The following is a 56,748-nucleotide window of genomic DNA, read 5'->3' on the forward strand; positions in this document are numbered from 1 at the left end:
GATCACCAGTTCCTCACCATCCGGAACAAGCTCGATGCAGCTGACCAGCGTGCGGAGCTTGTCGGCAGCCTGTGCCCGCGTCTCCTCGTTGCCAAGCTGGTCGTGAAGAGCAGCGATCTCCTCGTGATAATACTTCGCCAGATTGGGGTAAGGATGCTGGCGCTCAACCCGTGCACCTGCAGGGTCGCCGGCTGGTAGCCGGGTGTCTTGCCGACAACGACTTTCTGGACCAGGTGACGGACGATCGGCATCAACTGCCGCTTGGCATCCTCATTGTCGCCCCGCGCGCCATGAGCATGAAATGACGCATCCTCAGTTCGGTCTCGTCAGGATTGTGGCGCTGCCTCAACTCCGCGATCTTCGCCGCCATGTCGAACTTGGAGACGTTCGCAGACAATTGCTTTGCCAATGCCTCCCGCCGCGCTTCCAGTTGGTCGAGCGTGTCGTCGGAGGGAGAGGCGAGGCCGGCCTTCGGCGGCGCGGTCGGTGATCTGTTGAATAATGGCTTTCTGTCTGCGTTCCAGTTCTTTAAGTTCCTGCCGGATCTGCTCCCATTCCGCTTCCGGACGACGCAGGCTGGATGTCTCTTCGGCGATAACGTTGGCGGACATCGTTTCGAATGCGCCGATGGAAAAGAAGGCCGCCGGCAGGCAGTCGAGCACCCTTTCCTCCACGTCCTGACGCGCAATGGTCTTGCTGTTACTGCAGCGCGCGCCTCCAAGGTCGTCGATCGGCAGGCGCTTGCGATGGTTGGTACAGCTATAGCGGTCCATTCCCGAGATCGCATAGGGGCCGCCGCACTCGGCGCCACTCCAGGAGGCGGCTCAGCAGATATTCCGGGCGGTGCGTCGCATTCAGCCGGTTGCTGCTGGTAGCTGCATGGAGCTCGCCGACTTCCTTCTGTCGGGCCTTCACCCGTTCCCAGAGCTCGTCGCTGACGATGCGCATAGACGGCAATTCTTCGCAGACCACTCGCCGGCGTCATTGGCGCGCGCATTGCGCAGCTCGGTCTGCGGGTTCTTGCGGTATTGTCTGCGGTTCCAGACGATGCGGCCGACTTAGCTCTCATTATTGAGAATGCCGGCGCCGCGGTCGCGGTGGCCGCGGATCGCGGTGTCGCGCCAGTAACGGCCGCGCGGTCCCTGGATGCCTTCCTTGTTAAGAAGCTCGGCGATATCGGCCGGCGACATGCCGTCGGAATACATCTGGAAGATTCGGCGCACGATCTCTGCCTTCACGGGATCGATGTCGCGCAGGCCCTTGATGCGGTCGCCGTTTGCGTCGCGCGCCTGTGAGAGCATGTAGCCGTAGGCGAGGCAGGTCGAGGCCTTGCCTTTCCGCACCGCGGTCTTCATTCCCTCCCGGGTGCGGTATCGGATCTGCTCGACCATCTCGTGGCTGAGGACTGCGCGGATCGACAGCTCCATATCCGTCACCGGCGTGCCGGCATGCACGGTCCAGAGATCGACGTCGTGATAGCGCAGGTCCTTGAGGATCTTCGAACTATGCTCGACATCGCGCGACAGGCGGTCGACAGTGACGCAGAGCACGACATCGATCCGGGTTCAGGCTGATGATGCGGCCGCGGTCACAGGTGCGCCCCCGGCCGAAAAATCGGACGGCCGGGTTGCAGGACGTCGCTACCTGGCACTTTTCGGAAAGGCGGGAAGCTTGCCGATATCCTTGGCGTCATGCTGCACGACAAGGGTAGCATCAAGCGCCTTGGCAATTCCCATTAGCCGCTCCATCGACGCCAGCGTCTCAGCGCGGTCGAAATTAAACCCCGGCACCCCCCGGCTCTCGAACTGCTCCTCGAAATGTGCAACATCGCCGGACAGCAGGACCGGTCCGGTTTCGCCAAGGCGGACCAACAGGCTGGTTTCGCCCGGCGTGTGGCCGGGTGTCGAAAGGATGGTAACCGTGCCATCGCCGAAAACGTCGCGGTCGCCCGAGATGGCGTCAACCTTTGAGCCGCCGTCGAGCCACGGCTTGACGAAGGCCGGATCGACGGCGAAGGGCAGGGGATCGGCCTTGAACTGGGCAAAGTCAGCAGCGCCGATCATCAATGTTGCCTGCGGAAATGTCGCGGCCTGGCCGACATGGTCGAAATGATTGTGACTGATGCCGAGGCGGCTGATCTGCTCGGGCTTAACGTCGATTTCTGCGAGCTGGGTCGGAATGTCCTTTGCAAGCGTTGGAGCAAGGACCGCTTTTGGATCGAGCTTTGCCCCGAGAAGACCAAGCGGCAATCCGGCGTCCCAGAGCATGTAGTCGCGGTCATGTCGGATCACGTAGCAGCTGTCAGTCAGCGTCCGCTTTTCGCCGACGTGATTGTACGTATCGGAAAAAAGTGAGAGGTCGCGGACTTCGATCTCGCCGCAGTCGAGCCGCCAGAGTTCGACTTCGGCGGAATGGGCGGTGGATGCCGTCAGGGCGGCGGCGGAAAAGAGGATTGTTGCAATCGGGCTCATGTCAGTCTCCTTGGACGTGGAGACCGCTTTTGACGCATCCTGTTCGCCGAGGAGGGTCCGGTTCGATCGATTTCGAGCCCGAAACGCTCACCTGTGCGGTTTTTTATTGGAACGTCCTGCGTTATCGTTTCGACATGAACATTCATTCCAAAAGCAGCGACGACGCCCATCTTCGATCCACGCTCGTGGAGAACCTGCGGCCGATGATGGCGCCGGACGGCACGGCCGGGCGATATGCGCACGGCCACCAGCTCTTTTCCTACTGTTCTCTCGACAGAGAGCGTCTGAAAGCGATCGAGCTTCCGTGGCCTCTCATCGGCATCATGCTGAGAGGTCGCAAGGAAGTCTGGCTCGGCGATACGACGCATTTCTTTGAACCGGGCACTGTCTTCGTCCTTCCCGCGCGCGTGCCGATGGATGTCGTCAATATTCCTGACGGCCCCACCTCCTCCTATGAATCGCTACTGCTGGAGGTGCCGGCGTTTCCAGCCGGCATGGCGCCGCTGACGAGAGGCGAGAAGACGAGCATTCGCGATCGCGACAGGCAGTTAAGCGTGCCGCTCGATCTAGATCTCGTACATACACTAATTCATGCGGCGACGGCGATCGCCAGCGAAGCGCTGGGCGAAGCGGTCAAGGCGGTGCGGCTGATGGAGGTCCTGACTCTTCTGCGACCGATCCCCGCCGCCCGTCCGTTGTTCGAGGCCAGCCTGTCCGAGGAGGTGGCCTGGCTAATCGGTAGCGCGCCGTCGGAGGACTGGACGGTCGAGCGGGTCGCCGCCCGTCTCGGCCTAGGAGGCTCGACGCTGCGCCGTCGGCTTGCGGCGAAGGGCACAACCTTCCGCAGCCTCCTTCGAACCGAGCGGCTGCGGGCCGGCCAAACCGCGCTCGCCGCCGGCGCATCGAGTTTTGCCGCTGCCGAGGCCGCCGGCTATGCCTCACGCTCACATTTCGCCCGGCGCTATAGGGAAAGCTTCGGCCAATCGCCGAGCGGTCGCCGCTCCTGATAACGAGGTGTATGGTTTCGAACCTCATCAAGGCGATAGCGTAGATTCTCCCCAAGACGCTCAAGCGTGGATAATGAGCTCTTCGATCTCGTATCCCTCCCGTTCAATTTTTTGCAAACCGTTCCCGTCACACCATTACCGCGTTCTTCCGGGGTCGTGCTTCTTGTCACAAGCAGCTATGCGCCCTCATTTCCGCCATTGCGGTCCCCTCGGCCGCCTCCCGAAAGCAGACACTCGACTCAGGCAGAATGATGACCGGGTTTGACCCAAAGCAGACTCAGGCTCGCCTCAAAAGACGCCAGTTTTGCCGCCCATGTCGGACGCTGAAAGTTTTAGCCGCATCCGAAAAGCGGACATTTGCGCGAACTGGCGAGAGAGCGGGTTGGTGCCACCAGAGGACCTCTGGCAATCGGAGGGCAGTTCTCGCGGCGTTGGGTCAGCTTTTCTTCCAAGCAAGTTCTGGAAAAGTGTCCCACGGTTTTCGGACAAGAACCTGCTTAGTGCCCGGATGTTAAGCCAAGCCCTTTTTGACCGCGGGCATTTCGAAGCCCGCGGTCAGTCGTCACGCCGCTGCACCAAGTCCGTAGCGGGCAACGGTCACCAGAAACAGCAGCATCGAGGCCAAAGTCAGTATCGCGCCGGCGCTCGCCAGAGCGGCGAACCTCCGACGATGACCATGGCAATACCTGGGGTCATGAGAGCGACACCGAGGATGGCAAGTCCAGCGTGAACGCGGGGAAGAATCCCCTGCGCTGCTGTGGGGGTCAGTCGGTAGTACAGACCAAACAACGCCAGTGTCGTCCATCCCACCAGGTTGAGGTGCGCATGGGCCGGCGCCAGCAAATGGTCCTCGCTGATTGCCATCTGGATCCCCCAACCCATGCCAGACGTGACGCACACGACCGCCGCGAGAAAAAAGATAAAGGCGATGTCACGCATATCAGCCTCTCTGCGCCAGCCCGGGGCCGGTAAACTGCGAGCCATAGCGTGCCGCACATTCGGCAACAGCGGCGATGTCACGCGGTATTTGAAAACCGCCTGCGGCGACTTCTTTGAAAAAGCCTTCAAAGCCACCCGGCGTCAGCACGGCGATGCAAACAGCGCCATCGGGACCGGTGCGGAAGCTATGACGCTTGCCACGTGGGATATGCGCAGTCTCCATCGGACCGCGCCGAAACACAGTGCCCTCAAGTTCGAAATCAATGACGCCTTCCAGCACAAGGAAAGTTTCGTCCTCGGCCTCGTGGACGTGCGAAGGCGGGCCTTCAAGCGGGCCGGCAACGCCGTGGACGATGGACATGGCGCCTTGAGTTTCGGCGGAGGACAACAGGATGCGATAGGTGGTGCCGTTCCAGCTATGAGACTGCTGTGGCTGGGTGTATGTGTTCATGATGCAGGGACCTTTGTGGTTGGTTGATGGAAGGGCCCCGAGGTAACGCACCGCCGGACTTGTGATAAATTGAATGATTGTATCGACTGAATTGGTCCCATGAATTTATCCGCGTTCGACCTCAACCTGTTGAAAGTGCTTGATGCCTTGTTGCGCGAACGGTCTACCGTGCGCGCCGGGGAGCGGGTTGGCCTATCGCAGCCGGCGGTGTCAGCGGCCCTTGGGCGGTTGCGCGCCGCCTTCGGCGATCCACTGCTTGTGCGTGATGGCCAGCAAATGCGCCCCACCGAATTCGCACTTGGTTTGGTGTTGCCGCTGACGCAACTGCTCGAGGATTCAAGCCGTCTTTTGAACCCGGCAAGCTTCGATCCAGTGGGTGCGGTGCAGACTTTCCGCATTGCAGCGTCGGATTTTTTCACCGAGATGATGCTTCCCGGCCTACTGGCTAACCTGGAACAGCAGGCGCCCGGCATTTCGCTGCGCTATACTGACTCGCCCAATCTTCAGACCATGGACGACCTACGAGAAGCCAGGCTGGATCTGATTTTGTTGCCTGCGGGCAATTTTTCGCCCTGGGTCGATTGGCGACCGATTTTTCATGCTAGTTACGTTGTTGTTGCGCGGCAGGATCATCCGGTTCTACGCCAGCACGATGTTACGCCAGCGGCGGCGATGCCCGTCGAACTGTATTGCAGCCTGCGCCACGCCGCCTTCCGTGTCATCGAGTCGGCGCCCGATCGAGAAACTGCCGCACTTGCTGCACTGGGTCTGCAACGCGAAGTAGTTCTGTCGGTGCCAACCTTTACGGCCGTCTTGCGGTCTGTAGCGGCGACAAACCTCGTCGGAATTGTACCGCGCCGGATGGCCCACAAAGTGGCCGTCGCAGAGGGGCTTGCCATTCATCCGCTGCCCTTTGCTTTACCGCCAACGCTGTTGGCAATGATTTGGCACCGGCGCAATTCCGCCTCCCGTGCACACGCCTGGTTGCGCGATCAGGTCTCCGAAATACTCACGCCACTCGATGATCTTGAACAGGCCGGCGTCGGCAACGCGGTATTGGGAGGCCCTGGCAATATCGATTGATTGCAGGGCAGGTTTGCGTCCCGTATCGGGCGTTATTGAACGGCTGCTCGCGATACTTAGAAGCCGAAAACCGACCGTCAGTTTCCGGCTATTTCGGAACTCCAGGCGCAGTCGGGCAAACGTCTCCTGCTGGCGCAAAGCAGTCCGCGCTATACTGGACGTGAAGATCGGCTTTTTAGCCCTATCATCCTGGAAGCCGGACGGTCCGCCTTCGGCCCCCTGAATCCTTTCGCTCACGCGTTTTTTCGAAGGCAATGGAGGCCGAAGGAGAACTCAGATGGGTATTGCACAATATGATCCTGCTGCATTGGGCCGACCGGCTTGGAACGCCGGCCGGACGGTTGGCGTCAAGAGGCCGTTAAAGCAGCGCCAGATTTGGGCGATCCGCTTCTTCCTGGACCGGGAGGGGCGCATGAGAGATCGCGCGCTGTTTGATCTCGCAATAGACAGCAAGCTCCGGGGCTGCGATCTCGTTAAGATCAAAATCGGAACCCTCGTCACAGGTCAAGAAATTCGAACCCGCGCCATGGTCGTTCAGCAAAAGACCGGTCGTCCAGTACAGTTCGAGATCACAACCGAAGTTAGGGCAAGCCTGCTTGCATGGCTTGAACGGAGCGGTGGAACAGTTGACGACTACGCCTTTCCCAGTCGAGTCGATCATGCCCATCATCTTAGCACTCGTCAGTATGCCCGGTTGGTAGATGAGTGGGTAACTGCCATCGGGCCAAGACGCGAAGACTACGGCACGCACTCGCTTCGACGCACGAAAGCCGCAATGATCTACAAAGCGACCGGCAATCTTCGTGCAATCCAGATACTGCTCGGACATACCAAGATTGAGAACACGGTCAGGTACCTTGGTGTGGACATCGAGGATGCGCTGGAACTCGCGGAGCATATCGAGATTTGACGAAGGGCGGCCCTGCACGCGGCAGGGCCGCATCTCTCAGAGCGATGTTTCCGTGTTTCCAAATTGAGCGGTCGGCTATGCGCCGTCATTTCGGTCGGTCATACCACCTGCTGAAGTTCCTGAAAGCCGTCCGTCCGCTTCGCTAGTGTGGCCACGTCCGGAACGCGCCGATATTGTTGAAAAACTCCTGAGAAGGGTGGCACGTGTGATCTCGGTTGACGGTGTTAGGAATGAAATTCCGTTGTCGGCCATGATGTGGAATTGGATTGCGTGGCGTCGGAGAATCAACGCCTTCGAGCAACCTCATTTCAGCGTTTGCAATCCGAAGCCTCCCGCGAGGAGTTTTTCAACAGTATCCGCCACAAGCGGACATAACCATTATCAGCCAGCGAGGGCCAACCCTCCTTGGCGACCAATGTCCGTCTCAATTTCTCGAACTAAGCTGTCGAGAGCCGGATTTCTCGACTTACGTGCACGTCTCACAACATAGGCCAAGGATGGCGGCGGCGGCAGACGGTCGGTCATTATCTGCATCTCGCCTCGGATATGGCGGTCACTCAGCAGCGCTACACCCATCGTCGCGTTAACGGCGGACACAATACCAGCGGCGCTTGAACACTCGAAGACGGTTTCGAGAACCGCATCGTCCTGGCCGATGTCGAGCGCCCACTGGCGGTAGAAACACTCGTCGTCGAACGACAGAAACGGAATCGGGCCGTCCTGCGGGAGCGCCAAATCTGGATGCTTCACCCAGTGAAGGTCTTCACGGTATAGGACGACATCGGCGGGGCGTACCTCGTGGCTGAAGACCTGGACGATTGCGGCATCGAGTTCGCCACGTTCGAGCATGGCGCGTAGGACAAGGCTCATACGGACCTTGGTACGGACCGAGACATTCGGATGCAGACGCCGAAACCGCCCCAGAATGCGCGCGAGGTCGGTACACGTCGTGTCTTCGGTGAGGCCAAGGGCAAGCCGTCCCGCGAGCGGGGTCTTCGATAGGCTGAGCAGAGCCTCGTCGTGCAATCCGAGGATACGGCTGGCGTAGTCGAGCAGGTCTTCTCCCGCAGCGGTGAACATCGGACCCGCCGACTTCCGGCCGAGCAGCTCGCAGTCGAGACTGATTTCCAGTCTCTTGATCTTATGGCTTACGGCGGACTGCGAGAGGCCCAGAGCGATAGCCGCGCGGGTAATGCCGCCATGTTGGCGGATCGCGGAAAGCGCCCGTAATGCGTCGATCTCGAGGCGGCGACTGTTGAGTTCGTTCATGGCCATCTCCGTTCCAATCTCACGAACTTATCACGAACTGCGCCAACCATGACGCCAATTTGCGAAAAGTCATGAAGCCATCGAAATTTGTCATGTGTGCGTTTTGTGCGATCTGCCTATTGGTTGATCGTATTCCTCGCACCAGAGCGCTTGATGACCGACATCTCTCTTCCTTCCGCCACCTCGAACCGCAACCCTCTGCTATGGCCATTGCTCGCCACACTCCTGATCATCGGATGGAGTTCAGGCTTCGTCGGTATCCGGTATGCAAACCAGGAGGCGAGCGTCATGCTTCTCCTGTTCTGGCGGACGCTGCTTTCGGGACTGATCCTTCTGCCTTTCGCGTTGGCTATCGGGCCGCGCATATCCATGCGTGCGGTCAGAGATCAGGCTCTATTTGGCATCATGGCGGTGTTCCTGTACCTGGGAGGCTTCGCCTTGGCTATCGAGCAGAAAGTGCCCACTGGGCTGGTCGCGCTCATCGCCGACCTGTTGCCACTGGCGATCGCTGCTCTTTCACAGCCCGTCCTCGGCGAACGGCTGACCCCACGGCAATGGCTCGGTACCGCGATTGCCGTCATCGGCGTTTTGATCGTGTCCTTCGACAGCCTCAGTTTCGGCACGGCCCCGGTCTGGGCATACGGGCTGACCGTCGGTTCGATGCTGATATTCGCCGTCGCCTCGGTCCTGCACAGGCGACGCAAAACGCCGCATATGCCTGTCCATCAGAGTCTTTGCATCCAGACCCTGATGGGTTCGGTTCTCTTTGGCCTGTGTGCGTTGACGCAGGGCAGCCTTGCGCCACCGATGACCCGTGATTTCGCAGTCGGGATGATCTGGCTGGTCCTGATCGCGACGTTCCTCGCCTACGCCGTCTACTACACCAGTCTGCGGCTGTTCCCTGTTGCCAAGGTGAGCGCAGCTATCTATCTCAGCCCGCCCGTGACGATGCTGTGGGCATGGATGTTGTTTTCAGAGCCCCTGAGTGTCGCGATGTTCGCTGGACTGGCGGTGACGTTGGTTGGTGTATGGATGACCTCACGCGGCTGAGCGATACCGCACTCGGTTTTGACCACGGGATTGGAAGTAGTCCGCTTAGGGCCGACAGCGGAAATGATTTCCGCTTCGCGCCTCATGCCGGTCGTCGACACAACCCGCCTTAATTCCGAAAGGCGGTCAGTCTGCTATTCGAGTGATCGGAGGAGCGGAGCGATAAATCTACGACAAGTGGCAGTTTGTAATAAGCAATGCTACATCGGAGACACTCTCGCTCTTCCCGACTGGAGGCAAACATTCAGCTTCGCCATCTCACCACATTCGCGGCTGTCGCCGACACACTCAACTTCACCCACGCGGCCGAACGCGTTCATCTCTCTCAATCAAGCGTAACCGAGCAAATCCAGGCGTTGGAAGCCGACCTTGGCACTCGGCTTTTCGACCGGTCCCGCAGAAAGCTGATGCTCACGCCCGCCGGAGAGCGGCTGGTCGCTTACGCGGCGGAGCTGCTCAGGCTGGCCGAGGAAACGCATTCAGCGATTGCCGACGCTGGCAGCGTGGTGGCTGGAAGTCTCGTTATCGGTGGCCTTGAAACGCTTTGTGCCAACCGGTTGCCGCAACTGCTGGCGGAGTTCCACCGCCGTTACCCGGCGGTGGAACTCGCTCTGAAAACCGCCGACAGCGGCGGTCTGCGCAGCGGGGTGAAAAGCGGCGCCTTGGATATCGGCTTCCTTTTCGGTGAGGCAAAGGAATCCTTAGACATCCAAGGCGAGGCCGTTGCGGAAGATGCGCTGATGATTGTCCTGCCGGCCGGCCATCGTCTGGCAAAGCACGCAATGATCGGGCCGGAGAGCCTCGCCGGGGACGTTTTCCTCGTCACTCCGACTGGATGCATCTATCGAAGGATGTTCGATGAGGCCTTCGCAGCAACGCTCCCGGAAAGCCCAAGGATCATCGGGGAGTTCGCAAGTATTGGTTCGATAAAAGGGCTGGTCGAGGCCGGGCTGGGATGCGCGATGGTTCCGACATCGGCCCTTGTTCCCCCGCGCGATCTTGTCGTCGCCGTTCCGTGGTCGGGCACCAGCTCGACAGTGCCCCTCACAATGATTTGGCGCGCCCGACGCGCGCGACCTCCGGCGACGGCTGCCTTTCTCGCCGTCGCCAGGGAAAGTTTCGGGCGCTAGACCAGACGCTGCCCGCCGTCGACATGGACAACGGTCCCGGTCATGAACGTATTGCGAATCACCGCTTCGATCGCTTGTGCGATATCGTCCGGCTGTCCGATCCGTTGGACAAGCAACCGCTTTGCCATAGCTTCCAACGCGGCGGTTTTGCCCGCGCCCGCAAAGGACTCCCAAATAGGGGTGTCGACCCAACCCGGCGAGACGGCATTGACCCTCAGTGGTGCCAGTTCGACGGCGAGGGCGTAAACCAGAGACTCAAGTGCTCCGTTGATAGCGGCGACGACAGAACCCTTCGGCGCCGGTCGGTAGGCAGCGATACCGGAGGTTAGGGTAATTGAGCCGCCGGGGATCAGGCGCCGAGACCCATGCTTAGCGAGCATGACCGGCGCGATCACTTTCGAATCGACCACCCGGCGCGCCGTCGAAATATCCATATCGTCCAAAGGCACGTAGACGCCACCAACGTCGGCGGCGGTCCAGACAATATGATGGAGATCACCCGTCGATGCGAACAGTCGCTCTACATCGGCCTCACGCGTGACATCTGCGACGACAGTGTGGAGTCGCGGCGTATCAGCGCCAAGCCGCTCGCGAGCCAGCGTGAGCCGTTCGGAAGATCGACCGGCAATCGTCACCGTTGCTCCCCATTCCAGTAGCCTGTTGGCCACGGCGAGACCCATACCGGAACCGCCGCCGACAACGAGTATATGTTCCTGATGTTTGTTTGCTTCCATTGCTCTGTCCCTTCCGCTGTTGGAGGCGCGCATAGCGGCGTGCCGGATTGGCCGAAGGTTTACTTGCCCGAAGGTGGCGGAGGAAACGGGAATGTACGATTGTTTCAATCGGAAAAACCGGGAACGACAAGCGGGTCGAGGTCGAAACGAACCGGGGCGTGTTCTCAGGCGCCGTACGGAGGGAGATCGCATAGCGTTGGAGCTAATCGCGTGTTGCAAGGGCAGCGCCTCTGTTGATCACGCATCGCATTCCGATACAGAACCGTCCGCTTTGACATTGTGTACTGGGCCGGTCCGCTCCAATGAGCCCGACAGGGTCCGCATTGCCGTATCACCGCTGTTTGTCACAACTATCGCGGTTTACGCAATCGCTCAGTAGCCTTTCGGAAATGATTTCCGCTTTGCGCCTTCTAGTCAGCCGTTCCGGCGGCTATGCCGAATCCCCGAAAGCAGACGTTGGGCTCGGGCCGTCTCAACATCCGATCTGGGGTGGAGAGCGGCCACTCGCCAAGGTAGATTGGGACGACTCGCGAGCATGGAGCGGAAGTACAGGCGAACGGCTTCGGGCTTCGGGAGACTTGCCAAACGCGGTTCATTCCGGAAGCCCCGCTAGGCGATAGCCAGCCACGATATGCTGGCGCACGTCTTCCGCCGGGAAAGGCTGCGATGCCGACCAGTGCCGGATGGTGAAGTGCGGGTTGCTTATCATGAACATTTTCGCCTCCCAGCGCGCCTCCTCCAAGCGGCCAAGCTGCGCCAGACTCGCTGCCAGCAGGCGTCGTGAAGTCGTGCGATAAGTTTCGGGCCTGCGCAGCGTTTGGACCGCTGATTTGTAGTCGCCGATGGAATATTGAGCCTGGCCCAACATCCAGTAATACCAACCGGGCGGGTGAGGATTGAGCCGGAGCGCCTTCCGCACCTGCTCAATGGCTTCCGCAGGCCGCCCGTTTTCCGTCGTCAGTTCAGCCTGCATCGCCCATGCGTCGGCGTGGTTGGGGTCCAGCTTGTGGGCGGCGTTGAATTCGGCATCCGAATCCGCCCAGCGGCTCTCGTGGCCCAATATTACGCCCAATACCCAGCGATTCCCTGCATCGTTCGGGTCGAGTTCGACCGCGCGCTGTGCTTCGGCAAGGGCTTTTGCGCGGTTGGGATCCATCGGTTCGTCCCAGAACTCCCAGCCCAGCCAGAGGTTCAGTGCCAGCCAACGGTGCGCCTCCGCGTATTCCGGATCGAGCGCGATTGCCCGGTTCAGCAGGAAAATGGCTTCTTTCGCGGTGTGCGCCGTTTGCAGGCCAAGGGCCCGCGCGCGCACACAGAGGTCATAGGCTTCCAGGTTGCTTGGTCTGTTGCGCGCCGGCGCGGCGATCAGGCGGCCCACCAAAGCTTCGACAATTTTGCCGGTCACCTCGTCCTGAACAGCGAAGATATCTTCAAGGCTCCGGTCGAATCGTTCGGCCCAAAGATGGTCACCCGCGATCGCGTCGATCAGTTGGGCATTTATACGCACCCGTCCCGCTGCCCGCCGTGCACTCCCTTCAAGAAGATGGCGCACTCCTAGCTCGCGCGCGATGCGACGCACATCCATGTGCCTGCCCTTGTAGGCAAATGCCGAGTTGCTGGCGATGACGAACAACTCACTGGTTCTCGACAGATCCGTGATCAGGTCTTCGGTGAGGCCATCGACAAATGCCTCCTGCTCCGGATCGTTGCTCATGTTCGTAAATGGGAGGACGGCGATGGAGGGCTTGGTGGGGAGCGGCAGCGGCGCTTTGTCCGCCGGCACGCCATCTTCCGATGCGGTCGACAACGGAATCCGGTAGACGGACACCGGTTCGGCGACGTTCTTGATCGATTGCGGACCAAGTTCGTCGAAGCCGCAATCAAGCTTCCGCTTGACCTGGTCGTAGATGCCGCCGGAGACACAGATATCTCCTGCCCCGGCCATCGCCTGAAGTCGCACGGCGACAACGACGCCATCGCCGAACAGATCGCCGGCCTCGACAACGACGTCGCCCAGATTAATGCCGATATGAAGGTTGATTTGCCGGTCGGCAGGCATACCCTCGTTGGCGGCCGCCATCCGCTTCTGGAGTTCGACGGCGCATAACACAGCGTTCACAGCACTTCCGAACTCCACGAGAACGCCATCACCCATCACTTTTACGACACGGCCTTGGCGGTCGCGGACCAGTGGTTCGAGGATCTCCTTTCGCCGCCCCCTTAACGCGGCCAATGTTCCTTGCTCGTCCTGGTCCAGAAGTCGACTGTAGCCCACCACGTCGGCAGCCAATATGGCGGCAAGACGGCGCTGGGCCCGTTCTTCGGACATTTCGTATTGCCTTCGTAGAACGCAGAGATCGGATTGTATGACGACTATTTCAAAAGTCTATCGGGGACTTCGAGGTTCGACCGCCAGCAGGCTACATGGGGTGATCCCGCCAGTCGATTGTCCCTTTGGGCTCATGACTTGCGCTTGGGCTTGCTTCGAAGAAGGTCCGCATTGGGTCGCAACGGGTCAGACTGCTTTGCGCCTCCATTTCGGCCGTTGAAGCAGGCCTTGCACCTGCCGGAAAGCAGACATTGTCTAGTTTCAAGGTAACGGCATCTTTACGCCGCCGATAGCGGAGTAAGCGTTGTCGCATTCATGTCCTCGAACGCGTCGTGATCGTCCCCACCCGCTGTCACATCTCCGGCAGGCCGGCCTTTCGGAAGCCATCCACAAAGTGGTCACGTACAGATGCATCGCGCAGCGGCTGGGAGCTGAGCCAATGGCCGATCGTGAAATGAGGGTGGGCGATCAGGAACAATTCTGCTTCTCGCCGCGCCTCCTCATGGTGGCCCAACTGCGCAAGCGTAGCAGCCAGGAATTTGCGCGAGTTGGTACGATACGTGTTTTCCCTGCGGAGTGTAGCTTTCGCCGCCTCATAGTCACGCGCGGCGTATTGCGCCTGCCCAAGATGACAAAGATACCAGCACGCTGGATAGGGATTGAGCCGCAGAGCTTTTTCGATCTGCGCCAGTCCGTCGGCAACCCTGCCGTCCAGCACGGAAATGTCCGACATGGCGGCCCAGGTGTCGGCGTGGTTGGGGTCCAGCTCCAGGGCCTTGGCGAAGGCGGCCTCCGATTCCTCCCATCGCCGCTCATAAGCCAAAATGGTCCCCAGAACGTAACGGCAGCCGGCATCGTTGGGATCGAGGTCGACCGCATTCTGCGCGGACGTCGTCGCCATCCGACGGTTGGGATCTTCGGGCTCGCCGAAATGAGTCCAGGCAAGCCAACGGTTATAGGCGAGCAGACCGAGCGCCTCGGCATATGATGGCTCGAGCTTAACCGCGCGTTGGAGCAGCATATAGGCCTCACGCTCAGTTTGCGGCGACTCTTCCGTCAGAAGGCGGGCGCGGACACACAGATCGTACGCCTCAAAGTTTTTCGGCCGATTGCGTGGCGTCGGGATGGTCAGCCGGCCGACGAGGGCTTCAACAATCTTGGCGTTAACCTCATCCTGTAACTCGAAAACATCTTCCACCGTCCTGTCAAACCGGTCGGCCCACAAGTGCTGGCCGCCAAGCGCGTCGACCAATTGGGCATTGATGCGGACACGGCCCATTGCGCGTCTGGCGCTCCCCTCCAGGACGTAGCGGACGCCAAGTTCCTGGGCGACCAGCCGTACGTCGACCGGCTTGCCCTTGTAGCCGTACACGGAATTGCGCGCGATGACGAACAGGCCAGCCGTACGGGAAAGGTCGGTGATCAGGTCTTCAGTCAAGCCGTCGACGAAAGGCGCGTCCACTTCATCCCCACTCATATTCGTGAACGGCAATACAGCGATCGAGGGAATTTCGGGCAGCGGCAATATGCTCTGCAGCGCATCCGGCCAATGCCACACGTGGACCGGGCGAGTCAGGTTCTTCAGGTAGCGTTCGCCTGCATCAAAGAAACGGTCGTCGATCTTGCCGACGATCTCGCCGTGAACGCTGGCTGAAATGCAGATACCTCCCGGCGCGGCCTGAGTCTCGAGGCGCGCCGCGACATTGACCCCGTCGCCGAGGACGTCTGAACCGTCGTCAATGACATCTCCCAGATTGACACCTACACGTAAAAGCAGGTGCCGGTCTCCGGAAGCCTCAACAGCAGTGGTGGCCCGTTGCATTTCCAACGCTGCTGCGACCGCTTCCACCGCGCTACCGAATTCGATTAAGAAGCCGTCGCCCGCGACCTTGAAGATGCGACCATTGTGACGCATCACAGCCGGCTCGATAACGCCAGAACGGAGTTCCCTGAGGTTCGCCAGCGTTGCGACTTCATCTGCCTCCATCAGGCGTGAATATCCCACCATATCGGCAACGACGATGGCGGCAAGGCGACGCTGGAGAGATTGACCCGTCATGTGAGGACAAGCCTAATGACCGAGTTCACAAGTTACTGTTCAACCGCGGGTGAGTCAACGAGTGGCAAGAGGTAACATCCGATTCCCGACACTGACAAGCACCTCTATAGGCGCTCCTGGGCAACGGTTGGTTGCTGTTATTCCGCCTGGCAACCTATCGAGCAGTCCTGTCCGTGACCGTCATACCATGGGTGACGAGCGGCGGCTTCGCCGGAAGCGCCGAGTTCTGTTCCGCGAAATGCGCTTCGGGGTGAACCCGAACTGCAACTGCCTAAGTCTGCATTTCTGGCTCGCCCTCCAGATGCGGCCAGTCTCCTTCCGGCCCCCATTGAACCTAAAATTTGCGCGTTCTTCCAGCGGCCAATGGTGGCCGAAGGAGAACTCTAATGGGTATCGCAAAATATGATCCTGCTGCATTGGGGCGCCCGGCATGGAACGCTGGCCGGAAGGTCGGTGTAAAAAAGCCTCTCAAGCAGCGGCAGATTTGGGCAATTCGTTTCTTCCTTGATAGAGAGGGGCGCATGCGAGATCGAGCGCTGTTCGACCTCGCAATCGACAGCAAGCTACGAGGCTGCGATCTTGTTAAGATTAAGATCGGAACCCTCGTCACGGGCCAGGAGATCCGAACCCGCGCCATGGTTATCCAGCAGAAAACCGGACGTCCTGTACAGTTCGAAATCACGGCGGACGTCAGGGCAAGTTTGCTCCCGTGGCTTGAACGAAGAGGCGGCACCATCGATGACTTCGCCTTTCCCACTGGGGTCGATCATGCTGATCATCTTAGCACTCGCCAATACGCCAGATTGCTCGATGAGTGGGTCACTGCGATTGGACTGCGCGGCGAAGATTACGGCACGCACTCGCTCCGACGAACGAAGGCAGCGATGATTTACAAGGCGACGGGCAATCTTCGCGCAATCCAGATCCTGCTCGGACACACCAAGATCGAGAACACGGTTAGATACCTCGGTGTGGATATCGAGGATGCTCTCGAACTCGCCGAGCATACAGAGATCTGAAAGCTTGCAGCACCGCACCGAGCGATGCCGTTCGCACATACGCGAACGCCATCGTCCAAATGCGAGGGAGCGGCTATTCGCCCGCATGTCGGCCCACAGAGGGGATCTTTGTCTTCGCCCGGAAGCTGACATTGCGGTGACCACCACGAGTTCATAGTCGCCCCACAACCGGCCATTCCCGCAAGTTCGGTGTGCGTCACGCCCGACTCGCCCGAACGCTCAGCCACCGATCATGGGGCTTTCCGACGCACCGACGTACCTCGCTGACGATCCAGCCGGCGTCTGTGAGTGCGGACCGCAGGGCAGACTCGCGCCAGTACGTCTCGACGTAGCGCCGGGGCGCTGCAGCACTGCCGTGTGTGGACACATCCTCGCCTTCGCCCTCTCTGACCGAGGCGTGCAATCGCCACCAGGCCGGGTGGCCTCGGCAAGCTTTCCAAGCACCGTGCCGAAATCCTCGCGCGCGACATGAATCAGGCAGGCACAGGCCCAGATCCCGTCGTACGGCGTGCCGGGACGCTGCGGGTCGGCCAAGTCTTCGGTCAGCGGGTCCAACAGGTCGGCTTCGAAGCCACTTTCGCGAAGCAGTTCGACGAAACCCTTTGAAATGTCGGTACGCCGGACGCTAACTCCCCGCTTCTCAAGCTCAAGTGCATCTCGCCCGCCACCGCTTCCGATCTCCAGCACCCTGCCCGAGCCGCTCAGCTCGGTCACGAACGCATCGATCTCTGTCGCGACCCATTCGGGCATCGCCGCGGCCTCTGCAGCGTACTGCGCCGCGACCGTATCATAGGACCGCACGGTATCCAGGTCGGTGCTCATCCTAGCGCTCCTCCTTCAAGACAAGAGGCCTGATGAGCGAGAGGCGCATCAGCCCGTTGCGCCCTTCACACTTCGGGAGTTGGTGACATCGCGGGCGATTTGCTTCCCAGCTTTAGCAGAAATGCGATTAGAGACACCACCGACCGAGTCAATGCTTCCGGGCGGCTACGCGCCCTCATATTTGTCGTAAGGGAGCGCTGTGCTTTTTCCCGGAAGCGGACGTTGATCGCCTGCTAACCTTGGCCAGCGGAGCAATCACCTTTCCGATTCGATCAGGATCACCAAGGACTCTGGCACCACTCCATCGAAGGCCATCGCATCCGCGGCTTCCTTGCTCTGCATAGCTTTCATCATGGCGTCCATGTCCGGAACGTCCATAAGAACGGCCACCCGAGTCGGATTTTGTGGATCTACAAATGTTCGTATGTTGGTCACGCCGAGCGGACCAAAAAGCTCTTTGCGCTTCGGCGAGTCGAGCCAGTGCTTCGTTCCCTTTGTGATGTTATGGTGGCCAATGACTGTCGGCATTGCATCCTCCCCATCGTAACGGCGAAGGCCGGCCTCAACCAAGAGTGCCAAGATCCATCGCCGTCGAACCACGGAGCGCCGTTTTGGTTGGACTGTCAATTATTTCGTTAAGGGCGCGGAAGAACGATTCGGATAGGGCGTTTCTTGCGGACGGTTCGACCTCAATGAACCAGGATCGCGGTCACGCGGCTGTGGCTATTGACATGTGACATGCGCAAACAGCCGGACAACAACTGCAAAGGCCCGCGTGGCGGGCGGAAGCCGCCGTCCGGCGATCACCACGCGCATGGCCGTTCTGCGCCAACAGCAGTCGAATGACAGTTTCCGATCAGCGGCTGGAATCGAGCCAAAGCTGCCGTTCACGGATAGAGGCTAGGATTTCCGATGTTAGGCCCAAAGCAGTCGCCAGAGGCCCTGGCATGGCTCCAGCCCGCCGGTCCGCCGAAACTGCTCAGACCGCGCGAACTTCGGCGAGCCGCCTGACCGCATACTTGTCCTGCCAGCAAATGGCGGCTTCCCATGCGGCTGATGCTTGCGCGGCGATGTCATACGCGCCGTCGTCGAGATCGGCAGCGTTGCCGGGCAGCACGAGATCAAGGTCTGGGACGTCGACACGAGACTCATCCCAGTCGATCAACGCGACCCGATCTGCGAGGATGCGGACGTTGCCAGGGTTGTCGGGGTTGCCGTGGACAACGCATGTCTGACGCCCGACGAGCCGCGCCCACGCTGCCCGACATCGAATAACAGCCTCAGGGGGCATCGCGGCAAGGTTGAGCCTCGTTCCGGTCTCAGTGTGCAATAGGTCGGTCGAGGATCGCCAGCCCGGGCGCTGCGGCCAGCCCTGCGTCAACCGATGCAGCTCGCGCAGCGTGCCGGCGACGCGACGCCAGTCGGACCCTGTCTCGGGCGGTCCGCCCTCCATGTATTTCATTACCACCAGCCCGTTCACGAACAGTCGGCCGTCAGTCGTCGGAATCGGCACCGGAACGGTCATGCCTTCGCGGTCAAGATATTGGAGAAGCTCGGTTTCCCATGCGAGATCAGCGTCGCACCTGGAGCCGAGACGACCGACGACGATCTGCCCGTGGAGGCGAACACTCCACACGTCGTTGGCAGACCCACCGGTGAGCGGCTCGATGCGAACTACGTCTTCACCCCATTGCCCAAGTGCTTCCCATCCCACTGGCGATCCCCGACGGCCTTTATGACATTGCTGCACGAAATAGAGAAAGTTTGCGACGCCACAATGTCCGCTAGTGCCGCATTCCGGCCGAAGGCATTGTCGCCTTCCGGCCCTGAGCGGCCATCTGCTACCATTACGGTCTTCGGTATAGGTATTGACGCTTTTCCCTGCGAGGGTTGCTTTGCGCGTTCCTCTTTGCTGTCCGGAATAATGGTCGCGCTAACCGACCCGCTACTGCCCAGTAAGCGATGCCTCCCAAAATCCCGCACGAGGCCCAAATGGTGTCTTGGTAGGCGAAAAGCACATCGTAACGAAGTGGTGGCAGGAACGGTTTAGCGTTGGAACTTACAGCGTATCCCATAAGCGCCMAAGTTCCTGCATAGTAGGCGAGGCTGCGGTAGCCTAAGATTTCGGCAACACTCACAATCAACAGAACTGGTCGAAAGAAATAATACAAACTCAACAAGATTAAAGGCACAGTCGATCCAGGAAGTTGGATGGATTGAGAAACCCCGTCTTCACGTAAGAGCACTGTGATTATCGCGTGCGCCAATCCGAATGAGATTACTCCCGCAAGATAGCCCATCAAAATCATATAGATGCGTATCAGGAGATGCCCGAACGTTTCAAAAGCGGACTTGCAGTAGTCGATAACCATGCCAACTCCATAAATCCATCACGGGTGGAGGCCGCGCAAACAGAAGCAGAATGTTCTTTCGATTGTTTTCCGATCTTCTTTTGAATTTTAGCAATACCACTTCACCGTTGCCTCACCAACGACCGCTTCTGGCGCTTCTGGCGCTTCTGAGCCATGGCGCCTTGCGTTCTCTAAGGTGTGTCCGTCTTAGCCTTTTGCCACAAGTCGGTCAGCGATAGGCCCTTCCTGCCCCAGTTGTCGGTGTCCACCTCATCGATCACGACAAAGACATACTCAGGATCGCGGCCAAGCTCCTCGACAAGAACCTCAGTCATCCTTCGAATGACAGCACGCTTCTGATCGACGCTGGCGATTCCTTTCGCAATTTCAACTTTGACGTATGGCAACGGCTAACCTCCCATGCTGAATACCTACTCTATTGTCTTATGAGCCTCTCTTGCAATGACCGCAGTTGGCGCGAACCAGACCGCAACTGAGCGGCTACTTTACGTCCGCTTTCACCCAAGCAGACGCTCGGCTGGCAGACAGAAGCGACCGCTTGGGGCCAAACCGGACATTGGCGCCAAGAACTCTAATGTCCGTTTTTTGTGTCGGGTGTCCTCGCAGCGGACGGTCGGCTATCGGCCTCAAAGCCGAAATTGCCGCCGTAGGGCCGACTTGCGGCTGGGAATTTACAAGCCTCCGTGGACTCAGGCCCCCGCAACCAAACGAAACTTGCAAATTCGATAAAACAGCCCGCAGGGATTTCCCCTCGCGGGCTATTTGTGTTTAAGCCGCCGAGCGGACGCTGTCGAAGCCGGAACACCGGCTCCGCATTGAATGAGCTGCAGAGCATTCGCTACGCGGCATTGCATTGGGACGTAAAGCTTGGCACCGGTCGATGGACCAGCTCGAAGTTGGCCTGCGTGCAAATTCCGAGGCATGTCGCCCCCTGATTCCGAAATGATGCCGCCCCCCAATTCCGAGAATTAGCCGCCCTCGGGAGAGACGCTGTAGCCAGCATCTCCGACCAGCACCATGCGATTTTGCGACCATCTCTCCATATAAATTTGGTTGGCAAGATTTAGCGTGCATGTTAGCCGAAGAATCGAGCGCAGAAACCCCGTGATTACTGATAATGGGTTGGTGCGGTGTAAGGTCTCCGTGCTTTTATGGATTTGTGAGGGCTAAGTGTCGAACGACGGCGGGTCCCGTGCCTTGTCGAAGCAAAACGCCTACCAGTTCGGCGATTTCCGGTTGCTGCCAGAGGCCCAGGCCCTCCTGCACAACGGGCAGCCCGTCGCGCTCGGCGGGCGAGGTTTCGATATACTGACCCTGCTCGTGGCGCGGGCTGGCGAGGTAGTCAGCAAAGCCGACCTGTTCGCGCACGTATGGCCGGACTACATTGTTCATGACCATAATTTGAAGGTCAATGTCGGCAACCTTCGACGCTCGCTGGCCGAACTCGATCCTGTCACGGATTACATCGCAACGATCGCGGGCCGCGGCTACAAGTTCGTCGCCGCGGTGGAGAGCGATCGCCCGGCGGCAGCACGCAACATTGCTTCAATCACGAGTCATCATACCGCTCCACCGCAAGTGCGGCAGCTCCTCGGCCGCGATGACGCGATCCGGCAAATCTCCGAGCAGCTCGATCAACCGGGTTTTGTCACCATCGTCGGGCCAGGCGGAGCCGGAAAAACGTCACTTGCGGTCACAGTTGCTCAGCATTGCTGCGGCGCAGGCGAAGCCATTGCCTTTGTAGATCTCTCGACGCTCAGTGATCCCCGATTTGTGGTGCCCGCGATAGCCTCCGCTCTCGGCATCTCGCTTGGATTTGACGATCCGATCGCAGGCGTGATCGACGTCCTTCGTGGCAGCAAGCTGCTTGTGATCATCGACAATTGTGAGCACGTCATTGCGATGGCAGCGACGATCGTCGAGCGGATATCATCAGAGGTTCCTGCCGTCCGTATCCTCGCGACCAGCCGCGAGCCGCTGCGGACGCGGCACGAGCAGATCTATTTCCTCTCCGGGCTCGCTTATCCAGACCAGACGACGGCGCTCTCCACGAGCGACGCGCTGCAGTTTCCAGCGATCCAGCTCTTCATCACCAAGGCGCACGGCTCTGACGTTGCCAAACCAACTGACGAATATGTCCGGAATGTCGTCTCGATCTGCACACGGTTGGAAGGCCTGGCACTCGCTATCGAATTGGCCGCCGGCACGGCCAGTGTCCTTGCGCCCTCGGCGCTCGATGATCTCTTCAAGGATGGCTTTGATTCGATGAGTCGGGGAGCAAGGGATGCGCCCTTGCGCCACCAGACGCTGGAGGCCACCCTCGACTGGAGCTATCGGCTTCTTCCCGACCGCGAGGCTGTCTTGCTCGGTCTGCTTTCGGTGTTTTCGGGCCGTTTCAGCGCCGACGACGTGGAGGGCATGTATTCCGCCGGCGCTCTCGAGCCTATGACAGGACGCGATGCCCTGTCGCAGCTTGTGGCGAAATCGCTCGTCTCCGCGGAATACGACGGCGGGACTGTGCACTATAGGCTGGCCGAGAGCACCGGCACCTATGCTGCGCAGCGTCTCTTTGGTTCACGATATAGGGAGAAAGCAAGGCGACAATTTGCCATCCGGATAAGGGATAAGCTGCAGATCGCCGAACGGGAATGGTCCTCACAGACATCTCGCGAATGGTTACGGAAATATCGCAGGCAGATCGACGATGTCCGTGCCGCGATCGGCTGGGCATTCGATCCTGCGGGCGACGCTGAATTGGGCGTCGAACTGGTGGTCGCTGCATTGCCCCTGTGGCAAGAACTTTCGGCGTTCAGGGAAATGCTGGCGGCCATCGACCTTGCAAGCGCGAACAGCGCGGCACTATCAGGGCTCGTGCCTCTGGGCCGAGCCAAGCTCTCCACAGCGCGGGCCTGGGCCATGACGCTGGCGCGCCACATGCACCCGCAAACCGACGACGCTTGGCGCGAAAGCATCTTTCATGCGAGCGGATCGCGCGATGCCGAGTTCCAAATACGCTCGGTCTGCGGACAGGCCGTTTTTCTTGCTTATTCCGGTCGACCGCGCACGGCGTTACGCAATATGAACGATTTTGCGGCGGCAAAGGGTTTGGACTGGGCGACTGCGCCCGACGGCAAGCGCCTGTTGGCGCATATCGAGATCTACGCAGGCCAGCTAAATTCGGCATCGGCCCATCTCGATGCACTGATGGAGGATTGGGGTGACCTGGAAGATGGTCATGGACTGTCTCGGTTCCAGGTCGATTTGCCGGTTGGCATTCGTCTGTCGCAGGCATTTTTGTCCTGGTTACAGGGTGACCCTGATCGGGCCTCCCGTCTGGCCGCCCGTGCCATCGATCGAGCCGCCGATCTCGATCACATGATATCCCTGGGCAATGCGATCTCGCTGGCAGGCCTACCGATCGCTTTCGTGGAGGGCGAACTGGAAACTGCTTCGCAGCTTCAGCGGCAGCTGGCCGAAGTCAGCCGACGTGAAAGCGTCGGCATTTACGAAGGAACAGCCATGTTTTTCGCGGGCGCTATCCAGTCGACTCGAGGTGACAGTGCTGGTTTCACCTTGATGCAAGACAGCATCACCGGATTGCTCCGGGGAGGCTGGCGTGCTCGCGTCCCCTTCTACCGCAGCCTGTTGGCGGAGGCCTATATTGCCGCGGGCGAAATGCAACTTGCGGAGAATAATCTGCGCGCCGTGCTCACGGAAACCGGGATTCGTGAGGAACGTTGGTGGCATCCGGATCTCTGGCGCGTCGCGGGCTTGATTGAAGCCGGCAATGCGCGTCCACACAAGGCGTTGAGTTATTTGCAAAAGTCTTCAGACTGCGCGCGCGCCATGGGTGCTGGCGCAGCGACCAAGCGGACCCAGCTTGCCATGGCTACAACGAGCTTACGTTGACCTGGCGCTCCAGATCGCCGAACTATCTCCAAACTTTTGAAGTAGCGCGCCAATCTTGGCTTCGAAGATTGCTGCCGGCCAGTTTCAAGCCGCTCAATCCTTTCGTCGTGCGTCGAGGCGCTCGCGCAGCGACGCATTTTCTCGCTCGAGCAGGGTGACCTTGTCCAGAAGGTGCTGCGAGGCCGCCAGAAATTCGGCTTCCGTGTACTGCGGCACGATATGCTGCGGGCAGTTCCAGTCGAACGCCTCGAGCTTCAGTCTGAAAATGCGTTCGGCCTTGGCGCCATAATCACCGTCAGTGATTCTCGCTGTGAGCACCGGATCCGCGTCGAGTGTCAGCTTCTCGGCACGGGCATAGATCTTCAGGCGGGAGCGGGTGGGATAGTCGATCAGAAACAAGCATGCCCGGTCGTTCTCTGCCAGATTGCCGGTGCTGATATATTGGCGATTGCCGCGGTAATCGACGAAGGCGAGGGTGCGATCGTCGAGGACCTTGAGAAAGCCCGGAGGCCCGCCGCGATGCTGGACATAAGGCCAGCCTGTTTCCGAAACCGAGGCCATATAAAAGCTGTCGCGCTCCGCAATGAACGCGGTTTCTCTCACCGAGAACCGGTCGAATTCGCGGTGCCCCTTGAAGTCGGACCAGAGACGATCCGCTCCCATTTCCGCCTGCGCCCTGCGAACTGCAGGAGTGAGCGCGATATCCATGAAACCATAAGCCATATCGTGTCTCGCTGTTGTGTTGTCAGTTCATAGGGTGCCGGACGAATGCGAGCCTAGCTCGCCTCTCTCGCGGCTTGCTGCGCGCGCGTAGCTCTCGGCCACGGCCGCATAGTTGGGCGCGACAAGTCCGTAGAGCTTGCCGAGTTCGGCTGCCTCCGGCCGCGCCCAGGTGCGGTGAAGCTCGGACAGCAATGCGTTGGTCGATGTCGGTTTGACGCCGCCCTGCACAAAGCGGGCGAGCGAAATGCGCGAGGCCATTTCGCTCGGATCTCCCGAGGCATCGAGTACCGCATAAACGTCGTAGCCGGCGGCGCGGGCGTCGAGCGCCGGAAACATCACGCAGACGCTGGTCCAGACGCCCGCCATAATGAGAGTGTTACGGCCGCTCGAGCGAACCTGGGCGACGAAATCGTCATTGTCCCATGCATTCACTTCGCCCTTGCGCGGCACATAGATGGCGTGCGGTGCATATTCGTGGATCTCGGGCATCAGCGGACCATTGGTGCCGGCAGGTTCCGAGGCGGTCGTGATGACCGGGATACCCAGCAGCGTGGCGAGCCTGGCGATCATCTCCACATTCCGGCGGAGATCGGAGATCGATATGTCCTTCACGGTCTGGAATAGCCCCGACTGGTGATCGAGAAGCAGAATCAGGGCGTCGGAGGGATCGATGAGGGTCGCACCGCCACCGCTCGGAAGCACGCTCGACTTGGATTTGCTGTTGTACATGGTCGATATCCCTGTTTGAGTTTTAGTTACTGAGTTAGATTTCGCGCGAGGAAGTCGCGCATTACGGGGATCATCTCGTCCGCCTTGTCTTCGAGGGCGAAATGTCCGGTGTCGAAAAAATGAAGTTCGGCGTCGGGCAGGTCGCGGAGGAAGGCGCGCGCTCCGTCGAGCAGGAAGATGGGATCATTCTCGCCCCACAGGATCAGGGCCGGCGGCCGATGCGCGCGGAAATAGGCGTGAAAAGCGGTGTAGAGCGTGACGTTGGTCCGATAGTCGTAAATGATGTCCAGCTGGATTTCCGCGCTGCCCGGGCGGTCGAGGAAGAGCTGATCGTACAGCCACGCCGCGGGATCGATCCGCGCCTCGTCCCTTGTGCCGGTGAGATATTGGAAACGCGTGCCGTCAAGCGACAGAAAAGGCCGCATCGCGTCGCGGTTTACCGGACCGTTGTCGGCCCAATAAGCGCGCGTCGGCGCCCAGAACTCCCCCATGCCATCTTCATAGGCATTGCCGTTCTGTATGATCAGAGCGGTCAACCGGTCGGGGTGCGCGAGCGCCACGCGAAACCCGGTCGGCGCGCCATAATCCATGACGTAGAGAGCGTAGCGTTCCGCACCCAGCTGCTCAAGAAGGCTAGCGACGACGTTTGAGAAGGCGGCAAAGCCATATCCGAAGTCGCTCGAAGAAGGCATCTCTGACAGACCGAACCCCGGAAGGTCGGGCGCGATCACATGATAGCGGTCGGCGAGCGCTGGAATGAGGTTGCGGTACATGTGCGACGAACTCGGAAAGCCGTGAAGCAACACCACGACAGGTGCGCCCCGCTCTCCCGCTTCGCGGTAGAATATTTTCACCCCGGCAACGTTGGTGGTTCGGTGGTAGGTGACGGGCCGGGTCATTGTCTGTCACCTTGCATCGGCGTTGCGGCCGAGGCGGCGGCCGCGATGAACGCGACGACTTCCCGCGGGTGCGACATCATCACGGCGTGGCTGCTGTCGATTTCGGTGATCGCTGCTGCCGCGCGCTGGGCCATCCGGCGCTGCGCGCTTGGAGGCACCATCTTGTCGGCGGAAGCGACGAGATAGAAGCTGGGTTTGGTCATCCATGCTGCACGGGTGAGGGGAGCGACTACGGCCGCAAGGCCCCAAGGTAGCTGCGCTGCCGCCATGAACCGCGTGGTCGCGAGGGGGACATCGGCTGCGAAGGCTTCCGAAAAGCGGGCCGGGTCGACAACGAAGTAGCCGTCCTGCGGGGGCAGCAACGGTGCCTTGGTCTCGCCGGGCTCTTCCGGAGCTTCGTTCAGCGCTGCAACGGACTCGCCGACATCGGGCACGAAAGCCGCAATATAAGCCAACGCTTGGACCTTTGGGCTGGCGCCGGCTTCGGTGACGACGGCCCCACCGTAGCTGTGGCCTACCAAGAGCACTGGGTGGCGAGCCGCAGCGATCAGGCGCTCGGTGGCGGCAACGTCCCCTTCAAGCGAGATCGTTGGGTGTTGGGCGACAAGCACTTCAAATCCGCGGTCGACAAGTTCGCCATGGACCTGTTGCCATCCCGAGCCGTCGACAAAGGCACCGTGCACAAGGATGATTGAGAGGGATGGCGCCCCAGCTGCCTGGGTGCCCAAATCGGGATTGGTCATATCTCTTCCTTTCAGGGTGTTGGCCGCAGGGCCGGTGGCCCCGCGGGACGCGTCACTTGCAAAGCTTGCGGTCGAGGAAATCTCGGATGAGGGGCGCCATCACGTCGAGCTTGTCCTCGAGGGCGAAATGGCCGCTGTCGAGAATGTGCATCTCGGCGTCGGGGAGATCGCGAAGATAGGGGTGCGCGCCGGACTCGGGGAAGATCTTGTCGTTCTTGCCCCAGACGATCAGCGTTGGCGGTTTGCGCTCGCGGAAGAAAGCCTGGAACTGCGGGTAAAGCGGCACATTGCTACCGTAGTCGCCCAGAAGATCCAGCTGGATGTCCTTGTTGCCCGGTCGATCGAGCAAGGCCTGATCGACGACCCAGTTGTCGGGGCTGATCCTCGCGACATCGCCCATCCCGTCGGTATACTGAAACTTCGTGGTCTCGAGCGTAACCAGGCCGGCGAGTGCTTCCCTGCGTTCCGGCGTCTTCTCGGCCCAATAGGCCTTGATCGGATCCCAGAATGCGGCGAGGCCTTCGGTATAGGCGTTGCCGTTCTGCACGATCAGGGTTTCAACCCGGTCGGGATGTTTGAGCGCGAGCCGGTATCCAATCGGTGCGCCGTAATCCATGACGTACATACTGTAGCGATCGGCTCCGACCTTTTCGGTCAGCTTGTCGACGATGTTGGTCAGGTTCGCGAATGTGTAGTCGAACTTTGTGTGGTCGGGTGCGTCACTCTGGCCGTAGCCGGGATAGTCGGGCGCAATCACGCGGTAGCGGTCCGCAAGCAGCGGAATGAGGTTGCGGAACATGTGTGACGAGGTCGGAAATCCGTGCAGGAGGAGGATGACCGGCGCGTCCTTGGGGCCGGCTTCGCGATAGAAGACCTTCACGCCGTCGATCAATGTGCTTTTGTAATGAATTAGGGGAACTGCCTGCGCGGCGGCTACCGCGTTGGTCGGCACACAGCGGGCATCGGCCGCAGCGGGAGCGATGGCTACAAAAAGTGCGATGGCGGCGCTAACGAGATGTTTTTTCATGATCCTTGCCTTTCCAAAATGGGTGCAGATCGAACATCGGCACCTCTGGAAAAGAGGACTATCAGCAGCGGGCTTCGGCCCTGGGATAAATAAGGGTAAAAAGTTGAACCGTCAGCCTTGGCTGAACGCACAATGAGCAGCCTGAACCGCTCGATCCAAACGAAAGCCAATCCATTAAAGCAGCGTCTTGGGAAGATCTGTCTGCCTTTTCGGCTCTTTTGGCGGCCTCAATTTATATCCATGATAAAGGACATTATCATGGATATTCGTGAGCGCTATGAACAGCCCACCTTTCCTTTTGTGATCGCGGCCGCGAGATAAGCTCCTTCACCGATAGGAGCGGAACGGGATGGTTGGAGATCGCGCTGGGTTGGAAAGTCCTGCCTTGGGCCTGGAAGGCTGAGCGTGAAGCGATGACACAGCAGGAGCGACGGGTGGCATGACACAGAACAGCCAGGGGACGACAGCACGACCGAAGCTCGATGACGAGGCGTTCGAAACCTTCATCAGGGGACGTCGTCCGGCATCGCCAATCTGGTCAATGAGCGGTCTCGATGGCTATCTTACAGCTCTCATCATCGGCCCGAAGTTCATCGACCCACGCAAATGGATCCCGGAACTGACCGGTCCGGATGCCCTGAATCTGCCGATGGAAACAACCGAACATCGGGCCGTGCAGACGATCGTTGCGGAGTATAACCGCATCTCGGCGAGCCTTTCCGAAACACCGAAAGACCACCTGCCCAGGTTCACCAAGCTCGATGATCAGACCTTTGATCCATTCGATTGGGACCTCTGCTTTCTGCTGGGAACAGGGTACACGCCCAAGCTTTGGCAGCCCGTCCTTCGAGGTCATGCCGTCACTGGCGATATCATCGCGCCCATCCGCAAGCTCGGAGAGGCAAAACGGAAAGCGACCCGCCAGGATGCTGCTGACGTCGCCGAAGCACTCGTCAATATCCGAACCTACTTTATGCCGAAGCGGGTAAAGCAGAAGATCTGACCGAGTGTCAGAAACCTATGCTGTCAATTACGAAAGCCGTGGGCCATTCGTTGCGCTCACGATCTTCAACTGCTCTGCGTCGGCGTGACGACAGATATAGTCCGACCCTTTATGCAGAAATCTCGGGGAAGTGCTCAACCACACCTCTGACGCCGCGGACACTCTCGGCGGCTACGCGCGCCGCCTTCTTGCACTCAGTGGTGTCAACGTTTCCCCACAGGTGAGCTACCCCGTCGGAGACGGTTACCGTCATGTCTTTTCCTGCAAGACCCGTGTTTTCGCTGAGGCGGCTCGCAATGCTGCGACGGATGGCCTCGTCACCCGGTGCGGTTTCATCCTGGTTCGCCGCGATGATCGCCTCCAAAAGGTTCGCGCGACTGATGATACCGACCAGTTGACCCTCTCTGACCACAGGAATGCGCTTGATGCGATGTTCCTGCATCAGCCTGGAGACGTGCCCGAGAGATGCGTCCTCGTCCACGACCACTGGGTCGCGGCTCATGACATCAGCCACTCTCCACGCATTGCTCTTGACATACGAGCTGGCTTTCTCCTCGGCAGTTGAGAGGGGTGTTCCAAGTTCGGCAGTGGCTCCCCCGCCCAACTCCGTTCTTCGCAGCAGGTCACCCTCACTGATAATACCAACGAGGCTACCTGCATCATCGATGACGGGGACACCGCTTATGCGATTGGCAAGCATGATCTCGGCGGCCCGCCTGACACTGTTGTCAGGTGATACCCCGACAACCTTCGTGATCATCACGTCCTTGACCAGCATGGCAGCACGACCTTCCCTTCGGGGCACCGAGCCGCTCGCAAACTACACCTGTTGCGGGCGTTCGACAACCATTTCACCGGCATTGGCGTGGCAGCGCCTCAAGCCCGGCTACCCGTCCACTGCCATCCGCCATCCTCTCCGAATTCCAACACCGCATCGTGACAATCGCGCAGGGCGTCGGTTTCCGCGCTGTTGATGCAGGTTATTGAATTTTCGGAAAGGATTTGCAGGATCCTGTGAAGCTTGTCGAGACCCAGTGTTGTATCAATACGGTCCAGGAAAGCGAACCGCGGCATCGCGATAAGAATGCTGACGAGTGCCAGGAGTTGCTGCTCCTGCAGTGGAAGCAACATTTCCCAGTCTTTCTCCACATCTAGCCCGCCCGCCTGCTCCAGCACATGTTCAAGATTGAGGTCGTGCAAGTACCGCACGATGCGTTCCTGGGGGACGTCGGCCGCGCGTGCATTGCGGACAAGAACCTGGCGTAGCGTGCCTGTCGGAAGATAAGGGCGCTGAGGGAGAAAGAGTATGTCGTCGAGGGCTGGCCGGACGATACGTCCGGATCCCTTGACGGAAATGCCGGCCGTTGCTTTGAACAGCGCTATTCGAGCACCTTGAATGGGCCCTGTGATCAAAACGCGCGTTCCGACGGGGATCGAAAGCGACAAGTCTTTTACGAGAGGGACCTTGTTCGCTGGTGACAACAGAGTCAACCGCTCGTAGGCCAGGCGCCCTGTTTCCTCGGTAAACTCGATACCCGCTTCTACGGGTGTTTGGACCTGTTCCATAGCCTCCATCAGGGAGCTAAGCCGCGCGACGACCGCGGCGAATGTCGAAATGGACTGAAACTGGGTTATGATAAGCGAAAACGCGCCCACGAGCATTGCGAAAGCCGCGCCGGATTGGGTTATCACCCCGAATTCGATGTCCCCTCTGATATACGCAGGCGCAATGATCAATGCGGGAATGATTTGGATCAGCCAGTTATAGCCAGTTGTGAAAAAGCCCACGTTGCGGTTGATCGCGGTGACTTTGCGAAAGTTGGCGACTGCCTCCTCGAGCCGCTGCAGCAGCCGAAAACTCTGCTGTCCTTCGCAGCGCGCCAACATAATGGATTTGGCGTTTTCTCGAACTTGAATTAGGCCGGAGCGGAAGCTCGCCTCCTTGTCGAGTTGGTCATAGTTCAGCTTGATCAATGGTCGTCCAAGCATGATCGTCAGGTACGACCCGCCAGCCGCATACAGCACAGCGACGACAAACAGCGGGGGGCTTATCGACCAAAGCACTCCGGAAAATGCGATGATCGTAAGGCTGCTGTTAAGAGCCATGAGGATGAATGACAGCGTAGTCACCGTGAATGCGCGCATGTCCTCAGCGATCCGCTGGTCGGGGTGAGTGAGCTGCCCGGAAACGTCCAGATGGTAGTAGGTCCCATCAGCCAGATAGGAACTGACAGCCCGCCGGGTGAGGAAATCTCGCCAAAGCAGTGCAAGTCGCTCTTCGATGAAACGGGAGACGACCGAAACGATGGTGAATGCCGCGAAGACCGCAACGTAAAATGTCGCCTGCCGGATGAACTCAGCGGTTTGGCGATCGGCGATCGCGGTCATAAAGTTGCGGCCTACGTAGCTGCTTACAACGTTCAGGCCGCTGAGCGCGAACAAAAGCGCCACCAATCCGGAAAACATCACTCCGGCTTTTCCGCCCACCTCGGAAGTCAGGAAGACCTTGAGCGCTCGCACGAAGCGAACAGCAGTTGTCCGGAAGGGAATCTGTTGCTTGTCCATGGCAGTGGTTTGCCTCCCGAGTCACGACACGAGCCAACCCGTCGGTGCCTTGCACGTTCGGGCTGGGCTCAAGGCATCTCCAGTACAGAGTGGAGCGCCGTTCATCTCCCACGCCCTCCACTGCCGCCACCGCCATTGCAGTTATGGAAGTTTCCGCCTGACCGCGCAATACATCGGCCATAGGCGCGGTTCAGTTCATCTGCCGTCCATCCATGTCAAACGAGAAGTCATCGTCGAAATTCGATGAAGCGTGGCGCGGGCAAGGATGTCGATGCAATACCCCGCGACGCGACAATCGTTCTTGCCCTCCGATCTGGACGATGAGCGGCATCGACGGCTATCTGACGGCGCTTGTCATCGCTCCGAAGTTTATCGACCCACGCCAATGGATCCCGGAGCAGGCCGTGCAGACAATCGTTGCGGAATAGAACCGGATCTCGGCGAGCCTTGCCGAAACACCTGAGGAACACCGGCCCAGGTTCAGCAGGATCGACAACCAAACCTTCGAAACCATGGATTGGCACAACAGCTTCCTGATGGGGACAGGCTTTTCGCAGAAACAATGGCGGCCGGTCATCCGTGGCCATGCCGTCACTGGCGATATTATCGCGCCGATCCGCATGCTCAGTGAAGCTACTGGGCCGGCTACCCAATCGGATGCAGCGGTCGCTGAATCACTCGTCAGGATCCGAAGCTACTTCATGCCAAAGCGGACAAAGCAGAAGTTCTGATAAAAAGCGCAACCGACATTACGTCAACGCCAGAAGCGGTGGGCCGTTCGTCGCGCTCACGAATAAATCGCAAAGCGTGGTAACAAATTCTTGTGCGCATGCGTAGAGGGGTAATGTCGGGTGAAACAGTCGGCACGTGAACAGGAATGGTCCGGCTGGATGCGTGAAGCCATCGAAGGCGATGCGCGCGCGTATCACCGCTTCCTTTCAGCCGTCACGCCGCATCTGCGCGCAATGGCGCGTCGGCGCTGCGGCCAATTCGGCGCGCCCGTCAGCGAGGCCGAGGATGTGGTTCAGGAGGTCCTGCTTGCTGTCCATTTGAAGCGTGGAACCTGGGATCCGAAACGGCCGATCGGCCCTTGGCTGTCGACCATCGTGAGGAACAAATTGGTGGACAGCCTGCGACGGCGCGGCCGGCATGTGAGCGTGCCCATCGAGGATGTGATGGCCACATTGGAGGCGGAAGAGCAGGCGGACGTTTCGGATCGGCTCGATGTCGAACGTCTGCTGGAGCAGCTGAAGGATCCGGGGCGCGAGATCGTGCGCTCCATCTCGCTCCAAGGCGCGGGTGTGCGCGAGACCGCGGCGCGGTTGAAAATGAGCGAAGGAGCCGTTCGCGTGGCTCTTCACCGGGCGCTGAAGTTGCTGGCCGCCCACTATCGGAGAGATGAACGTGAAAACGGATGAACTGATCGACCTTCTTGCGAAGGACGCTCCGGTACGCATGCGGCACGGTCGCATGATGGCTTTGGCGCTGCTGGTCGGTGCTGCGATCTCCATTGCCTACATGATTTTGTTCGTCGGCGTCCGGCCCGATATCCAGACCGTCTTCGATACGCCGCGCGTCTTCTTCAAAATCTGCCAAACCCTGATCCTGGCTGTCGTCGCAGTCGCGCTTGTTTTTTCGATCGGCCGTCCGGGCATTGCGCTGAAGACCCGCGCGCTGGCGTTTGCCTTGCCCGCAGTGCTGCTGGTTGTCGGCATTGCGACCGAGCTCGCCGTTGTGCCGGAACAGAATTGGATGACGAGCATGATCGGCAATTATGCCGATTATTGCATCTTCTACGTTCCTGTTCTTTCGCTTGCGCCGCTTGCCTGCTTGCTCTTGGCGCTGAAAGAGGCAGCGCCCGATAAACCCGGTCTTGCCGGCGCTGTGGCCGGCCTCGCCGCCGGCGCCATTGCCGCCGCAATCTACGCCTGGCACTGCCCTGACGACAGTCCTCTTTTCCTTGCGGTCTGGTATACGACCGCAATCATGATAGTGACATTTTCCGGCTTCGTCGTGGGCCGGAAAATTTTGCGATGGTGAGTCGTGGCGGCGCCCCGCTGCGGGTCCCGACGATGAAGGGCCGGCGCTGCCGCCGCGACGTCCGAGACGCTCGCCCGAGAGAAGGCATCATTCGCCTTCCGCCGCCTGCTGTTTGAGTTGGGTCGCGCGCACCGCCGTTGCGGCAGCCGCACCGCCGCCCTTGTCGTCTCCGCCAACCTGTACCGTCGGCTGAGCGAACTCGATGCCGTTCGCCTGGAACGCATCCCGGATCATCGCGTACGCCTTGCGACGAATATAAGTCTGCTGCCCCGGCACCGTGGTCATCGCGAAACTCAGGACGATGCCGTAGTCGCCGAATTCTTCTACACCTTTCATCTTCAGGGGTTCGATGAAGAGCGGACCGACCTCGGGATCCGCCTGCAGTTCGGCACCGATCGCCTTTGTGATCTTGCGCGCCTTGGCAATATCGGTGTTGTAGCCGACGGAAATCCGGAACTTGTCGATCACCCAGTCGCGGCTCATGTTCTCGACGGCGCCAAGCTCGCCGAATGGGATGGTAAACACCGGGCCTCGGTGATGCCGCAAGCGTACGGACCGCAGGCTGAAGCCCTCTACCGTTCCCTTGTAGTTCTTTGCCTGGATGTACTCGCCGACCCGGAACGCGTCGTCCAGCATATAGAAGATACCGCTGATAACGTCCTTCACCAGGGTCTGCGAACCGAAGCCGATCGCCACACCGAAGATCCCGGCGCCAGCGATCAGCGGCCCGATCTCGACGCCGACTTCCGACAGCACGATCAGCCCGGCCATGACCGCCACTATCGCCGCAAGCCCGTTTCGGATGATTGGCAACAATGTCCGAAGCCGGCTGCGGCGTGCGATGTCGGCCGCCGACAATCCGGTCGTATCCGAAGATGTCGCCAGCGTGCGATCGATGTGGGCGCGTGCCAGATGCCACGCCAGGTCGGCGAGAAGGAGGACGACGACACTTTTCAGCAATCCGTAGAGTATTCGGGTCAAGGCCGGATTCTGGTGCGCCAGCGAGTCCGGATTGACTTGCCAGATAACGGCGATCCAGGCCGCCGCGAGGGCGACCACCACGGCCCGGCTGCCCCGAACGAGCAACACGCTCCGGCGACTGTCCGGCGGACAAGGAATTGCCGCCTCCACGCTGCGTCCGACGCTTCGCAGTATTCCCGGCAATACCAGTGCATAGATGCCGATCCAGAACAGCCCGCGAAGATCGATACACCAGAGAAACCAGACTGCGACAAGAAAAGCGGTCAGGCCGAGTTTGGCCGCGCGCCCCTTTCGGGTCGTTCGCCAGAGCAATTCGATCGCCAGCAGAAGCAGCACGAAGGAGAAGCAGTAGGCGATCGCGGTCGTTGCTGCAGGATCGAGCCCGACCGCTTCTCCCAGGCTGGTGGAGGCGACGGCAAAGACCGCGATCCCCAGGAAGATCCGGACACGCCGCAGCAAATCGTTGCGGCCGTGACACGCGATATCGGCAAGCGCCGACGCGAACCGATAGACGACAAATGCAACCAGATAGGTAAGCAGGACGATGCGAGCGAGCGGTGGCCACTCGACCGCGAAGAATATGACCGCCATGGCGGCTGTGAAGACGGCGAGGGGCAAAAGCTCGGAGAGGGCGCGCGGCGGACTGCCGGGGACGGCCCTGTTTGGTCTCAACCGCCTGAACAGTTTCTCAGCAAGCGCGCCGAAAACAACGAGGCCGGCGAAGATAAGCATGACGGGCGCATAGCCATGGGAGATCGCATCCTGCCGCACTCGCATCGAGGCGGACGCGACCTCGCCCGGAATGCGAGGGACGGCCGAAACGATCGCGTTGATCCGCTGGCGTGTCGCCAGCTCCCAGGCGGGCAGGCCGCTGATCGCAGCCGGTTGGACCGCAGGCGCTGCCGGCTTCTGGCTCTCCAGCCAGGTTCGCACGTCCGGATCCTGGAGAAGTCGGACGAGATCGTCGATTTTGCTCGGCRCCGGCTGCGTCTGTGCGCCTGCGCTACCAGTCATCAGCAACACGAAAACAAGAGCGACCAGCCATCTCATTCTTTGGTTTCCTAGTGGGAAAACAGGAAATTCGTGCGCGAAAAATTCTGCCGGCGCGGCGCCAGCAGACCAATTTGACCTTGTGTGTTCGCCAGATAGAGTTTTCTCACGCTCGCCCTCCAGCTCAACTGCCACCCAGATCACGAAACGGGTTTCAGTGCGAGTACGCAACGGTAAATGCGAGCGTAAATGTCCTCGGAAAAAATGTAAACGTTGCTAGCCTCGCGCGTAAAAGCGGCGGCTTTTACCGTTACGTACTTCCGCAGCGTCTCGGTTGGCGTAGATTTTTGCGGTGGGAAATTTTGCAAGGCCGGATAGGCTGATGACCGGGAGCCGTACGACAGAGAAATCGCCACATGCGCAGCGGGGTCTCTGGAGGCTCATGCTGAAACTCCCCGCGCTGCGCGGGAGCCTGCAAATTCTCGCTCAAAAGTCGTCCGCATTGGAAAATCTCTGTGAAGCCTACGAGGATGCCTGCACCACGCTCGATCGGCTCCGAAAACGTCATGGGACGTCGCGCGACCCGTTGATCGAAGAGTACGAAACCATATGCGGGGAGATCGAGTCCGACGTCATTCAGCTCTGTCTTCACAACTCTTCATGAGTGTCGCAAGGGCGCAGCTCGTTTCAAAATCCGGCGTGTTTTGGTTTTGTTAGTGTTTGTTGTTGCAACCTGTCGTAATGCATTGGATAACTCTCCTGTTCTACTCAAGCGTCAATCTTTGCATGCGAGAGGCAGCCATGAGTGTGGAAGAACAGTACGTCACGTCCCGCGCGGTCACGATATGCGAGGCGAGAGCTGAACTCGAACGGTTGCTGTCCGACAGCAGATTTCATGTGACCGATCGCGCGGTGAGCATACTGCGCTATCTCGCCGAGCACCTGTTTCAAGGCCAGCAAGAGGGCGTCAAGGCATACGCCATTGCCGTGGATGTCCTCGGTCGACCCAGCAATTTCGATCCGGCCATCGATCCGATCGTTCGCATCGAAGTCAGTCGCCTGCGCTCCGCGCTCAATCAATATTATGAGGCATATGCCGCGGAGACCAGCGTCGAGTTGCAGCTGCCCAAAGGCAGATATCTGGCGGTTTTCCTGCGTTCGAGTGCGATGCCGCGCCACATCCTCGACGACACCAAGGCAATTGTCGAAATGCCTCGTGCGCGGTTGCGGCCGGCGCCAGCGCAAGAGCCTGCTACCGTATCGCGGCAGAACGCCCGACAGTCCCATGGCTGGAAGCTGTCACTCGCTGTTGCGGCGGCGGCGGCCGTCGCTGTTTCAGTCGGGTTGGTTGTCTATGGCCTGCGACCCTCCTACACGGAAAAACCCACGGTCGCAGTGACGATGACGGCGGCGGAAGCCAGGTGGGCTGGGGACGCGAGCCTAACCAGGGACATGCTGCTGACCGCGCTGGCTCAATTCCAGACATTGCGCCTGGCCACCGCGACAACGCGCGGGAGACCCCTTGCGGAGAGCCTCCGGGCACCCAAGGGCAGTGCCTACGACATAGCCATGAAGTACTACGGCGACGGCGATGACCGTAGCGTCTGGTGGCAGATCGTCGATACCCGCACCGGCGACCTGCTGAGTTCCGGCCTGGAACACATCGATACGAAGGGAAAGGCCGAGGCGACGGTGAGGGACGAGCTCGTCACCACTCTTTCGCGCAGATTTGCCGCTGCGCGGGGTGCGATCAACAATATCGAAACCCACAACAGTGCTGCCAACACGATCGGGAATGCCTGCGTCCTGAGAGCGGAATACGCCCTCGACGACGGCGGTCCTGACGCTATTGCCGAATCCGGAGCTTGCCTTGAAAAAACGCTCTTTGCCGACCCGAACAATGCCGACGCAAGCGCCACCCTGTCGAGGGTGCTGATCGCGGGGCATGGCGCCGGCGTGAACGCTGAAACCGTTAGCCGGTCCATCAACCTTGCAAATCGAGCGGTATCGCTTGCGCCTCTCTCCGATCGCGCCCAGATCGCCCTGATGCTGGCACAATTCTACAGCGGACGAACAGATGCCGCGATCAGCGCAGGCAACCGTGCGCTTGTGCTCAACCCGAACAATCCGGAGGTCAGCGCCAAGCTCGCCATGGTGCTGTTCAGCGCAGGCTATTGGGACGCCGGCGTATCCCTGGCGCAAGACGCCGGCCGATCGGTGGACGCCGTCCCGCGCGATGCCGTTCTGGTGCTGGCGCTCGATGCATATCGCCGCGGCGATTGGGCCGAGACATCGCTCCTCGCCGAACAGGTGAACGGCAACGACTTTGTGATCCGAGTGCTTCGCGCCGCCGCACTCGGACAGCTTGGTTCCGACCAAGCGGCCGCGCGGCTGGATGACGCCGGACGCAGGGCGCCTGAATTCGAGACGACGTTGCGCGAAGAAATGGCGCGGCGCCATTTCGGACCGGCGTTGTCAGCCTCCATCAAGGAGGGTTTGACAAAGGCCGGGCTCAAGAGCAGCGCCCTCGCAAGCGCGTTTTAAGTGCGGCGTGTGGCCCTACTTGTCGAAGCGCCGGTGACTGCGGTTGCGGGTGCCGATCTAATCCTGATTGCGGCGATGCGGCCTCGCGATCAGGGGTAGCACCATGGCCGCAAATCCTGCAGCGCGTCCCAGCATTCGTGCGCCAACAAACGTCGCGACCATCGCGCCTGCGAGCTTCGCCCACGGATACGGCCCGAGTTGTGCATGGGCACTGGCGTCGGCCCACTCGACGTTTGACCTGACAACGGTCGCCGCCTGTTGCTGGATGATCGACAGGCGCGCGCGGAGATTATCGATCTCGTGGCGCAGCTGATCGACGTCGTCACGGACATCCTGGAACGTTCGCCGCTCGGTCGGAACGTAGTCCACGGGAGGGAGGAATTCGTCCTCGGCCGGGGCTTTTTCGAGTTCGGCGAGATGGGCCTGGATCTCGGCTTCCGTGTTCAACCCCTGCGGCTTCCCGCTCGCATTGCTCATTCCTTCGCCGGGGGAAATGGATTCGCCGGCATCGACCCATTCCCGGAGGGCCCCTTGGGCGTCTCTATCGGGCATCGCGCGCTTGGACATCCAGTACCTCCTCCGCTGTCATGACCATGTCACGTGAACGCGCGAAAAATCAGAAGGTTGCATGACAAAGGCCGACACCCGACCATCGTAAAAGTACGTTGCAGGCTTCGATGGAAAGGAGGTTCTGTCGCAGGCGCGCCAAAGCCAGTGTTTCTTGCCGGCGATCGTGATGACAACCTCATCGAGGTGCCATTTATCGCCGAGCCTGCCGGCTGATCGCTTCCGGATATTATTGGCGAAATGCCTGCCGAACTTCTCCGCCCAGAGCCTCACGGTCTGGTGAGAGACGATGACGCCACGGGCTGCCAGCATATCCTCGACCATTCGCAGACTGAGTGGAAACCGGAAATAGAGCCAAACGGCATGGGCAATCGCGTCCGCTGGAAATCGGTGGCGACGAGAAAGAGGATCACGGGCGACCTTGGTCATACCGCCAGATCCCACATTTTGATCGCTGCTCGGTTAACGTTACGGTGCCCCACACCGTTCTCATGCTGATACAACTGGAAGCGCCGAATGTCCTCGGCCGTTGCCGTATCAGGCGTGCGCCTAAGAAAAGTGGCGAAGCGCCGGACATGACGGATGTAGTCCTGCTGAGTGTGGGATCCCAGACCCCGCATCACCATATCTTCTTGCATGCGCTGGCGAAGCGGTGTGGTCGGGGCATCATGTGAAAAGCTGACCATTGAACGTTCCTCTCGTTGAAGGGAACTCCATGGTCAGGCAACGCCAACAGCCTGCCTAGAACTTCAGATAGTCACACCAACCTCACCGCGCACGCCCTCCCGCGAAGCGGGTTCGTGCTTGGCGGCGCAAAGCGGAAATTGTTTCCGACTTTGGGGCCGGAAGCTGACTGGCAGGTTCCTGTAACAAAGCACAAGAATGCAGACATTCAATCCGGTGGATCCGAAGTCTCGAACTGACCCAACCCTGACATTCCCTTGGGCAGATGGGAAGGTCAGGAGAGGGTCGAACCTTCGCATTCGCGAAAGGCAAGAGTGAGTTTCCAAAGTTCCGGAAAGCCCCCACAATTGCGGAAAATAGTGACGGACCCGATACCGCTTCAGGCCTTGTCGGGGTGCTCGATCTCGGTGTAGAGGTCGCCTTGGGCGGCGCCTGACCCTGCGCGGCCCCCGCCCGGCCCTCGCAGCACCCATGCCGCTCCCACCGCGAGCATAGCGCCGGCCAGTGGACCCGCCACGTAGACCCAGTAGCTCGTGAAATCGGTGCCGACAAGATTCGGCCCGAACGTGCGCGCGGGGTTCATCGACGCACCGGAGATCGGACTTCCCCAGAGGCCCGCGAGCGCGATGTAGGCCCCGACCCCAATCGCCCCGAAGACGCCGATGTTCTGCGCTCCGGATGCAGTGCCGAGAATGACGCTGACGAGCCCGAACGTCAGCACCGCCTCCATCAGGAACGCGCTGCCCGCCGAATAGCCTGCCGCCGGATAGTTCGACCCGTAGGTCGCCGAAACGTTGATCACAGCGTGCAGGAACTGCGCCGCGAGGGTGGCGCCGATCAGCTGCGCGATGATGTACCCGGGCACGCGACGCCACGGGAAGTCGCCGCGGAGCGAGAAGGCAACGCTGACGGCGGGATTCAAGTGAGCGCCGGAGACTTTGCCCATAAACAGGATGATCGCCATCACCATCAGCCCGGGCGCGACCACTGCCGCGCTACGGTCGATGGTGTTGGGAAACGCCTGCCCCATCATCCCGCCGCCGGCGGCGACGAGGACGAGGAAAAACGTCCCCAGCAGCTCGGAGAACAGCCTGCGCCACTCCTGCTTCGGATCGGCGAAGTTCGCGAACGTGTCGACCAACGACTGCTCGTACCTTTGGATAAGATGTTGGTCAGGGGCGCTCATCACGATGACTCCTACTCGTCAGTTGACGACGTGAGCGTCAGCAATTCGCTGAACGATCGGGCCTGAGGCACGCATAACGCGACGCTACGCAAAGTGCCGCACGCGGTCAACCGTGAAACGGAGAGCGGGTGGAGAGCGGGAGGCTCGTCAGCATGGGTCTTCGCCCTTCACCTGTCGCAAAGTGACTGACCGAGGCTTCGCCGTCTCACGCGCCGTCAACGCACGCCACCCGTCCGGCGGCTGGGCGTGCGGGCGCGCGCGATCGGATGGAGCCTTTGACAGCAACATGGAAAGGGGCGATATTTTGAGCACGGCATCGCCACAAAGGAAGGGGGGCCGATGAGCAGAGTCGAGGCAGGTCGGCCCAAGGTTGTCCCGCACTTCACTCCGGCCGAGCGTGCGGCGCGTGGCAAGGCAGCGCGGGTCGAGGTGCCGCGGACGCTCCAGGCCGAGATCGAGATCCCCCGTGATCGGGACCCGGTGGCCTTGCTCGAGGAGCAGGCGGTCACGCGCTTGCCCGAGTTGGTGCCGACCCGGTACGGTCGAATGCTTGCGTCAGCGTTCGCCTTCTATCGCGGCGGCGCGCTGATTATGGCTGCGGATCTCTCGCGGACGCCGAACTCAGGCATCCGCACCCAGCTGTGCGGCGATGCGCACCTCTCGAACTTCGGCGCGTTCGGCTCGCCGGAGCGGACCCTCGTCTTTGACGTCAATGACTTCGACGAGACAACGCCGGGGCCGTGGGAGTGGGACGTGAAGCGGTTGGCGGCGAGCTTGGCGATCGCGGGCCGCGACAACAGCTTCTCGCACAAGGAACGAGCGCATGCCGTCTTGGCCACGATCCGCTCGTACCGGGAGGCGATGCACGGCTTTGCTGCGATGCGCAATCTTCAGGTCTGGTACGCCAGCCTTCCGATGGAGCAGGTGCTGCGCGAATTTTCGGCCGGGGTCGACGTGAAACAGCTTAAGCGGGCAGAGGCCGACGTCGCCAAGGCACGCACGCGCGACAGCATGCACTCCTACGAGAAGCTAACCCACCTCGTCGATGGCGAACCCCGCATCATCAATGACCCGCCGCTCATAGTGCCGATCGTCGAGCTGTTTCCTCCGGGGGGGAGCCGCGACCAGATTGAGAACGAGATCCGAGACCTGTTCGGTGCCTACCGGCGCACGCTGGCCAGCGACCGGCGCGTCCTGCTCGAGCAGTTTCGCTACGTAGACCAAGCTCGCAAGGTAGTCGGGGTCGGGAGCGTCGGCACCCGCGACCGGATCGCCCTCTTCCTGGGCGCTGACGACCGAGATCCGCTCTTCCTACAGGTTAAGGAGGCGCAACCGTCGGTACTCGAGCGGTTCGTGGGCAAAAGCGAATACGCAACCCACGGCGAGCGGGTTGTCGCAGGGCAGCAGCTGATGCAAGCCGCCACCGATATCTTCGTCGGCTGGCAGCACATCAAGTCCCCACTCGACGGGCAGGAACGAGACTTCTACGTGCGCCAATTGAAGGACTGGAAGACGTCACTGGTGATCGAGGCGATGAGCCCGCCCGCCCTGGCCGCGTACGGGAAGGCCTGCGGCTGGACGCTCGCGCGTGCCCACGCGCGCTCGGGTGACCGAATCGCGATCAGCGCGTACCTCGGCAAGTCGGATGCCTTCGACCGGGCTATGGCCTCGTTCGCCGAGACGTACGCCGACCAGAACGAGCGGGACTTCGCGACGCTCCAGGCCGCCGTCGCCTCGGGCCGGGTGAAGGCCGATATGGGTGTCTGACGGGCTGGTACATCAGCGATGCCGGGACTAGCCGTTTTACGCTTGGAGACCCCCACACTCTATGGGGTCCGGGCTACGGGGTCCGGGCGCGAGAAGCTTGGAGACAGTCACGCAGGTCGTCATTCACCGGATCGGCGGTTGCTTCGCGCTTCAGCGCGCTTCCTGTCGGCCTTGCCAAATTCCGTCATTATGTTGACCAAGACGCTGCCCGTCCAACCGAACGTAAAGAGCCCCGACATGGCTATGATGGGTCCGATCAGACGCCATTGATAGGGCAGACTGACATTGCCTTCGCCCAGCGTCGTGTAGTTTTCCAACACGTAAAAGTAGCTGTCACGCATTGACGGAATCAATCCAAATGCAGACACAGGGACTGCCCAGAAAAGTGTTTCCAAGAAGTGGAGAGCGCCGAGAGAACCTATTGTGAAGGCTAGCACTATGTTGATTGTCCACTGCGGCGTGATCTCACTTATTCGTATCCACGATCCGGTGAAACGCTGGTTAATAATTCTGAGCCCAATCCCGTGCACGAAGATTATTAGTATCATTCCCGAGGTCCCGAGAGTGATTTCAAACAGGGGCTTCGAAGTCAAAAGTGCGTACATCGTGCTATCCTAACATCCTGTCAGAGCTGAGTTGCTTACGCAAAGAACCTAAGCTTCATGTTAAAACGAATTTGCTTGATGTTAATTGGTATTAGTCTTCCGTTGTCCCTCGGTGAATATCTAGACTGTCGCTGCCCGGCGCGAACCAAGCTCTCGACTACTTGCATGGACGCTAAACCGGAAGTCCGTTCGTAGAGCCTTGCTCAATTTTCATTCAAAGCTGGCGAATGCGATCTCACGTTGGTAACGTAGTGGTTGACCTGCTCAGTCTGTAAAAGTGACCCAGAATTGTGCAACGATAAGTCAACGATGAAAAATCAACACTGCAGAGATGAGGCGTAGCGCACGGCTCCCTTATCTCGGACCCGCTGGCGCTCGATGGGCGACTCAAACCACAAAGGCAATGGGCTGTTCAAACCAAAATCCCAGCGGACTGTGGCTGGCCTTGGCGTTCGTCGTCATTCACAAAGGATTTGCGAGGCAGCGCCAGCCGCCAAGTCAATGACCGCTTCACGTCTGAAAGCGTCACTTTGATGGAGCACCCCTGAAGGTCAGAAGTGATGTCAGGTTAACTTTGCTGAAGACAGTTCCGGCATGCCGCGAGGATCAGGCTGCGGCCCCGGTGACGGCCTTCCAATGTGCGATCGCCCTGAGGCGATGCAAGTGGACGGTGAAGGCTGAGTGCTTTGAGCGTGGCGGGACGAAGAGGACCGCCGAAAAGACGCTAGTGAAGCGCGGCGAAGCGGGAAATCATGCCCGGTGTCGAACATCGCTCGCACAAGGGCCTGAACAATCGGGCAGAAAACTCCCATCAGCCTATCCGAAGGCGTGAGAGGATCATGAAACGCTTCAAGTCAGCAAGGCATCTTCAACGCTTCGTTTCCATCCACGACCCGATCGCCAATCTCTTTTACATTCCCGCCACGACATTCCATCCACCCACCATCGCCAACTGCGAGCCGCAGCCCTGGATGCCTGGCGCCAAATCGCACGCCTTCACGCCGCCTGAAGCAATGCCGTACTCCAAAATATTGTCTTCGTGGCGTTAAGTTTACGGTGCCGCCCTATCGATCCCGCCTGCCGTCACGAAGCCGATGCCTGTCGTTCAATGACGATACGGCGGTGCGCGCCTCTTTCCGGCCTGCGCATCGAAGTGATCAGCGCGTGCGGCTATTGCTCGAAGGGGTAGATCCTCTTCCAGTCATCCTTCATGTCGACGACCAGCCAGTTCCGCTGCAGGGCTTCGTCGAGCGCCTTGTCGAGTTTGCCGAATGCGGACTTGCGATCGTAGGCGTATTCCCGCGTACCATCGGTGTGGTGGATGATCATCGCGAATGACGGACCTTTGCCCGCCGTCACCCAGCGCAGCATCTCGTAGTCGCCATCGGAATTTCCAGCCGCAAATATCGGACGGCGGCCGATGAACTTGTTGATGCCTGAAGGCTTGCCAGGACCATCGTCGATGAAGTCGATCTTGGGGAGGCGTCGCAAAACCGGCACGTCGTCGACGAGGTCGTATTGCGTGACGACCGTGCTGCCGATGACCTGCTCCGGCGCGATCCCGTACGCCTTCTCCGTCATCGGTCGCATGAACTCCACGCCGCCGCCCGAGACGATGTAGGTCTTGAAGCCGTTGGCGCGCAGATAATCGATGAGTTCCCGCATCGGCACGAAGGTCATCTCGTTGTACGGCTTGCCGGTCTTTGGATGCTTCGCCGTCGCGAACCAGTCGGTGACGATCTTGGCGAACTCGTCAGTCGTCATGCCGGCATGGGTGGCCATTGCGAGTTCGACGATGCCCTTTTCGCCGCTCTTGGCGAGACCCGCGAGATCACCGGCGAGGATTGATTTGAACGGTTCCTTCGCTTTCCATTCAGGGTGCTGCGGCGCAAGCACCTTGACGCGGTCGAGCATGAAGCCGAGCTGAAAGTAAAACGGCTGCTCGGACCAGAGGGTACCGTCGTTGTCGAAGACGGCAATCCGGTCATCCGGTGCAACATATCGGTCGCTTCCCTCCGTCGTGGTCGCCTTCACGAACTCCATGATCCGTGTTTTCGCCGCGCCGTCGCTCCACGATGACAAGGCGTCCTGGGCGAAGACGGCATTTGCTGCGGCGATCAGGAGGAGGAAAGCCAAAACGAGCGAGGCAAGTCGAGTATCGTAACGTTGTGCGTGCATTCGCTTCGATCTCTCCGGTTGGCGCGTCAATTCTTCAGCCGGTCAATTCGTCAGGTCGGCGATCGCTTCACGCAGCGAAAGCCGACATGGCTTGTCGATGTATCCTCCGGCTCGGCATGGCGCGCGGCGGGGCGATAGCGGCGGCAGTAGTTCGGCGCGCAGAGATGCGAGCCGCCTTTGAGAACGCGACGCGGGATGCGGATCTCCGGCTGGCGGGGATCGTAGCTCGCATCGATGTCGCCGCCGCGCGGGTTTTGAGGGATGCAGCAGGATTTCGCGGCCGGCTCGGGATGGCGCATCGACCAGTAGTCGCAGGTCCACTCCCAGACGTTGCCGATCATGTCGTAGGCGCCGTAGCCGTTCGCGGGAAACGAGCGAACAGCGGATGTTCGTTCCTTGCCCGACGGCTTCGTCGAGCGCGTCGGGAATGTACCTTGCCACGTGTTCGCCATCGCAACCCCGCCCGGCATGAGCTCGCCGCCCCAGGCGTATTCCGTATCATCGAGGCCGCCACGCGCTGCAAGCTCCCATTCCGCTTCGGTGGGAAGATCGCGCCCGGCCCAATCGGCATAGGCCTTTGCGTCGCAATAGGCCACATGCACGACCGGATGATCGAGCTTGCCGCGGATATCGCTCAGACCTCCCAGCGGACGTCGCCAGTTCGCGCCGAACTTGAACACCCACCATTGGGAAATATCCGGGCCGCTCACCTTCTTGGGTTGGGTGAAAACCAGCGATCCGGCCTTCAGCATCTCGGGCAGCGCGCCGGGATAGTCCTTTGGATCGGGTGTCTTCTCGGCGAAGGTCACATAGTTTGTCGCCTTCACGAATTCCATGAACTTGCGGTTGGTGACCGGTGTTTCATCGATCCAGAACCCCTCGACTTTGACCAAGTGAGCCGGCGCTTCCTCCGGATAGTGATCGTCCGATCCCATGCTGAAAGTACGACCGGGAATCCACACCATGCCGTCAGGCGTCGTCGATGGTCCATGCTCAGTTTCGAAAGCCAAAGTCATCGCGACCTCCAAGGTTGGCAGCAAGTTTGACGATTCAGCAGTAAACAGGAAGTACGTAACGGTAAACAACACGTGCGCTTAACGTAAACGACCGCGTAAACGAGCCATATATGGCGCGGCTGAGATTTGTCGCCAGCGCCACCATCGCGACTAAACGGGATTGAGGGGCGGCAACGCCGTTGGATATGGCCGGACCCTCACCGCTGCGGCTTGTTGGACACTGCGCTCGACCATGGTCTCCGGGCCGATGATAGACTGCCTGATCCGCTGGCCCAATGCGATGATGTCGTCGCGTGCCGTCATGCTGACCCCGTGTATGGTGTGGACGGACGCATCGGCTGTGCGGATGCGTCCGTCTGTGCTTCACAAGGCCGATCGGCGCGCTATTTCTCGATACCGCGGTCCTTGAACGACTGGTCGATCGCCTTGTTCACCTGGTCGCGGACACCCTCGATGTTGAAGCTGGCGACGCGCTGGCTGGGCGGATACTTCACGAAGGTTTCCAGGAAGGCGGCGCCCTTGAGCTGGCCCTTTACGAGGAGATAGTCGTTCCTGACGAGCCAATCATTGTATTGGTCGGAGACCGTGTCAGCCCGTTCATAGGGATCCATTCGCAGATTGAACAGCTTGGGCAGACGCAGTGTGACCAGGGGTTCCTGCCAGACGCCAAAGCCACCGGGTACCCGCTGTTCGTGGAAGACGACCTTCCAATCGTCATACCGAATCGACACGAGATTGCCGTCGTCATCGAAATAGTAGAACTCGCTGCGCGCGCTCTTCGGTGATTTGCCGGTGATGTAGTCGAGCTGATTGTAACCGTCGAGATGGTTCTTGAAGGCGGTGGCGCTTGCCTCCGGCTTCCATCCGTTGAGCAGGCGATCCTTCACGCCGGTATCTCCGGCCGCCGCAAGCAGGGTGGGGAACCAGTCGAGACCCGATACCATGCCGTTGGACACCTGTCCCGGCTGGATATGGCCCGGCCAGCGAACCATGGCAGGCACGCGGAACGCGCCTTCCCAGTTGGTGTCCTTTTCGCTGCGGAACGGTGTCGTGGCAGCGTCAGGCCAGGAGAACTGGTTGGGACCGTTGTCGGTTGTGTAGACGACGATGGTGTTTTCAGCGATGCCGAGGTCGTCGAGAGCCTTCAGGAGCTTGCCGACGTCGCCGTCATGCTCGACCATGCCGTCGCCATACTCGTTGCCGGGCATGCCGCTCTGTCCTCGCATGGAGTCGCGCACGTGGGTGAACAGGTGCATGCGTGTTGTGTTCATCCAGGTGAAGAACGGCTTCTTGGCCTTGGCCTGGCGATCGATGAAGTCGATGGCCGCCGCCGTCGTTTCGTCGTCGATCGTTTCCATGCGCTTCTTGGTCAGCGGACCCGTGTCCTCGACCTTGCCGTCGGCCGAAGCCTTGATGACGCCGCGCGGAGAATAGGCCTTCAGGAATTCCTGATCGTCTTTCGGCCAATAGGGGGCCTCCGGCTCTTCCTCGGCGTTCAGGTGATAGAGGTTGCCGAAGAATTCGTCGAAGCCGTGGTTGGTCGGCAGATACTCGTCCTTGTCGCCAAGGTGGTTCTTGCCGAATTGCCCGGTGGCATAGCCGAGCGGCTTGAGTGCCTGGGCGATCGTCATATCGCCGGCCTGCAGGCCAACCGGGGCGCCGGGAGCACCGACTTTGCAAAGTCCCGTGCGCAGGCATACCTGCCCGGTGATGAAGGTAGAGCGGCCAGCCGTGCAGCTGTTCTCGGCGTAATAATCCGTGAACTTCATGCCTTCCCTGGCGATACGGTCGATGTTCGGCGTGCGGTATCCCACCAGGCCTTCGGAATAGGCGCTGATATTCGTCTGCCCGATATCGTCGCCGAAGATGACGAGGATATTCGGCTTGGCTGCCTCTTGCGCATGCGCCGATGAAACGCTGAGCGAGGTGGAAGCAAGCGCCACGGCGAAAAACGCGCCCGCGCTCAGGAGGCGCTTTGAGAAGGAGGCGCTCATGACGATCTCCCTCTGTGTTTCAGGTCGTTGAACATTACGCTCTCCCTATTGTCAGGCAGGCGCGAGCGCTGCCGGAATGGATCGTCGCTTTTCGACCTGGACAGACTTCTTCAGAAGGGCGGTGGCGTGTAAGTACGTTACGGTAAATACGCGACCCCGCAACGTTGCAGACAACGTAAATTCCCGTTGATTTACTGGGTCAGCGGCTGCGGCGTGAGATCGCCCGGAAGCGTTGCGTCGGCGCTGGGAAGTACTTTACAGTACAACCCGCAAATTTTACGTGGCAACAGCCTGTTGCGTTGCCACCAAGCACAATTCAGGGACGAGCATGGTTCAAGGAGAACCCGTCAAATGGCGGGTTCTCCTTGGAGATCCGGGCGCAGCTTGTGGCGGCCCCAAATTCTCGCTACCGGTCCATGTGATAGCAGGCCGCCGTCTGGTCGGGGCGAACCTGTTCGCTCATCGGCATCGCCGTGCGGCAGATATCGGTCGCCTTCCAGCAGCGGGGCGAAAAGACGCAGCCCTTCGGCGGATCGAGCGGTGAGGGTGGATCGCCCTGCAGGCGGATACGCTGGCGGTTTCGAGCCCGCTTCGGATCCGGGATCGGTGCTGCCGAAAACAGCGCCTGCGTATAGGGGTGCGCCGGATTGTCGAAAACCGTGGCGCAGTCGCCAGCCTCCACGACCCTGCCGAGATAGAGCACCAGCACGTCGTCTGAGATCAGCCGCACGACGGACAGATCGTGGCTGATGAAGATCAGCGTCAGGCCGAACTCCTTCCTGAGCTTGCGTAGCAGCGTGATAACCTGGCCCTGGATCGACACATCGAGGGCCGAGACCGGCTCGTCGCAGACGATCAGCTTTGGCCGTGTCACCACTGCGCGGGCAATGCCGATGCGCTGCGCCTGGCCGCCCGAGAATTCATGCGGATAGCGGTTTATCATCTCCGGCACGAGGCCGACGGCCGTCATGATCTCGCGCACGCGCTCTGTGCGCTGGGCCCTGTTGAGCTTCGGCTCGAAGACGGTCAGCGGTTCGGCGATGATGTCGCCGACCGTCATGCGCGGGTTGAGGGAGGCGATCGGATCCTGGAAGATGATCTGCATGTCGCGACGCGCGGCCCGCATGTCCTCGTCCGACAGGTCGAGCAGGTTGCGGCCCTGCCAGAGGATCCGGCCCTTCTGCGATTTCAGGAGACGCAGGATCGACCGTCCGAGCGTCGACTTTCCGCAGCCGGATTCGCCGACGATTCCGAGCGTACGGCCCTCGCTGAGATCGAAGCTGACATCGTTGACGGCCGTGAGCACCAGCGGCGGCTTGAAGAAACCCTTCGACGGCAGCTCGAACTGGGTCGTCAGGTTCTCGACCCTTAGAAGTGAACGCTCAGCCATGGTTCAGCACCTCCTCTAGGCGCGGGAAGGGATGGAAGCAGGCCGCCGAATGTCGCGGTTCCACCGTGGCAAGCCGCGGCGACGCGTCGATGCAGTCGTTCTGGACCATGGGACAGCGCGGCGAGAAGCTGCAGCCCTTGGGCAGGTGCTGCAGGTTCGGCGGCCGGCCGGGAATGACGGCCAGCCGGTCCACGTCCTGATCGGGCCGCGGGATCGAGGCATGCAGGGCTGCGGTGTAAGGGTGCGCCGGATTGTCGAACAGCTCATCGACAGGCGCCTCCTCGACGATCCGTCCGGCATACATGACCGCGACGCGGTCGGCGAGCCCTGCGACGACGCCGAGATCGTGGGTGATCATGACGAGCGCGGTGTTCATCTCGGCCGTCAGATCGTTGAAGAGATCAAGGATCTGCGCCTGGATCGTCACGTCGAGCGCCGTCGTCGGCTCGTCGGCGATCAGCAGCTTCGGTTTGGTGAGCAGCGCCATGGCAATGACGATGCGCTGGCGCATGCCGCCTGAAAGCTCGTGCGGGTAGAGATTGAAGCGCCGCGTCGGATCGGGAATGCCGACGCGCTTGAGCATGTCGAGCGCCTCGATGGACGCCGCCCGCGCGGTAAAGCCGCGGTGCACCTCCAGCTGTTCCGTCAACTGGCGCGAGATTTTCAGCGACGGGTTGAGTGCCGTCATCGGATCCTGAAACACCATGGCCATGTCCTTGCCGCGCACATGGTCGAGCTCGCGCGATCTCAGCGAGAGCACATCGCGGCCTTCCAGCAGCGCTTGGCCATTGGTCTTGCCGTTCTTGGCAAGAAGCCCCATGACGCCGAGGAAGGTCTGGCTCTTGCCAGAACCGGATTCCCCGACAATGGCAATCCTCTCGCCGCGCTTGACCGAGAGATTGATGTTGGAGACCGCCTTGACCTCGCCGTCCGGCGTTCTGAAGGTGATCGAATAGTCCCTGAGTTCCAGAAGGGCGTCGTTCGTTGTGTCTGGGTGCATGTTAGCGATCCTTCGGGTCGAACGCATCGCGCAGGCCGTCGCCGATGAAGAGCAGGCTCATCAATAGGGCAACGAGGAAGCAGGCGGGAAAGACCAGCAGCCAGGGCATGCTTTCCATCGCATCGGTGCCTTCGGCGATCAGCGTGCCGAGCGACGTCAGCGGTTCCTGAACGCCGAAGCCGAGGTATGAGAGGAAGCTCTCGGTTGCGATGATCTCGGGAACGGTCAGCGCCGCAAAGATCACCACCGGACCGATAAGGTTCGGGATGATGTGCTTGAGGATGATCTTGAATGGCCTCTGGCCGGACGCGCGGGCCGCTTCGATGAATTCGCGCTGCTTGATCGACAGCGTCTGCCCGCGCACGATCCGTGCCATTGTCAGCCATTCCAGTGCGCCGATCGCTGCAAACAGCAGGTAGACGTTGCGACCGAAGACGACCATCAGGAGGATGACGAAGAGGATGTAGGGAAGCGCGTACATGATGTCGACGAAGCGCATCATGATGGCGTCGAGCCTGCCGCCGATATAGCCGGAGATCGCCCCGTAGAGCACGCCGATGACGACGGAAACGAGTGTCGCCGTCCCAGCGACCGCCAGTGACACGCGCGTCCCGTAGAGAACGCGGGCAAGCAGGTCGCGACCGTTCGGATCCGTCCCGAAATAGTGGCCGCTTGCCAAGTCCGGTGCTATCCGGAAGGCCTCCCAATCCGGCTCCTCGTAGCCGAAGGGGATCAGATAGGGGCCGATGAAGGCGACGAGGATGAGAAGCGTCAGCACCACGATGGCGACCACTGCCGCCTTGTTGTGCGAGAGGCGGCGCAGGGCATCGCCGGTCAGCGACCGGCTCTTTTGAGAGAGACCTTCCGCCTCGAGAAGTTCGGCCGCGAGCAGTTCTCGCCTTGCAGGATTGAGGATCATCGGCTTCTCACTTTCGGGTCGAGCCATGCATAGGCGATGTCGACGATGAGGTTCAAAACGACGATCAGCACCATGTAGAAGATGACCGTGCCGAGAACCATGCCGTAGTCGCGGTTGAGCGCCGCGTTGATGAAATAGCGGCCGATGCCGGGCAATCCGAAGATGCTTTCGACAACCAGCGAGCCGGTGAGAAGGTAGCTTGCCGCCGGCCCCAGGTACGAGACGACGGGCATCATGGCGGGTTTCAACGCGTGTCGCATGACGGTGAGGCGCGGGCCGATGCCCTTGGCTTTCGCCGTGCGGATATAGTTCTGGTTCATCACCTCGATCATCGAGCCGCGGGTCATGCGCGAGATCCGGCCGGCATGCGGCAAGGCCAGAACCAACACCGGCAGGATCAGATATCGGATCGAGCCGTTACCCCAGCCGCCAACCGGCAGCCAGCCGAGATGGATACCGAAGACCAGCTGCAGGATGGGCGCAATCAGGAAGTTCGGAAGAACCAGTCCGATGAGGATAAGCAAGCCAAGCAGGTAATCGGGCGCTTTGTTCTGATAAAGCGCCCCGAGACAGCCGACCGCCACGCCGATGACGATTGCCAGGACGAACGCCGCCCCGCCGATCGTGAACGTATAGGGCAGACCGAGCATGAGCTGCTGCGTGACGTTGAAATCCTGGTTCGCGAAAGAGGGGCCGAGGTCGCCCTTCAGCACATCGAACATGTAGATCAGGTACTGCTCGATCAGCGGCTTGTCGAGGTTGTAGTGGGCCGCGAGGTTCTTGAGGATCACCGGCGGCAATGGCCGTTCGCCATCAAACGGGCCGCCGGGGGCAAGGCGCAAAACAAAAAAGCTGAGCGTCACGGCGATCCAAAGGACGGGGATCGTCGAGAGCAGGCGACGGAGTGCGTATTTGATCATGATCGTGGACCGGCCCTTCCCTCAGGCGAGGGAAGGGCCGATATCCCTATTCTTTGACAGACAGCCAGCGCGTGCGATGGATGTCCTGAATATTGTCTTCGAAGCCCTGGACCTTCGGCGATACCACGTTCTTCGAGACGTAGTAGTAGAGCGGAATGGCGGCGCTGTCGTCGAGTGCCAGCTGTTCGGCCTGCTTGAAGATCTCGGCACGCTTCTTCAGGTCCGTCTGGGCATTCGCCTCCTTGACGAGCTTGTCATAGTCGGCGTTGCTCCAGCGGCCGTAGTTCATGGACACGCCGGAGACCAAAAGGCCCAGGAAGTTGTCCGGGTCGTTGTAGTCGGCGATCCAGCCGGCACGGCCGATTTCCACCTGGCCGCGCTGCATCTCGTCGTAGTGCACCTTGGTCTCGGTGTTGTAGAGCTCGACCTGGACACCGAGCGGCTTCCACATCGAGGCGATCGCGACGGCGACGCGCTTGTGGTTGTCGTTGGTGTTGTAGCGAAGCTGCGCCTTCAGCGGGTGATCAGGACCGAAGCCAGCTTCCTTCAGCAGCTTCTTCGCCTCTTCGAGCTTCTCCTTGTACGGCATGTCCTTCCAGCTGACATAGGCGGGCTCGCCGTAGTTCGCGGTGCCTGGCGGAACCCAGGAATAGGCCGGCAGTTCGCCGGTGCCGAGAATCTTCGGGCCGATCACTTCGCGGTTCACGGCCATGGAGAGCGCCTGGCGTACGCGCTTGTCGCTGAACGGCGGCTTCTGGGCGTTCAGCACGTAGTAGTAGCTGGCGAGGAACGGCGCCACGTGCGCCTGCCCCGGCAGGTTGGTCTTCATCCATTCGTACTGGTCGGTCGGGAAGTCCGTCATGATGTCGAACTCGCCGGCGCGGTAACGCTTCAGGGCGGCTTCCTGGTCTTCCAGCGTGAAGAACTTGACGCCGTCGATCTTCAGGTCCTTGACGCCGTAGTACGCGTCGTTCTTGACGGTGGTCACGGATGCGCCCGGGATCCATTCGGTCGGCTTGTAGGGGCCGTTGGTGACGATGTTGCCGATCTTGACCCAGTCTTCGCCCTTGGCCTCGACCACATGCTTCGGCAGCGGATAGGCGGTATAATGCATCAGCGAATTGATGAAATAGGGGGTCGCGTTTTCAAGCGTTATCTCGAGCGTCTTGTCGTCGATCGCCTTGACGCCGAGCTGGCTGAAATCGGTGATCTCGCCCTTGTTGATCTTTTCCGCGTTCTTGATGGTGAACTGCAGGTAGGCGTATTCGGCGGCGTTCTTCGGATCGAGGAGGCGCTGGAAGGAGAAGACGAAGTCTTCTGCCGTCACCGGCTGGCCGTCCGACCACTTGATGCCGTCGCGAAGCTTGAAGGTGTAGACCTTGCCGTCAGGCGAAACCGTCCAGCTCTCAGCCTGCGCCGGGATGGGATCGTCCTTCGGATCTTCCGTCACGAGGCCCTCGAAGATGTCGCCCGCGATCCGGTTCTCATAGTCGCTGGAGAGTTTCTGCGGATCGAGGGACTGGGGGTCGCCGCCATTGTGGATATTCAGTGTGGCCGCATGGGCCGAAACGGCCAGCAGTGAGCCAAACACTGCGGAGGCTAGAATTTTTTTCGTAAGAAAGCTCATGATGGGGGCCACCTTTCTAGGCTTTTCGCCTTTTTTAGTCGTTTTTGTTCCCGTGTTTGACCTGTTACGTTCAGGTCAAAGCGCAAGTTAGCGGAAAGAAATGCCGTTGCAACCCCCTTCCATGTCGCGAATTGACACTGGCCTGTCGGCTGCTAAATATTGGAGCACGAACGAGGGAATGCGACATGAGCGAGCAAAGCCTGCCCTGGGAAGGCGGATGCCGGTGCGGCCAGGTGCGGCTGAAGATCACCGCCAAACCGTTGCTGACGATGGCCTGCCATTGCACAGGCTGCCAGAAGATGTCGTCCAGCGCCTATTCGCTGAGCGCCGCCATCCCTGCCGAGGGCTTCGAGGTCACGCACGGAGAGCCCGTCGTCGGCGGCCTGCATGGTGGCTCGCGCCATTATTTCTGCCCTTACTGCATGACCTGGATGTTCACCCGCCCGGAAGGCATGGACTGGTTCGTCAACCTGCGCCCGACGCTGCTCGACGACCCCCGCTGGTTCACGCCTTTCATCGAGACCTGGACGAATGAAAAGCTGCCGTTTGCGCAAACGGGCGCCGTTCACAGCTACGAGGCGCTGCCGGAGATGGACGCCTACGAGGGCTTGGTGAAGGCATACATGGCGCAGGCTTCAGCTTAGAGCAATTCCAGCAAAAGTGCGTAGCGGTTTTGCAGCAATTGCGTAGAAACAAAAAGACGGAGCGTATTTGCGGGTTCGAGGAAAAGCGCAAACGCTCTAGAGCAATTCCAGCAAAAGTGAGTAGCGGTTTTGCGCCCGGAATTGCGTGAAAACAGAAAGATAGAGCGTTTTCGCGGTTCGAAGAAAAGCGGAAATGCTCTAGAAACCCTGAAACAGGAAATCCAGGGCGGCATTGATCTCGTCGCTTTTCGCCGTCATATCCGCCGCCAGCGCGCCTATCTCGGTCACGGGCACTGCCGCCATTCGTTCCGTCACCAGCAAGTAATATCTGTCATCGATCACGACGCGCGGATTGAGCCTCATCATGACGTGAGAGACACGATCGGCGTCGACAAGCGGAATCATAATGCGTGTGTTGAGGCCGTCCAACAGGTTCGACTGTACGTCGAGAGCGTAACCCGTCCTCATGCTGTAGACATGAAAGCGCGCCATTAAAACTGCCGGTATTTTGCAAAAGGCAGACCGTGTTTGTCGACATAGGCATTGGCTTCGGCGATCGCCTCGGCATTCTCCAGACGCCACAAGCGTTCGCGCTCGCTCCTGATGGCGCGTTCGATGCCGTCTTCGGCGGCTCGTGAGATGTTGATGTTCAGTTCGCGCGCCTGTGACACGAGTTCGCTGTCGAGCGACAGGTTGGCGGCCTTGCGGGGGGAATGCGACATTGTCGATCTCCTGATATGCGCAAATCATATGCGCATATCAGGAGAAAGAAAACGGCTTACTCGTCGCTCATCTTCAATGCCGCGATAAACGCTTCCTGCGGTATTTCCACCTTGCCGAACTGGCGCATGCGCTTCTTGCCGGCCTTCTGCTTGTCGAGCAGCTTGCGTTTGCGGCTGGCATCGCCGCCGTAGCACTTTGCGGTCACGTCCTTGCGCATGGCCGAGATCGTTTCGCGGGCAATCACGTTGCCGCCGATCGCCGCCTGGATCGGGATCTTGAACATATGCCGCGGGATCAGGTCCTTCAGCTTTTCGCACATGTCGCGGCCGCGCTTTTCCGCAGCCGAGCGGTGCACCAGCATCGACAGCGCATCGACCGGTTCGCCGTTGACCATGATCGACATCTTGACGAGGTTGCCCTCGCGATAGGTATCAAGATGATAGTCGAACGAGGCATAGCCCTTCGAGATCGACTTCAGGCGGTCGTAGAAGTCGAACACCACTTCGTTGAGCGGCAATTCGTAGGTCAGCATGGCGCGCTTGCCGACATAGGTGAGTTCCGTCTGGATGCCGCGGCGGTCCTGGCAGAGTTTGAGGATGCCGCCGAGATAGTCGTCAGGCGTCAGGATCGTCGCCTTGATCCACGGTTCGTGGATTTCCGAGATCCGCACCACGTCAGGCATGTCGGCCGGATTGTGCAGCTCGCGCTCGGTGCCGTCGGTCATGTGCAGCTTGTAGACGACCGAAGGAGCGGTCGCGATCAGGTCGAGGTCGAATTCGCGCTCGAGGCGCTCCTGGATGATTTCCAGATGCAGCAGGCCGAGGAAGCCGCAGCGGAAGCCGAAGCCGAGAGCGGCGGACGATTCCATTTCGAAGGAGAACGACGCGTCGTTGAGGCGCAGCTTGCCCATGGCAGCGCGCAGATCCTCGAAGTCGGCGGCATCGACAGGGAAGAGACCGCAGAACACCACCGGCTGGGCCGGCTTGAAGCCCGGCAGCGCCTGCGCCGTCGGCTTCTTGTCTTCGGTGATCGTGTCGCCGACCCGGGTGTCTGCCACTTCCTTGATCGAGCCGGTGAAAAAGCCGATCTCGCCGGGTCCGAGGCTGTCGACAGCAAGCATCTTCGGCGTCAGCACGCCGACGCGCTCCACCTGATATTTCGCATCCGTGCCCATCATGCGGATGGTCTGGCCCTTGGTCAGCACGCCGTCGATGATGCGCACGAGAACCATGACCCCGAGATAGGTGTCGTACCAGCTGTCGACGAGCAGCGCTTTCAGCGGCCCGTTCTCCCCGGCAGGGCTCTTTGGAGGCGGCAGCTGGTGCACGATCGCTTCGAGAACGTCGGGAATGCCGAGGCCGGTCTTTGCCGAGATCAGCACCGCCTGCGAAGCGTCGATGCCGATCACTTCCTCGATCTGTTCGCGGATGCGGTCCGGCTCGGCCGCCGGCAGGTCGATCTTGTTGAGAACGGTGACGATCTCGTGGTTGTTGTCGATCGCCTGATAGACGTTGGCGAGCGTCTGCGCTTCCACGCCCTGGGAGGCGTCGACGACCAGCAGAGACCCCTCGCAGGCCGACAGCGAGCGCGAGACTTCGTAGGCGAAGTCGACGTGGCCGGGCGTGTCGATCAGGTTGAGGATGTAGGTCTCGCCGTTGTTGGCCTTGTAGTGCAGGCGAACGGTCTGTGCCTTGATGGTGATGCCGCGCTCGCGCTCGATATCCATCGAA

The 56,748-nt window shown here is 60.1% G+C and carries 51 protein-coding genes and 4 pseudogenes (1 of these 55 only partly in view); 17 read left to right on the top strand and 38 right to left on the bottom strand.

The window, feature by feature from the left end; translation table 11 throughout:
• A partial coding sequence (locus AC1DMK_RS22480) for a hypothetical protein (RefSeq protein WP_477862141.1) occupies positions 1-198 on the top strand: 198 nt, incomplete at its 5' end.
• Between the two features lie 128 nt (positions 199-326).
• Here the strand turns inward: AC1DMK_RS22480 and AC1DMK_RS22485 are convergent.
• From AC1DMK_RS22485 to AC1DMK_RS22495, 3 genes are all read right to left on the bottom strand, one after another.
• On the bottom strand, positions 327-773 hold the full coding sequence (locus AC1DMK_RS22485; RefSeq protein ID WP_477862143.1) for a hypothetical protein: 447 nt from the start codon (positions 771-773) through the stop codon (positions 327-329).
• Between the two features lie 285 nt (positions 774-1,058).
• Positions 1,059-1,550 (bottom strand): recombinase family protein, encoded by a 492-nt coding sequence (locus AC1DMK_RS22490; protein WP_051974113.1) that lies wholly within the window; start codon positions 1,548-1,550, stop codon positions 1,059-1,061.
• Positions 1,551-1,640: 90 nt separating this feature from the next.
• Entirely contained in the window at positions 1,641-2,471 is an 831-nt protein-coding gene (locus AC1DMK_RS22495; RefSeq protein WP_477862145.1) for an N-acyl homoserine lactonase family protein, read from the bottom strand.
• A 29-nt stretch (positions 2,472-2,500) separates the two neighbouring features.
• Here AC1DMK_RS22495 and AC1DMK_RS22500 point away from each other — a divergent pair, with 29 nt between their 5' ends.
• A complete protein-coding gene (locus tag AC1DMK_RS22500) occupies positions 2,501-3,478 on the top strand; it encodes a helix-turn-helix domain-containing protein (RefSeq protein WP_477862147.1) in 978 nt (325 codons plus the stop codon).
• A 627-nt stretch (positions 3,479-4,105) separates the two neighbouring features.
• Here the strand turns inward: AC1DMK_RS22500 and AC1DMK_RS22505 are convergent.
• Both AC1DMK_RS22505 and AC1DMK_RS22510 read right to left on the bottom strand, forming a co-directional pair.
• Positions 4,106-4,417, bottom strand: a complete 312-nt coding sequence (locus AC1DMK_RS22505; protein WP_477862148.1) for a hypothetical protein — start codon at positions 4,415-4,417, stop codon at positions 4,106-4,108.
• Position 4,418: 1 nt separating this feature from the next.
• Entirely contained in the window at positions 4,419-4,868 is a 450-nt protein-coding gene (locus tag AC1DMK_RS22510) for a cupin domain-containing protein (protein ID WP_037065342.1), read from the bottom strand.
• Between the two features lie 99 nt (positions 4,869-4,967).
• On the opposite strand from AC1DMK_RS22510, the gene AC1DMK_RS22515 reads away from it, so the two are divergent.
• Positions 4,968-5,951 (top strand): LysR family transcriptional regulator, encoded by a 984-nt coding sequence (locus AC1DMK_RS22515; protein ID WP_477862150.1) that lies wholly within the window; start codon positions 4,968-4,970, stop codon positions 5,949-5,951.
• 277 nt (positions 5,952-6,228) lie between these two features.
• The gene (locus tag AC1DMK_RS22520) at positions 6,229-6,861 is read left to right on the top strand and encodes a tyrosine-type recombinase/integrase (RefSeq protein ID WP_477862152.1); all 633 of its coding nucleotides are present in this window, start codon (positions 6,229-6,231) and stop codon (positions 6,859-6,861) included.
• Positions 6,862-7,242: 381 nt separating this feature from the next.
• On the opposite strand, the gene AC1DMK_RS22525 is transcribed toward AC1DMK_RS22520, so the two are convergent.
• Positions 7,243-8,130 carry a LysR family transcriptional regulator gene (locus AC1DMK_RS22525; RefSeq protein WP_037065328.1) on the bottom strand — a complete coding sequence of 296 codons (888 nt, stop codon included), beginning with the start codon at positions 8,128-8,130 and terminating at the stop codon, positions 7,243-7,245.
• 153 nt (positions 8,131-8,283) lie between these two features.
• On the opposite strand from AC1DMK_RS22525, the gene AC1DMK_RS22530 reads away from it, so the two are divergent.
• On the top strand, positions 8,284-9,180 hold the full coding sequence (locus tag AC1DMK_RS22530) for a DMT family transporter (protein WP_477862155.1): 897 nt from the start codon (positions 8,284-8,286) through the stop codon (positions 9,178-9,180).
• 197 nt (positions 9,181-9,377) lie between these two features.
• Complete coding sequence (locus AC1DMK_RS22535) at positions 9,378-10,310, top strand: LysR family transcriptional regulator (RefSeq protein ID WP_477862157.1); 933 nt, start codon at positions 9,378-9,380, stop codon at positions 10,308-10,310.
• Here AC1DMK_RS22535 and AC1DMK_RS22540 read toward each other — a convergent pair.
• The 3 genes from AC1DMK_RS22540 to AC1DMK_RS22550 form a co-directional block, all read right to left on the bottom strand.
• Positions 10,307-11,044, bottom strand: a complete 738-nt coding sequence (locus AC1DMK_RS22540) for an SDR family oxidoreductase (protein WP_477862159.1) — start codon at positions 11,042-11,044, stop codon at positions 10,307-10,309. The two genes, AC1DMK_RS22535 and AC1DMK_RS22540, sit on opposite strands and share 4 nt — an antisense overlap.
• A 592-nt stretch (positions 11,045-11,636) precedes the next feature.
• Positions 11,637-13,373 carry an adenylate/guanylate cyclase domain-containing protein gene (locus tag AC1DMK_RS22545; protein WP_477862161.1) on the bottom strand — a complete coding sequence of 579 codons (1,737 nt, stop codon included), beginning with the start codon at positions 13,371-13,373 and terminating at the stop codon, positions 11,637-11,639.
• Positions 13,374-13,725: 352 nt separating this feature from the next.
• Positions 13,726-15,432, bottom strand: a complete 1,707-nt coding sequence (locus AC1DMK_RS22550; protein ID WP_477862163.1) for an adenylate/guanylate cyclase domain-containing protein — start codon at positions 15,430-15,432, stop codon at positions 13,726-13,728.
• Between the two features lie 386 nt (positions 15,433-15,818).
• Between AC1DMK_RS22550 and AC1DMK_RS22555 the strand changes: the two genes are divergently transcribed.
• Complete coding sequence (locus tag AC1DMK_RS22555) at positions 15,819-16,451, top strand: tyrosine-type recombinase/integrase (protein WP_477862165.1); 633 nt, start codon at positions 15,819-15,821, stop codon at positions 16,449-16,451.
• A 196-nt stretch (positions 16,452-16,647) separates the two neighbouring features.
• On the opposite strand, the pseudogene AC1DMK_RS22560 reads toward AC1DMK_RS22555, so the two are convergent.
• The 4 genes and pseudogenes from AC1DMK_RS22560 to AC1DMK_RS22575 form a co-directional block, all read right to left on the bottom strand.
• Positions 16,648-17,273, bottom strand: a pseudogene (locus AC1DMK_RS22560) (class I SAM-dependent methyltransferase).
• 255 nt (positions 17,274-17,528) lie between these two features.
• Positions 17,529-17,801, bottom strand: coding sequence for a hypothetical protein (locus AC1DMK_RS22565; RefSeq protein ID WP_341487399.1), 273 nt, complete (start codon positions 17,799-17,801; stop codon positions 17,529-17,531).
• Positions 17,802-18,252: 451 nt separating this feature from the next.
• Positions 18,253-18,987, bottom strand: coding sequence for a phosphotransferase enzyme family protein (locus AC1DMK_RS22570; RefSeq protein WP_477862168.1), 735 nt, complete (start codon positions 18,985-18,987; stop codon positions 18,253-18,255).
• 828 nt (positions 18,988-19,815) lie between these two features.
• Positions 19,816-20,031, bottom strand: a complete 216-nt coding sequence (locus AC1DMK_RS22575; RefSeq protein WP_477862170.1) for a tautomerase family protein — start codon at positions 20,029-20,031, stop codon at positions 19,816-19,818.
• A gap of 811 nt (positions 20,032-20,842) precedes the next feature.
• On the opposite strand from AC1DMK_RS22575, the gene AC1DMK_RS22580 reads away from it, so the two are divergent.
• Positions 20,843-23,554 (top strand): ATP-binding protein, encoded by a 2,712-nt coding sequence (locus AC1DMK_RS22580; protein ID WP_477862172.1) that lies wholly within the window; start codon positions 20,843-20,845, stop codon positions 23,552-23,554.
• A 93-nt stretch (positions 23,555-23,647) separates the two neighbouring features.
• Here the strand turns inward: AC1DMK_RS22580 and AC1DMK_RS22585 are convergent, their stop codons facing one another.
• From AC1DMK_RS22585 to AC1DMK_RS22605, 5 genes are read right to left on the bottom strand one after another with little or no spacing between them, the layout of a single operon-like run.
• On the bottom strand, positions 23,648-24,277 hold the full coding sequence (locus tag AC1DMK_RS22585; protein ID WP_477862174.1) for a pyridoxamine 5'-phosphate oxidase family protein: 630 nt from the start codon (positions 24,275-24,277) through the stop codon (positions 23,648-23,650).
• A gap of 27 nt (positions 24,278-24,304) precedes the next feature.
• Entirely contained in the window at positions 24,305-25,006 is a 702-nt protein-coding gene (locus tag AC1DMK_RS22590; protein ID WP_477862176.1) for an isochorismatase family protein, read from the bottom strand.
• 26 nt (positions 25,007-25,032) lie between these two features.
• Positions 25,033-25,905, bottom strand: coding sequence for an alpha/beta hydrolase (locus AC1DMK_RS22595; protein WP_037065347.1), 873 nt, complete (start codon positions 25,903-25,905; stop codon positions 25,033-25,035).
• Complete coding sequence (locus AC1DMK_RS22600) at positions 25,902-26,648, bottom strand: alpha/beta hydrolase (RefSeq protein WP_477862178.1); 747 nt, start codon at positions 26,646-26,648, stop codon at positions 25,902-25,904. The genes AC1DMK_RS22595 and AC1DMK_RS22600 overlap by 4 nt, the downstream gene beginning before the upstream one ends.
• A 52-nt stretch (positions 26,649-26,700) precedes the next feature.
• Positions 26,701-27,675: an alpha/beta fold hydrolase gene (locus AC1DMK_RS22605; RefSeq protein WP_477862180.1), complete on the bottom strand. Its 975-nt coding sequence runs from the start codon at positions 27,673-27,675 to the stop codon at positions 26,701-26,703.
• A 439-nt stretch (positions 27,676-28,114) separates the two neighbouring features.
• On the opposite strand from AC1DMK_RS22605, the gene AC1DMK_RS22610 reads away from it, so the two are divergent.
• Entirely contained in the window at positions 28,115-28,678 is a 564-nt protein-coding gene (locus AC1DMK_RS22610) for a UPF0149 family protein (RefSeq protein WP_477862182.1), read from the top strand.
• A gap of 109 nt (positions 28,679-28,787) precedes the next feature.
• On the opposite strand, the gene AC1DMK_RS22615 is transcribed toward AC1DMK_RS22610, so the two are convergent.
• Together AC1DMK_RS22615 and AC1DMK_RS22620 are read right to left on the bottom strand one after the other, a co-directional pair.
• Complete coding sequence (locus tag AC1DMK_RS22615; RefSeq protein WP_037065354.1) at positions 28,788-29,456, bottom strand: CBS domain-containing protein; 669 nt, start codon at positions 29,454-29,456, stop codon at positions 28,788-28,790.
• A gap of 98 nt (positions 29,457-29,554) precedes the next feature.
• Entirely contained in the window at positions 29,555-31,243 is a 1,689-nt protein-coding gene (locus AC1DMK_RS22620; RefSeq protein ID WP_477862184.1) for an ABC transporter ATP-binding protein/permease, read from the bottom strand.
• Between the two features lie 302 nt (positions 31,244-31,545).
• On the opposite strand from AC1DMK_RS22620, the pseudogene AC1DMK_RS22625 reads away from it, so the two are divergent.
• From AC1DMK_RS22625 to AC1DMK_RS22635, 3 genes and pseudogenes are all read left to right on the top strand, one after another.
• Positions 31,546-31,974: pseudogene (locus AC1DMK_RS22625) on the top strand (UPF0149 family protein); the annotation flags it as partial.
• 120 nt (positions 31,975-32,094) lie between these two features.
• Complete coding sequence (locus AC1DMK_RS22630) at positions 32,095-32,661, top strand: sigma-70 family RNA polymerase sigma factor (protein WP_477862186.1); 567 nt, start codon at positions 32,095-32,097, stop codon at positions 32,659-32,661.
• Positions 32,642-33,283: an NrsF family protein gene (locus AC1DMK_RS22635; RefSeq protein WP_477862188.1), complete on the top strand. Its 642-nt coding sequence runs from the start codon at positions 32,642-32,644 to the stop codon at positions 33,281-33,283. Before AC1DMK_RS22630 ends, AC1DMK_RS22635 begins: the two co-directional genes overlap by 20 nt.
• Before the next feature lie 87 nt (positions 33,284-33,370).
• Here AC1DMK_RS22635 and AC1DMK_RS22640 read toward each other — a convergent pair whose 3' ends face one another.
• Positions 33,371-35,314: a mechanosensitive ion channel family protein gene (locus AC1DMK_RS22640; protein WP_477862190.1), complete on the bottom strand. Its 1,944-nt coding sequence runs from the start codon at positions 35,312-35,314 to the stop codon at positions 33,371-33,373.
• Positions 35,315-35,696: 382 nt separating this feature from the next.
• On the opposite strand from AC1DMK_RS22640, the gene AC1DMK_RS22645 reads away from it, so the two are divergent.
• Both AC1DMK_RS22645 and AC1DMK_RS22650 read left to right on the top strand, forming a co-directional pair.
• The gene (locus AC1DMK_RS22645; protein WP_477862192.1) at positions 35,697-35,918 is read left to right on the top strand and encodes a hypothetical protein; all 222 of its coding nucleotides are present in this window, start codon (positions 35,697-35,699) and stop codon (positions 35,916-35,918) included.
• Positions 35,919-36,055: 137 nt separating this feature from the next.
• Entirely contained in the window at positions 36,056-37,798 is a 1,743-nt protein-coding gene (locus tag AC1DMK_RS22650; RefSeq protein ID WP_477862194.1) for a hypothetical protein, read from the top strand.
• Between the two features lie 57 nt (positions 37,799-37,855).
• Here the strand turns inward: AC1DMK_RS22650 and AC1DMK_RS22655 are convergent, their stop codons facing one another.
• The 4 genes from AC1DMK_RS22655 to AC1DMK_RS22670 all read right to left on the bottom strand — a co-directional run bounded on the left by AC1DMK_RS22655 (position 37,856) and on the right by AC1DMK_RS22670 (position 40,235).
• Positions 37,856-38,365: a hypothetical protein gene (locus tag AC1DMK_RS22655; RefSeq protein ID WP_477862196.1), complete on the bottom strand. Its 510-nt coding sequence runs from the start codon at positions 38,363-38,365 to the stop codon at positions 37,856-37,858.
• Positions 38,366-38,383: 18 nt separating this feature from the next.
• The gene (locus tag AC1DMK_RS22660; protein ID WP_477862198.1) at positions 38,384-38,794 is read right to left on the bottom strand and encodes an IS6 family transposase; all 411 of its coding nucleotides are present in this window, start codon (positions 38,792-38,794) and stop codon (positions 38,384-38,386) included.
• Positions 38,791-39,051, bottom strand: coding sequence for a phage integrase N-terminal SAM-like domain-containing protein (locus AC1DMK_RS22665; RefSeq protein WP_477862200.1), 261 nt, complete (start codon positions 39,049-39,051; stop codon positions 38,791-38,793). Before AC1DMK_RS22665 ends, AC1DMK_RS22660 begins: the two co-directional genes overlap by 4 nt.
• Positions 39,052-39,428: 377 nt before the next feature.
• Positions 39,429-40,235, bottom strand: a complete 807-nt coding sequence (locus AC1DMK_RS22670) for an aquaporin (protein WP_051974118.1) — start codon at positions 40,233-40,235, stop codon at positions 39,429-39,431.
• Between the two features lie 339 nt (positions 40,236-40,574).
• Here AC1DMK_RS22670 and AC1DMK_RS22675 point away from each other — a divergent pair, with 339 nt between their 5' ends.
• Positions 40,575-42,002 (top strand): DUF2252 domain-containing protein, encoded by a 1,428-nt coding sequence (locus AC1DMK_RS22675; protein WP_477862202.1) that lies wholly within the window; start codon positions 40,575-40,577, stop codon positions 42,000-42,002.
• A 119-nt stretch (positions 42,003-42,121) separates the two neighbouring features.
• Here AC1DMK_RS22675 and AC1DMK_RS22680 read toward each other — a convergent pair whose 3' ends face one another.
• On the bottom strand, positions 42,122-42,607 hold the full coding sequence (locus tag AC1DMK_RS22680) for a two pore domain potassium channel family protein (protein ID WP_477862204.1): 486 nt from the start codon (positions 42,605-42,607) through the stop codon (positions 42,122-42,124).
• A 606-nt stretch (positions 42,608-43,213) separates the two neighbouring features.
• Positions 43,214-43,342: pseudogene (locus tag AC1DMK_RS22685) on the bottom strand (IS6 family transposase); the annotation flags it as partial.
• Between AC1DMK_RS22685 and AC1DMK_RS22690 the strand changes: the two are divergent.
• A pseudogene (locus AC1DMK_RS22690) lies at positions 43,342-43,616 on the top strand (DDE-type integrase/transposase/recombinase); the annotation flags it as partial. The pseudogenes AC1DMK_RS22685 and AC1DMK_RS22690 overlap by 1 nt on opposite strands.
• Positions 43,617-43,777: 161 nt before the next feature.
• Here AC1DMK_RS22690 and AC1DMK_RS22695 read toward each other — a convergent pair.
• The 8 genes from AC1DMK_RS22695 to AC1DMK_RS22730 all read right to left on the bottom strand — a co-directional run bounded on the left by AC1DMK_RS22695 (position 43,778) and on the right by AC1DMK_RS22730 (position 53,651).
• Positions 43,778-44,785 (bottom strand): HAD family hydrolase, encoded by a 1,008-nt coding sequence (locus AC1DMK_RS22695; RefSeq protein WP_477862206.1) that lies wholly within the window; start codon positions 44,783-44,785, stop codon positions 43,778-43,780.
• A 50-nt stretch (positions 44,786-44,835) separates the two neighbouring features.
• On the bottom strand, positions 44,836-45,801 hold the full coding sequence (locus AC1DMK_RS22700; protein ID WP_477862208.1) for a formylglycine-generating enzyme family protein: 966 nt from the start codon (positions 45,799-45,801) through the stop codon (positions 44,836-44,838).
• Positions 45,802-46,184: 383 nt separating this feature from the next.
• Positions 46,185-47,795, bottom strand: a complete 1,611-nt coding sequence (locus tag AC1DMK_RS22705; RefSeq protein WP_477862210.1) for an arylsulfatase — start codon at positions 47,793-47,795, stop codon at positions 46,185-46,187.
• 406 nt (positions 47,796-48,201) lie between these two features.
• Positions 48,202-49,185, bottom strand: a complete 984-nt coding sequence (locus tag AC1DMK_RS22710) for an ABC transporter ATP-binding protein (RefSeq protein ID WP_477862212.1) — start codon at positions 49,183-49,185, stop codon at positions 48,202-48,204.
• The gene (locus tag AC1DMK_RS22715) at positions 49,178-50,185 is read right to left on the bottom strand and encodes an ABC transporter ATP-binding protein (RefSeq protein ID WP_037065383.1); all 1,008 of its coding nucleotides are present in this window, start codon (positions 50,183-50,185) and stop codon (positions 49,178-49,180) included. The genes AC1DMK_RS22710 and AC1DMK_RS22715 overlap by 8 nt, the downstream gene beginning before the upstream one ends.
• Before the next feature lies 1 nt (position 50,186).
• Entirely contained in the window at positions 50,187-51,104 is a 918-nt protein-coding gene (locus AC1DMK_RS22720; RefSeq protein ID WP_477862215.1) for an ABC transporter permease, read from the bottom strand.
• Positions 51,101-52,024, bottom strand: a complete 924-nt coding sequence (locus AC1DMK_RS22725; protein WP_037065386.1) for an ABC transporter permease subunit — start codon at positions 52,022-52,024, stop codon at positions 51,101-51,103. Before AC1DMK_RS22725 ends, AC1DMK_RS22720 begins: the two co-directional genes overlap by 4 nt.
• Before the next feature lie 46 nt (positions 52,025-52,070).
• Complete coding sequence (locus AC1DMK_RS22730; protein WP_477862217.1) at positions 52,071-53,651, bottom strand: peptide ABC transporter substrate-binding protein; 1,581 nt, start codon at positions 53,649-53,651, stop codon at positions 52,071-52,073.
• Between the two features lie 185 nt (positions 53,652-53,836).
• On the opposite strand from AC1DMK_RS22730, the gene AC1DMK_RS22735 reads away from it, so the two are divergent.
• Positions 53,837-54,295: a GFA family protein gene (locus AC1DMK_RS22735; RefSeq protein WP_477862219.1), complete on the top strand. Its 459-nt coding sequence runs from the start codon at positions 53,837-53,839 to the stop codon at positions 54,293-54,295.
• 198 nt (positions 54,296-54,493) lie between these two features.
• Here AC1DMK_RS22735 and AC1DMK_RS22740 read toward each other — a convergent pair whose 3' ends face one another.
• The 3 genes in view from AC1DMK_RS22740 to lepA are tightly spaced (at most 56 nt apart) and all read right to left on the bottom strand, a layout consistent with a single transcriptional unit that may run on beyond the window.
• Positions 54,494-54,787, bottom strand: a complete 294-nt coding sequence (locus tag AC1DMK_RS22740; protein WP_477862220.1) for a CcdB family protein — start codon at positions 54,785-54,787, stop codon at positions 54,494-54,496.
• The gene (locus tag AC1DMK_RS22745; RefSeq protein WP_037065393.1) at positions 54,787-55,017 is read right to left on the bottom strand and encodes a type II toxin-antitoxin system CcdA family antitoxin; all 231 of its coding nucleotides are present in this window, start codon (positions 55,015-55,017) and stop codon (positions 54,787-54,789) included. Before AC1DMK_RS22745 ends, AC1DMK_RS22740 begins: the two co-directional genes overlap by 1 nt.
• Before the next feature lie 56 nt (positions 55,018-55,073).
• On the bottom strand, positions 55,074-56,748 hold the 3' portion of the coding sequence (gene lepA / locus AC1DMK_RS22750; protein WP_037065484.1) for a translation elongation factor 4. It continues 161 nt past the right edge of the window; 1,675 of the gene's 1,836 nt are visible here — the last part of the coding sequence; its start codon lies off the right edge, out of view — the gene reads right to left on this strand; it ends in the stop codon at positions 55,074-55,076.

Source organism: Rhizobium sp. 05L419, assembly GCF_056397845.1.

Bases quoted from the DNA above. Each gene is read 5' to 3' on its own strand.
- AC1DMK_RS22675 (WP_477862202.1), top strand. From the start codon at position 40,575: ATGAGCAGAGTCGAGGCAGGTCGGCCCAAGGTTGTCCCGCACTTCACT.
- AC1DMK_RS22550 (WP_477862163.1), bottom strand. From the start codon at position 15,432: ATGACGGGTCAATCTCTCCAGCGTCGCCTTGCCGCCATCGTCGTTGCC.
- AC1DMK_RS22615 (WP_037065354.1), bottom strand. From the start codon at position 29,456: ATGCTGGTCAAGGACGTGATGATCACGAAGGTTGTCGGGGTATCACCT.
- AC1DMK_RS22525 (WP_037065328.1), bottom strand. From the start codon at position 8,130: ATGAACGAACTCAACAGTCGCCGCCTCGAGATCGACGCATTACGGGCG.
- AC1DMK_RS22720 (WP_477862215.1), bottom strand. From the start codon at position 51,104: ATGATCCTCAATCCTGCAAGGCGAGAACTGCTCGCGGCCGAACTTCTC.
- AC1DMK_RS22710 (WP_477862212.1), bottom strand. From the start codon at position 49,185: ATGGCTGAGCGTTCACTTCTAAGGGTCGAGAACCTGACGACCCAGTTC.
- AC1DMK_RS22635 (WP_477862188.1), top strand. From the start codon at position 32,642: ATGAACGTGAAAACGGATGAACTGATCGACCTTCTTGCGAAGGACGCT.
- AC1DMK_RS22495 (WP_477862145.1), bottom strand. From the start codon at position 2,471: ATGAGCCCGATTGCAACAATCCTCTTTTCCGCCGCCGCCCTGACGGCA.
- AC1DMK_RS22650 (WP_477862194.1), top strand. From the start codon at position 36,056: ATGAGTGTGGAAGAACAGTACGTCACGTCCCGCGCGGTCACGATATGC.
- AC1DMK_RS22655 (WP_477862196.1), bottom strand. From the start codon at position 38,365: ATGTCCAAGCGCGCGATGCCCGATAGAGACGCCCAAGGGGCCCTCCGG.
- AC1DMK_RS22645 (WP_477862192.1), top strand. From the start codon at position 35,697: ATGCTGAAACTCCCCGCGCTGCGCGGGAGCCTGCAAATTCTCGCTCAA.
- AC1DMK_RS22705 (WP_477862210.1), bottom strand. From the start codon at position 47,795: ATGAGCGCCTCCTTCTCAAAGCGCCTCCTGAGCGCGGGCGCGTTTTTC.
- AC1DMK_RS22700 (WP_477862208.1), bottom strand. From the start codon at position 45,801: ATGACTTTGGCTTTCGAAACTGAGCATGGACCATCGACGACGCCTGAC.
- AC1DMK_RS22595 (WP_037065347.1), bottom strand. From the start codon at position 25,905: ATGACCCGGCCCGTCACCTACCACCGAACCACCAACGTTGCCGGGGTG.
- AC1DMK_RS22530 (WP_477862155.1), top strand. From the start codon at position 8,284: ATGACCGACATCTCTCTTCCTTCCGCCACCTCGAACCGCAACCCTCTG.
- AC1DMK_RS22730 (WP_477862217.1), bottom strand. From the start codon at position 53,651: ATGAGCTTTCTTACGAAAAAAATTCTAGCCTCCGCAGTGTTTGGCTCA.
- AC1DMK_RS22545 (WP_477862161.1), bottom strand. From the start codon at position 13,373: ATGTCCGAAGAACGGGCCCAGCGCCGTCTTGCCGCCATATTGGCTGCC.
- AC1DMK_RS22660 (WP_477862198.1), bottom strand. From the start codon at position 38,794: ATGACCAAGGTCGCCCGTGATCCTCTTTCTCGTCGCCACCGATTTCCA.
- AC1DMK_RS22695 (WP_477862206.1), bottom strand. From the start codon at position 44,785: ATGCACGCACAACGTTACGATACTCGACTTGCCTCGCTCGTTTTGGCT.
- AC1DMK_RS22485 (WP_477862143.1), bottom strand. From the start codon at position 773: ATGGACCGCTATAGCTGTACCAACCATCGCAAGCGCCTGCCGATCGAC.
- AC1DMK_RS22555 (WP_477862165.1), top strand. From the start codon at position 15,819: ATGGGTATCGCAAAATATGATCCTGCTGCATTGGGGCGCCCGGCATGG.
- AC1DMK_RS22620 (WP_477862184.1), bottom strand. From the start codon at position 31,243: ATGGACAAGCAACAGATTCCCTTCCGGACAACTGCTGTTCGCTTCGTG.
- AC1DMK_RS22590 (WP_477862176.1), bottom strand. From the start codon at position 25,006: ATGTACAACAGCAAATCCAAGTCGAGCGTGCTTCCGAGCGGTGGCGGT.
- AC1DMK_RS22670 (WP_051974118.1), bottom strand. From the start codon at position 40,235: ATGAGCGCCCCTGACCAACATCTTATCCAAAGGTACGAGCAGTCGTTG.
- AC1DMK_RS22735 (WP_477862219.1), top strand. From the start codon at position 53,837: ATGAGCGAGCAAAGCCTGCCCTGGGAAGGCGGATGCCGGTGCGGCCAG.
- AC1DMK_RS22505 (WP_477862148.1), bottom strand. From the start codon at position 4,417: ATGCGTGACATCGCCTTTATCTTTTTTCTCGCGGCGGTCGTGTGCGTC.
- AC1DMK_RS22565 (WP_341487399.1), bottom strand. From the start codon at position 17,801: ATGCCGACAGTCATTGGCCACCATAACATCACAAAGGGAACGAAGCAC.
- AC1DMK_RS22520 (WP_477862152.1), top strand. From the start codon at position 6,229: ATGGGTATTGCACAATATGATCCTGCTGCATTGGGCCGACCGGCTTGG.
- AC1DMK_RS22515 (WP_477862150.1), top strand. From the start codon at position 4,968: ATGAATTTATCCGCGTTCGACCTCAACCTGTTGAAAGTGCTTGATGCC.
- AC1DMK_RS22715 (WP_037065383.1), bottom strand. From the start codon at position 50,185: ATGCACCCAGACACAACGAACGACGCCCTTCTGGAACTCAGGGACTAT.
- AC1DMK_RS22540 (WP_477862159.1), bottom strand. From the start codon at position 11,044: ATGGAAGCAAACAAACATCAGGAACATATACTCGTTGTCGGCGGCGGT.
- AC1DMK_RS22605 (WP_477862180.1), bottom strand. From the start codon at position 27,675: ATGAAAAAACATCTCGTTAGCGCCGCCATCGCACTTTTTGTAGCCATC.
- AC1DMK_RS22665 (WP_477862200.1), bottom strand. From the start codon at position 39,051: ATGGTCAGCTTTTCACATGATGCCCCGACCACACCGCTTCGCCAGCGC.
- AC1DMK_RS22725 (WP_037065386.1), bottom strand. From the start codon at position 52,024: ATGATCAAATACGCACTCCGTCGCCTGCTCTCGACGATCCCCGTCCTT.
- AC1DMK_RS22680 (WP_477862204.1), bottom strand. From the start codon at position 42,607: ATGTACGCACTTTTGACTTCGAAGCCCCTGTTTGAAATCACTCTCGGG.
- AC1DMK_RS22610 (WP_477862182.1), top strand. From the start codon at position 28,115: ATGACACAGAACAGCCAGGGGACGACAGCACGACCGAAGCTCGATGAC.
- AC1DMK_RS22745 (WP_037065393.1), bottom strand. From the start codon at position 55,017: ATGTCGCATTCCCCCCGCAAGGCCGCCAACCTGTCGCTCGACAGCGAA.
- AC1DMK_RS22740 (WP_477862220.1), bottom strand. From the start codon at position 54,787: ATGGCGCGCTTTCATGTCTACAGCATGAGGACGGGTTACGCTCTCGAC.
- AC1DMK_RS22510 (WP_037065342.1), bottom strand. From the start codon at position 4,868: ATGAACACATACACCCAGCCACAGCAGTCTCATAGCTGGAACGGCACC.
- AC1DMK_RS22585 (WP_477862174.1), bottom strand. From the start codon at position 24,277: ATGGCTTATGGTTTCATGGATATCGCGCTCACTCCTGCAGTTCGCAGG.
- AC1DMK_RS22535 (WP_477862157.1), top strand. From the start codon at position 9,378: ATGCTACATCGGAGACACTCTCGCTCTTCCCGACTGGAGGCAAACATT.
- AC1DMK_RS22600 (WP_477862178.1), bottom strand. From the start codon at position 26,648: ATGACCAATCCCGATTTGGGCACCCAGGCAGCTGGGGCGCCATCCCTC.